General features: G+C 73.2%; 56 protein-coding genes (1 of these 56 running past the window's edge). 26 read left to right on the top strand and 30 right to left on the bottom strand.

Features of this window, described 5'->3' with window-relative positions; translation table 11 throughout:
• The 3 genes from ABZ860_RS33310 to ABZ860_RS33320 form a co-directional block, all read right to left on the bottom strand.
• A protein-coding gene (locus ABZ860_RS33310; protein ID WP_357227880.1) for a family 43 glycosylhydrolase crosses the window boundary here: on the bottom strand, nucleotides 1–717 show its 5' end (the start). It extends 2,166 nt beyond the left edge of the window; only the first 717 of its 2,883 coding nucleotides appear in the window; the start codon lies at nucleotides 715–717; the stop codon falls past the left edge of the window.
• 159 nt (nucleotides 718–876) lie between these two features.
• Nucleotides 877–1,506 carry an MBL fold metallo-hydrolase gene (locus ABZ860_RS33315; RefSeq protein WP_357227883.1) on the bottom strand — a complete coding sequence of 210 codons (630 nt, stop codon included), beginning with the start codon at nucleotides 1,504–1,506 and terminating at the stop codon, nucleotides 877–879.
• Nucleotides 1,507–1,575: 69 nt separating this feature from the next.
• Nucleotides 1,576–2,082, bottom strand: a complete 507-nt coding sequence (locus ABZ860_RS33320; RefSeq protein WP_357227884.1) for a CBS domain-containing protein — start codon at nucleotides 2,080–2,082, stop codon at nucleotides 1,576–1,578.
• 175 nt (nucleotides 2,083–2,257) lie between these two features.
• Here ABZ860_RS33320 and ABZ860_RS33325 point away from each other — a divergent pair, with 175 nt between their 5' ends.
• Nucleotides 2,258–2,818: a CBS domain-containing protein gene (locus ABZ860_RS33325; protein ID WP_357227887.1), complete on the top strand. Its 561-nt coding sequence runs from the start codon at nucleotides 2,258–2,260 to the stop codon at nucleotides 2,816–2,818.
• 21 nt (nucleotides 2,819–2,839) lie between these two features.
• On the opposite strand, the gene ABZ860_RS33330 is transcribed toward ABZ860_RS33325, so the two are convergent.
• Together ABZ860_RS33330 and ABZ860_RS33335 are read right to left on the bottom strand one after the other, a co-directional pair.
• The gene (locus ABZ860_RS33330; protein ID WP_357227890.1) at nucleotides 2,840–3,739 is read right to left on the bottom strand and encodes a universal stress protein; all 900 of its coding nucleotides are present in this window, start codon (nucleotides 3,737–3,739) and stop codon (nucleotides 2,840–2,842) included.
• A 21-nt stretch (nucleotides 3,740–3,760) separates the two neighbouring features.
• On the bottom strand, nucleotides 3,761–5,440 hold the full coding sequence (locus ABZ860_RS33335; RefSeq protein WP_357227892.1) for a GAF domain-containing protein: 1,680 nt from the start codon (nucleotides 5,438–5,440) through the stop codon (nucleotides 3,761–3,763).
• 151 nt (nucleotides 5,441–5,591) lie between these two features.
• On the opposite strand from ABZ860_RS33335, the gene ABZ860_RS33340 reads away from it, so the two are divergent.
• Nucleotides 5,592–6,083, top strand: coding sequence for an OsmC family protein (locus ABZ860_RS33340; RefSeq protein ID WP_357227894.1), 492 nt, complete (start codon nucleotides 5,592–5,594; stop codon nucleotides 6,081–6,083).
• Here ABZ860_RS33340 and ABZ860_RS33345 read toward each other — a convergent pair.
• The 6 genes from ABZ860_RS33345 to ABZ860_RS33370 all read right to left on the bottom strand — a co-directional run bounded on the left by ABZ860_RS33345 (nucleotide 5,974) and on the right by ABZ860_RS33370 (nucleotide 11,335).
• Nucleotides 5,974–6,441, bottom strand: coding sequence for a hydrogenase maturation protease (locus tag ABZ860_RS33345; protein WP_357227897.1), 468 nt, complete (start codon nucleotides 6,439–6,441; stop codon nucleotides 5,974–5,976). The genes ABZ860_RS33340 and ABZ860_RS33345 overlap by 110 nt on opposite strands.
• The gene (locus ABZ860_RS33350; RefSeq protein ID WP_357227900.1) at nucleotides 6,434–7,735 is read right to left on the bottom strand and encodes a nickel-dependent hydrogenase large subunit; all 1,302 of its coding nucleotides are present in this window, start codon (nucleotides 7,733–7,735) and stop codon (nucleotides 6,434–6,436) included. Before ABZ860_RS33350 ends, ABZ860_RS33345 begins: the two co-directional genes overlap by 8 nt.
• The gene (locus ABZ860_RS33355; protein ID WP_357227902.1) at nucleotides 7,732–8,526 is read right to left on the bottom strand and encodes an oxidoreductase; all 795 of its coding nucleotides are present in this window, start codon (nucleotides 8,524–8,526) and stop codon (nucleotides 7,732–7,734) included. Before ABZ860_RS33355 ends, ABZ860_RS33350 begins: the two co-directional genes overlap by 4 nt.
• Nucleotides 8,527–8,536: 10 nt before the next feature.
• Nucleotides 8,537–9,364, bottom strand: a complete 828-nt coding sequence (locus ABZ860_RS33360; RefSeq protein WP_357227905.1) for an FAD/NAD(P)-binding protein — start codon at nucleotides 9,362–9,364, stop codon at nucleotides 8,537–8,539.
• Complete coding sequence (locus tag ABZ860_RS33365) at nucleotides 9,361–10,431, bottom strand: 4Fe-4S dicluster domain-containing protein (protein ID WP_357227907.1); 1,071 nt, start codon at nucleotides 10,429–10,431, stop codon at nucleotides 9,361–9,363. Before ABZ860_RS33365 ends, ABZ860_RS33360 begins: the two co-directional genes overlap by 4 nt.
• 100 nt (nucleotides 10,432–10,531) lie before the next feature.
• A complete protein-coding gene (locus ABZ860_RS33370; protein WP_357227909.1) occupies nucleotides 10,532–11,335 on the bottom strand; it encodes an SAM-dependent methyltransferase in 804 nt (267 codons plus the stop codon).
• 44 nt (nucleotides 11,336–11,379) lie between these two features.
• On the opposite strand from ABZ860_RS33370, the gene ABZ860_RS33375 reads away from it, so the two are divergent.
• On the top strand, nucleotides 11,380–11,679 hold the full coding sequence (locus tag ABZ860_RS33375) for a cellulose binding domain-containing protein (RefSeq protein ID WP_357227912.1): 300 nt from the start codon (nucleotides 11,380–11,382) through the stop codon (nucleotides 11,677–11,679).
• Nucleotides 11,680–11,685: 6 nt separating this feature from the next.
• Here ABZ860_RS33375 and ABZ860_RS33380 read toward each other — a convergent pair whose 3' ends face one another.
• A complete protein-coding gene (locus ABZ860_RS33380; protein WP_357227914.1) occupies nucleotides 11,686–12,450 on the bottom strand; it encodes an IclR family transcriptional regulator in 765 nt (254 codons plus the stop codon).
• A 69-nt stretch (nucleotides 12,451–12,519) separates the two neighbouring features.
• Between ABZ860_RS33380 and pobA the strand changes: the two genes are divergently transcribed.
• The 7 genes from pobA to ABZ860_RS33415 are packed head-to-tail and all read left to right on the top strand — an operon-like array spanning nucleotide 12,520 to nucleotide 18,074.
• A complete protein-coding gene (gene pobA / locus ABZ860_RS33385; protein ID WP_357227916.1) occupies nucleotides 12,520–13,710 on the top strand; it encodes a 4-hydroxybenzoate 3-monooxygenase in 1,191 nt (396 codons plus the stop codon).
• A complete protein-coding gene (gene pcaH / locus ABZ860_RS33390) occupies nucleotides 13,707–14,375 on the top strand; it encodes a protocatechuate 3,4-dioxygenase subunit beta (RefSeq protein WP_357227918.1) in 669 nt (222 codons plus the stop codon). Before pobA ends, pcaH begins: the two co-directional genes overlap by 4 nt.
• Entirely contained in the window at nucleotides 14,372–14,863 is a 492-nt protein-coding gene (locus ABZ860_RS33395) for a protocatechuate 3,4-dioxygenase subunit alpha (protein ID WP_357227920.1), read from the top strand. The genes pcaH and ABZ860_RS33395 overlap by 4 nt, the downstream gene beginning before the upstream one ends.
• The gene (gene pcaB, locus ABZ860_RS33400) at nucleotides 14,853–16,034 is read left to right on the top strand and encodes a 3-carboxy-cis,cis-muconate cycloisomerase (RefSeq protein WP_357227922.1); all 1,182 of its coding nucleotides are present in this window, start codon (nucleotides 14,853–14,855) and stop codon (nucleotides 16,032–16,034) included. The genes ABZ860_RS33395 and pcaB overlap by 11 nt, the downstream gene beginning before the upstream one ends.
• A complete protein-coding gene (pcaD, locus tag ABZ860_RS33405; RefSeq protein WP_357227924.1) occupies nucleotides 16,031–16,798 on the top strand; it encodes a 3-oxoadipate enol-lactonase in 768 nt (255 codons plus the stop codon). The genes pcaB and pcaD overlap by 4 nt, the downstream gene beginning before the upstream one ends.
• Entirely contained in the window at nucleotides 16,795–17,175 is a 381-nt protein-coding gene (pcaC, locus tag ABZ860_RS33410; protein ID WP_357227927.1) for a 4-carboxymuconolactone decarboxylase, read from the top strand. Before pcaD ends, pcaC begins: the two co-directional genes overlap by 4 nt.
• Complete coding sequence (locus ABZ860_RS33415) at nucleotides 17,172–18,074, top strand: carbohydrate kinase (protein WP_357227931.1); 903 nt, start codon at nucleotides 17,172–17,174, stop codon at nucleotides 18,072–18,074. Before pcaC ends, ABZ860_RS33415 begins: the two co-directional genes overlap by 4 nt.
• Here ABZ860_RS33415 and ABZ860_RS33420 read toward each other — a convergent pair.
• A complete protein-coding gene (locus ABZ860_RS33420; protein ID WP_357227934.1) occupies nucleotides 18,052–18,903 on the bottom strand; it encodes an alpha/beta hydrolase in 852 nt (283 codons plus the stop codon). The two genes, ABZ860_RS33415 and ABZ860_RS33420, sit on opposite strands and share 23 nt — an antisense overlap.
• 95 nt (nucleotides 18,904–18,998) lie before the next feature.
• Here ABZ860_RS33420 and ABZ860_RS33425 point away from each other — a divergent pair, with 95 nt between their 5' ends.
• Complete coding sequence (locus tag ABZ860_RS33425; protein WP_357227936.1) at nucleotides 18,999–19,523, top strand: MarR family winged helix-turn-helix transcriptional regulator; 525 nt, start codon at nucleotides 18,999–19,001, stop codon at nucleotides 19,521–19,523.
• The gene (locus tag ABZ860_RS33430; protein ID WP_357227939.1) at nucleotides 19,520–20,878 is read left to right on the top strand and encodes an MBL fold metallo-hydrolase; all 1,359 of its coding nucleotides are present in this window, start codon (nucleotides 19,520–19,522) and stop codon (nucleotides 20,876–20,878) included. Before ABZ860_RS33425 ends, ABZ860_RS33430 begins: the two co-directional genes overlap by 4 nt.
• Nucleotide 20,879: 1 nt before the next feature.
• Here ABZ860_RS33430 and ABZ860_RS33435 read toward each other — a convergent pair whose 3' ends face one another.
• Both ABZ860_RS33435 and polX read right to left on the bottom strand, forming a co-directional pair.
• The gene (locus ABZ860_RS33435) at nucleotides 20,880–21,974 is read right to left on the bottom strand and encodes a class I tRNA ligase family protein (RefSeq protein WP_357227942.1); all 1,095 of its coding nucleotides are present in this window, start codon (nucleotides 21,972–21,974) and stop codon (nucleotides 20,880–20,882) included.
• A 10-nt stretch (nucleotides 21,975–21,984) separates the two neighbouring features.
• The gene (gene polX, locus ABZ860_RS33440) at nucleotides 21,985–23,703 is read right to left on the bottom strand and encodes a DNA polymerase/3'-5' exonuclease PolX (RefSeq protein WP_357227945.1); all 1,719 of its coding nucleotides are present in this window, start codon (nucleotides 23,701–23,703) and stop codon (nucleotides 21,985–21,987) included.
• A gap of 200 nt (nucleotides 23,704–23,903) precedes the next feature.
• Between polX and ABZ860_RS33445 the strand changes: the two genes are divergently transcribed.
• The 3 genes from ABZ860_RS33445 (at nucleotide 23,904) to ABZ860_RS33455 (ending at nucleotide 26,117) form a co-directional block, all read left to right on the top strand.
• Nucleotides 23,904–24,215 carry a hypothetical protein gene (locus ABZ860_RS33445; RefSeq protein WP_357227947.1) on the top strand — a complete coding sequence of 104 codons (312 nt, stop codon included), beginning with the start codon at nucleotides 23,904–23,906 and terminating at the stop codon, nucleotides 24,213–24,215.
• Nucleotides 24,216–24,315: 100 nt separating this feature from the next.
• The gene (locus ABZ860_RS33450; protein WP_357227950.1) at nucleotides 24,316–25,515 is read left to right on the top strand and encodes a sensor histidine kinase; all 1,200 of its coding nucleotides are present in this window, start codon (nucleotides 24,316–24,318) and stop codon (nucleotides 25,513–25,515) included.
• Nucleotides 25,512–26,117 (top strand): response regulator transcription factor, encoded by a 606-nt coding sequence (locus ABZ860_RS33455; RefSeq protein WP_357227953.1) that lies wholly within the window; start codon nucleotides 25,512–25,514, stop codon nucleotides 26,115–26,117. Before ABZ860_RS33450 ends, ABZ860_RS33455 begins: the two co-directional genes overlap by 4 nt.
• Before the next feature lie 4 nt (nucleotides 26,118–26,121).
• Here ABZ860_RS33455 and ABZ860_RS33460 read toward each other — a convergent pair whose 3' ends face one another.
• The 3 genes from ABZ860_RS33460 to ABZ860_RS33470 form a co-directional block, all read right to left on the bottom strand.
• Entirely contained in the window at nucleotides 26,122–27,120 is a 999-nt protein-coding gene (locus tag ABZ860_RS33460; RefSeq protein ID WP_357227956.1) for an acetamidase/formamidase family protein, read from the bottom strand.
• A gap of 5 nt (nucleotides 27,121–27,125) precedes the next feature.
• A complete protein-coding gene (locus ABZ860_RS33465; RefSeq protein ID WP_357227959.1) occupies nucleotides 27,126–28,520 on the bottom strand; it encodes an APC family permease in 1,395 nt (464 codons plus the stop codon).
• Nucleotides 28,521–28,600: 80 nt separating this feature from the next.
• Nucleotides 28,601–29,707, bottom strand: a complete 1,107-nt coding sequence (locus ABZ860_RS33470; RefSeq protein ID WP_357227961.1) for a substrate-binding domain-containing protein — start codon at nucleotides 29,705–29,707, stop codon at nucleotides 28,601–28,603.
• Between ABZ860_RS33470 and ABZ860_RS33475 the strand changes: the two genes are divergently transcribed.
• Genes ABZ860_RS33475 through ABZ860_RS33485 form a run of 3 tightly spaced genes read left to right on the top strand, consistent with a single transcriptional unit; the run spans nucleotide 29,708 to nucleotide 32,306 of the window.
• Nucleotides 29,708–30,160 carry a MarR family transcriptional regulator gene (locus tag ABZ860_RS33475; RefSeq protein WP_357227963.1) on the top strand — a complete coding sequence of 151 codons (453 nt, stop codon included), beginning with the start codon at nucleotides 29,708–29,710 and terminating at the stop codon, nucleotides 30,158–30,160.
• Between the two features lie 40 nt (nucleotides 30,161–30,200).
• Nucleotides 30,201–31,004: a TetR/AcrR family transcriptional regulator gene (locus ABZ860_RS33480; RefSeq protein WP_357227965.1), complete on the top strand. Its 804-nt coding sequence runs from the start codon at nucleotides 30,201–30,203 to the stop codon at nucleotides 31,002–31,004.
• Between the two features lie 15 nt (nucleotides 31,005–31,019).
• A complete protein-coding gene (locus ABZ860_RS33485; protein ID WP_357227968.1) occupies nucleotides 31,020–32,306 on the top strand; it encodes a cytochrome P450 in 1,287 nt (428 codons plus the stop codon).
• Here the strand turns inward: ABZ860_RS33485 and ABZ860_RS33490 are convergent.
• Nucleotides 32,290–33,231 carry an ankyrin repeat domain-containing protein gene (locus tag ABZ860_RS33490; RefSeq protein WP_357228023.1) on the bottom strand — a complete coding sequence of 314 codons (942 nt, stop codon included), beginning with the start codon at nucleotides 33,229–33,231 and terminating at the stop codon, nucleotides 32,290–32,292. The genes ABZ860_RS33485 and ABZ860_RS33490 overlap by 17 nt on opposite strands.
• Before the next feature lie 57 nt (nucleotides 33,232–33,288).
• Between ABZ860_RS33490 and ABZ860_RS33495 the strand changes: the two genes are divergently transcribed.
• Nucleotides 33,289–33,453, top strand: a complete 165-nt coding sequence (locus tag ABZ860_RS33495; protein ID WP_357227971.1) for a nucleotidyltransferase domain-containing protein — start codon at nucleotides 33,289–33,291, stop codon at nucleotides 33,451–33,453.
• A 166-nt stretch (nucleotides 33,454–33,619) separates the two neighbouring features.
• Here ABZ860_RS33495 and ABZ860_RS33500 read toward each other — a convergent pair whose 3' ends face one another.
• Nucleotides 33,620–35,218: a peptide chain release factor 3 gene (locus ABZ860_RS33500; RefSeq protein ID WP_357227974.1), complete on the bottom strand. Its 1,599-nt coding sequence runs from the start codon at nucleotides 35,216–35,218 to the stop codon at nucleotides 33,620–33,622.
• Between the two features lie 251 nt (nucleotides 35,219–35,469).
• On the opposite strand from ABZ860_RS33500, the gene ABZ860_RS33505 reads away from it, so the two are divergent.
• Together ABZ860_RS33505 and ABZ860_RS33510 are read left to right on the top strand one after the other, a co-directional pair.
• Nucleotides 35,470–36,945 carry an MFS transporter gene (locus tag ABZ860_RS33505; protein WP_357227976.1) on the top strand — a complete coding sequence of 492 codons (1,476 nt, stop codon included), beginning with the start codon at nucleotides 35,470–35,472 and terminating at the stop codon, nucleotides 36,943–36,945.
• Between the two features lie 31 nt (nucleotides 36,946–36,976).
• Nucleotides 36,977–37,795 carry a helix-turn-helix transcriptional regulator gene (locus tag ABZ860_RS33510; protein WP_357227979.1) on the top strand — a complete coding sequence of 273 codons (819 nt, stop codon included), beginning with the start codon at nucleotides 36,977–36,979 and terminating at the stop codon, nucleotides 37,793–37,795.
• On the opposite strand, the gene ABZ860_RS33515 is transcribed toward ABZ860_RS33510, so the two are convergent.
• From ABZ860_RS33515 to ABZ860_RS33525, 3 genes are read right to left on the bottom strand one after another with little or no spacing between them, the layout of a single operon-like run.
• On the bottom strand, nucleotides 37,792–38,949 hold the full coding sequence (locus ABZ860_RS33515) for an acetyl-CoA C-acetyltransferase (RefSeq protein WP_357227982.1): 1,158 nt from the start codon (nucleotides 38,947–38,949) through the stop codon (nucleotides 37,792–37,794). The two genes, ABZ860_RS33510 and ABZ860_RS33515, sit on opposite strands and share 4 nt — an antisense overlap.
• Before the next feature lie 10 nt (nucleotides 38,950–38,959).
• Nucleotides 38,960–39,580: a TetR/AcrR family transcriptional regulator gene (locus ABZ860_RS33520; protein WP_357227985.1), complete on the bottom strand. Its 621-nt coding sequence runs from the start codon at nucleotides 39,578–39,580 to the stop codon at nucleotides 38,960–38,962.
• Between the two features lie 16 nt (nucleotides 39,581–39,596).
• On the bottom strand, nucleotides 39,597–40,370 hold the full coding sequence (locus ABZ860_RS33525; protein WP_357227987.1) for an SDR family oxidoreductase: 774 nt from the start codon (nucleotides 40,368–40,370) through the stop codon (nucleotides 39,597–39,599).
• 75 nt (nucleotides 40,371–40,445) lie between these two features.
• Between ABZ860_RS33525 and ABZ860_RS33530 the strand changes: the two genes are divergently transcribed.
• The 3 genes from ABZ860_RS33530 to ABZ860_RS33540 are packed head-to-tail and all read left to right on the top strand — an operon-like array spanning nucleotide 40,446 to nucleotide 43,397.
• The gene (locus tag ABZ860_RS33530) at nucleotides 40,446–41,282 is read left to right on the top strand and encodes an enoyl-CoA hydratase (RefSeq protein ID WP_357227990.1); all 837 of its coding nucleotides are present in this window, start codon (nucleotides 40,446–40,448) and stop codon (nucleotides 41,280–41,282) included.
• Entirely contained in the window at nucleotides 41,272–42,402 is a 1,131-nt protein-coding gene (locus ABZ860_RS33535; protein WP_357227992.1) for an acyl-CoA dehydrogenase family protein, read from the top strand. Before ABZ860_RS33530 ends, ABZ860_RS33535 begins: the two co-directional genes overlap by 11 nt.
• Nucleotides 42,399–43,397 carry an acyl-CoA dehydrogenase family protein gene (locus tag ABZ860_RS33540; RefSeq protein WP_357227995.1) on the top strand — a complete coding sequence of 333 codons (999 nt, stop codon included), beginning with the start codon at nucleotides 42,399–42,401 and terminating at the stop codon, nucleotides 43,395–43,397. Before ABZ860_RS33535 ends, ABZ860_RS33540 begins: the two co-directional genes overlap by 4 nt.
• On the opposite strand, the gene ABZ860_RS33545 is transcribed toward ABZ860_RS33540, so the two are convergent.
• The 7 genes from ABZ860_RS33545 to ABZ860_RS33575 form a co-directional block, all read right to left on the bottom strand.
• Nucleotides 43,383–44,198, bottom strand: a complete 816-nt coding sequence (locus ABZ860_RS33545; RefSeq protein WP_357227998.1) for an MBL fold metallo-hydrolase — start codon at nucleotides 44,196–44,198, stop codon at nucleotides 43,383–43,385. The genes ABZ860_RS33540 and ABZ860_RS33545 overlap by 15 nt on opposite strands.
• Nucleotides 44,195–44,782, bottom strand: coding sequence for a TetR/AcrR family transcriptional regulator (locus tag ABZ860_RS33550; protein ID WP_357228000.1), 588 nt, complete (start codon nucleotides 44,780–44,782; stop codon nucleotides 44,195–44,197). The genes ABZ860_RS33545 and ABZ860_RS33550 overlap by 4 nt, the downstream gene beginning before the upstream one ends.
• A 46-nt stretch (nucleotides 44,783–44,828) precedes the next feature.
• Nucleotides 44,829–45,896 carry a nitronate monooxygenase gene (locus ABZ860_RS33555; RefSeq protein WP_357228026.1) on the bottom strand — a complete coding sequence of 356 codons (1,068 nt, stop codon included), beginning with the start codon at nucleotides 45,894–45,896 and terminating at the stop codon, nucleotides 44,829–44,831.
• Nucleotides 45,896–46,648, bottom strand: coding sequence for a CoA-transferase (locus tag ABZ860_RS33560; protein WP_357228002.1), 753 nt, complete (start codon nucleotides 46,646–46,648; stop codon nucleotides 45,896–45,898). The genes ABZ860_RS33555 and ABZ860_RS33560 overlap by 1 nt, the downstream gene beginning before the upstream one ends.
• Complete coding sequence (locus tag ABZ860_RS33565; protein WP_357228004.1) at nucleotides 46,645–47,493, bottom strand: CoA-transferase; 849 nt, start codon at nucleotides 47,491–47,493, stop codon at nucleotides 46,645–46,647. Before ABZ860_RS33565 ends, ABZ860_RS33560 begins: the two co-directional genes overlap by 4 nt.
• Nucleotides 47,493–48,242, bottom strand: coding sequence for an enoyl-CoA hydratase family protein (locus tag ABZ860_RS33570; RefSeq protein WP_357228007.1), 750 nt, complete (start codon nucleotides 48,240–48,242; stop codon nucleotides 47,493–47,495). The genes ABZ860_RS33565 and ABZ860_RS33570 overlap by 1 nt, the downstream gene beginning before the upstream one ends.
• 73 nt (nucleotides 48,243–48,315) lie before the next feature.
• Entirely contained in the window at nucleotides 48,316–49,293 is a 978-nt protein-coding gene (locus tag ABZ860_RS33575) for a winged helix-turn-helix domain-containing protein (protein WP_357228010.1), read from the bottom strand.
• A 63-nt stretch (nucleotides 49,294–49,356) separates the two neighbouring features.
• Between ABZ860_RS33575 and ABZ860_RS33580 the strand changes: the two genes are divergently transcribed.
• Both ABZ860_RS33580 and ABZ860_RS33585 read left to right on the top strand, forming a co-directional pair.
• Nucleotides 49,357–50,337: an aldo/keto reductase gene (locus tag ABZ860_RS33580; protein WP_357228013.1), complete on the top strand. Its 981-nt coding sequence runs from the start codon at nucleotides 49,357–49,359 to the stop codon at nucleotides 50,335–50,337.
• Between the two features lie 159 nt (nucleotides 50,338–50,496).
• Nucleotides 50,497–51,316: DUF222 domain-containing protein (locus tag ABZ860_RS33585; RefSeq protein WP_357228016.1), on the top strand; the 820-nt coding region annotated here is incomplete at its 3' end.

Here is a 51,316-nt window from a genome sequence, read left to right on the forward strand (position 1 = left end):
GCCCGCGAAGTAGGGATCGGCCGCGTAGAGCGACTTCCCGATGTATCCCGAGTAGTCCTTCGCCGCGTCGTACAGGTCGGCGGGCTTGACCCGCACGTCGGTCGCGCGCGCCACCTCGACGCCGTCGAGGTACATGACGGCCGTCCTGCTGTCGCCGTCGACGGTCACCGCGACGTGCTTCCAGGCGCCGCCCGGCAGGGCCGACCGCCCGGACAGCTTCGACTCGGCCTGCCAGCCGCCCGCCGTGATCGCCGAGTAGAGGATCTTGCCGCCGTTGTACGGCGAGGTGAACAGGTATTCGGTGCTGTCCGGGCCGAGGCCGTACAGCCACTGGTTCACGGTCGTGGAGGCGTTCCACTTCACGTAGGTGGCGACGGTGACGCTTCCGAGGCCCTTCAGCACGCCGTTCGGGATCTTCACGTAGGGCGCGGTCGTGGACGAGGACGCCCCTCCGGCCATCTTGAAGGAGCCGCCCTCGACGCCCTGGCCGAAGGCGGGCGTCCGCTCGTAGCCGCCGTCGTTGCCGTGACCCGAGGCGTCGTGGACGACGGTGCCGCCCGTCTGGTCGAAGGTGTACCGCAGCAGCAGGCCGGGCGGATCCGCGGCGCCGGCCGCGTGCGCCGGGGACACGAGCGGGCCCGCCACCAGGGACAGCGCGGCGACGGCGGCGAGGACGAGGCGAGGGAGGCGTGGTCGGGGGGTGGTGCGGCTGTGCATCGTCTCTCCCGGCCGGCGGCTCGGGACCACCGGAGCCTTGTTAACGTTAACATCACGAAGCCCACGCCGCCCCCGTTGGCGCCGGGGGCGGATGAATCGGTCTCGTGAGTGTCAACCGCGGGGTGGCTGATCGTCAAGACCCCGCGCGAGGCCCGGGTGTCAGTGACCCCTGCGGATCCACTCGTCGAGGTGCGGGCGCTCCGCGCCGATCGTCGTGCTGTCGCCGTGGCCGGTGTGGACGACGGTCTCGGGCGGCAGGACCAGGAGACGGTCGCGGATCGAGTCGATGATCACGCCGAAGTCGGAGAACGAGCGCCCGGTCGCACCGGGACCACCCTGGAACAGGGTGTCGCCGGTGAAGACGACGCCCAGCTCGGGCGCGTGGAAGCAGCAGGCGCCGGGAGCGTGCCCGGGCGTGTGGAGCACTTCGAGGCGGGTTCCTGCGACCTCGATGACCTGCCCGTCGGACAGCGTGCCGCCGGGCTCGCGGTCGGGGTGGGTGAGCCGCCAGACCGGCAGGTCGGCCGGGTGCAGCAGGACGGGCGCCCCGGTGGCCTCCGCCAGGTCCGGCGCGACCCGCACGTGGTCGTCGTGGGCGTGGGTGGCGAGGACGGCCAGGACGCGCCGGCCCGCGATCACGTCGGTGATCGCCTTGACGTCGTGGGGCGCGTCGAACACCACGCACTCGGTGTCGTCGCCGAGCACCCACACGTTGTTGTCGACGTCGAAGGTCTGGCCGTCCAGGCTGAAGGTGCCCGACGTGACGGCATGGTCGATACGGGCACTCACTTGAAGATCACCACCGTGCGGAACATGCCCTTATTCTGCACACGATCTCCCGAAAGCGACGACCGGGGGTCACGGCCCCTGCCGCTGGTCCTCGGCGGTCCGGGAGGGCTTGGGCGGCAGCACAGGCTCCAGGCGGAACATCCCGGCCGACACCTCCTCGTGCGGGGGCGCGGCCCCCCGCCTGCCCGCGACCGCCACGAGCACGTCGGTCACGGTGACGAGGCCCTGCAGGGTGCCCGAGGCCCCGATGACCGGGACGACGTCCACCCCCGACTCCAGCATGACGGCCGCCACGGCGGGGAGCGGCGCGTCGGGTTGCACGTGCGGGCACCTGCGCCCGCTCAGCAACTGGCGCACCTGGCTGCTCGACTGCTCCGCCGGGCCGCCGGACCAGTGGGCCGCGATGTCCTCGCGGGTGAGCACGCCGATGATGCGGGAACCGGAGTCCACCACGGGCAGGTGGTGCATCGACCCGCGGCGCATGAGTTCCCAGGCCATGAGCGGGGACTCGTCCGGCTTCACGGTCACGAGCACTCTGCTCATCACGTCGGCGGCGGTCATGGCTTCCACAGTCATCGTTCCTCCCCGCACCCCGCACCGAGCCCTGGATTGGGCCTTCTCCATCGGACCATCCGGGGCGCGGGCGCCGCACGGGCCCAAAGACCTGACCGCCGGGGACCTCCGGCACCTGCCCGTACGGCCCGGACGGCGGTGCAATGACCACGACGGCGACGGACGCGGGAGGTGGGCCATGCTGGCCGGTGAGGTCATGAGCAGCCCGGCGATCACGTTGCGCCGCGACGACTCCGTGCGGCGGGCGATCCGGGTGCTGTACGACCACGAGATCACGGCCGCCCCCGTGCTGGGTGAGCACGGCGAACTGGTCGGGATGGTCAGCGAGATCGACCTGCTGTGCGGCGCGTTCGCGCCGGGCACCTCGGCGCCCCGCACCGTGGGAGACGTCATGTCGCGCCAGGTGAGCACGGTCGAGGAGACCACGGACGCGCGGGTGCTGACGGACCTCATGATCGCGAAGAGGGTCAAGAGCGTGCCCGTGCTGCGCGACGAGCGGGTCGTCGGGATGGTCAGCCGCCGCGACCTCATGGCGCTGCTGGCCCGGTCGGACGACGAGCTGCGCGAGGCCGTCCTTGCCGCCCTCCGCGAGCGCTACCTCTCCGAGGCGTCCTGGGAGGTGCTCGTGCGCGACGGCGAGATCGACCTGCAGGGTCCCGAGGGCCAGGGCCCCGGGCACGTGGCCGACCTGCTGGAGCGGACCGTCCCGGGAGTGCGGCCGGCCCGCCTTCTCCACTGACGCGTAGTGGATCGGAGTGGGTCAGCGCGCCTTCACCACGGCGACCGGGCAGTGCGCGTGGGCGAGCACGGCGCGGCTCACCGAGCCGAGCACGGCAGCGGTGAAGGCGTTGCGGCCGTGGGAGCCGACGACGAGCAGGACGGCCCGGGACGACGCCTCGATGAGCGCGGAGACCGGGTGGGCGCGAACCATGTCCAGCTCGGTCTTCACGTCGGCGTACCCGCCCTGCCACGGCCGCAGCTCGCCGCGCGCGTAGTCCTCCGCGGCCCGCCGCATCTCGTCCAGGTCCATGGCGATCACGGGCCCGTACGGCACCGGCGGCTCCCAGGCGCAGACGATCCGCACCCGGTGGCCGCGCAGCCGCGCTTCCTCGAACGCGTACCCCAGGGCGGGCCCGGACGCCTCCGAGCAGTCGAACCCCACCACGATCTCGGCCATCGCCTCCGGGGGCGCCGGCCGCACGACGACGACCGGCACGCCCACGTGCCCGGCGACCTGGTTGCCCACCGAGCCGAGCAGCATGCCGGGGAAGCCGCCGGCGCCGTGGCTGCCGAGCACCACTTCGGCTGCCCGGGCGGCCTGGTCGCGCAGGACGCGACCGGCACGCCCCTCGGCCAGTTCCGTCGTCACGTCGAGGCCGGGCCTCCGGTCCCGGGCGACCCGCTCGGCGTGGTCGAGGATCTGCCGCCCGGAGGGCGCCAGCCTGCCATAGCTGTCGGGAATGGGATAACGCGGGCCGTCGTACGGCAGGCGTTCGACGGCGTGGACCACCCGCAGGGGAAGGCCCCGCAGGCCGGCGTGGTCGGCCGCCCACTCCACCGCCCGGGTCGCCCCGGCGGATCCGTCGGTGCCGACGACGACCGGATCGACGACCGGATCGACGACTGGATCGACGACTGGATCACTGATCGGCTCGGTCATGGGCGCGATGCCTCCTCACGGTTACGACGGCAGCGGGACGCTCCAGCACAGGCGCGTTCCCCCGGCGGCGCCGGCCTCGGCGGCGCACGACCCGCCCAGACGTTCGGCGCGGTCGCTCAGGTTGTGCAAACCGCTGCGGCGTCCCCGCGCCGGGAGGCCGACCCCGTCGTCCTCCACGAGCAGGGTCAGCCGATCCTTGTCCAGGCGCACGGTGACGGCGGCCCGGGTGGCGTGGGCGTGCCGCACCACGTTGGAGATCGCCTCCCGCGCCACGGCCAGCAGGTGCTCCCCGATCGGCGCGGGCACGCAGGTGTCGAGCTGCCCGTCCATGCGCAGGGCCGGCATGAAGCCGAGGGGCCCGCGCGCGCCCTCGACCAGCTCGACGAGCCGGGCGCGCAGGCCGGGGGCGCCGGCCGGGGGCCGGAGGGCGAAGATCGTGGTGCGGATCTGCCGGATCGTGTCGTCGAGTTCGTCGATCGCGGTCCGCAGCCGTGCGGCCGCCTCCGGGTGCTCCACCAGCCGCGCGGCGCCCGTCAGCGTCATCGCGACCGCGAACAGCCGCTGGATGACCACGTCGTGGAGGTCCTTGGCGATGCGGTCGCGGTCCTCCAGCAGGCCGAGCCGCTCGGCGTCTCTGCGCGCCTCGTCCAGTTCGAGCGCGACGGCCGCGTGCCCGGCGAAGGAGTGGACCATGCGCACCTCCGCCCGGCTGAACGGGACGCGACCGGGCCGCCTGCCCAGCGACAGCACCCCGCGCACCGCTCCCGGAGCCCCCAGCGGCACGGCGCACACCGCTCCGGTCTCCCCGGCCGCCGTGAGGAGATCGGTGTCGCCCAGGTCGGTGACCACGCGAGGCTCCGCGCAGGCGAACGCCTGCCCGGCCAGCGAGCCCTCGACGGGCAGCCGACGCCCCAGCGCCGCCTCCTGCGCTCCCTCCGGGCCGGGCACGCCGTCGGCGATCGCGACCCGCAGCGTCCGGCCGCCGTCCTCCGGCAGCAGGATCGCCACCACGTCGGCGTCGGCCATGCGCCGGGCACGGCGGGCGATGAGCGTGAGCACCCGCGGCGTCTCGGCGCCGGACAGCAGGCTCCTCGTGATCTCCGCCGACGCCTGCAGCCAGGTCTCCCTGCGGCGGGTGTCCTCGTACAGGCGCGCGTTCTCGATCGCCACCCCCGCGGCGCTGGCGAGGGCCACGATGATCGTCTCGTCGTCCTCGTCGAACTCCCCTCCCCCGCGCTTGTCCGTCAGGTAGAGGTTGCCGAACAGCTCGCCCCGCACCCGTACGGGCACGCCGAGGAAGCGCGTCATCGGGGGATGGCCGGGCGGGAAGCCGTACGACTCGGGGTGGTCGCGGATGCGGGCCAGCCGCAGGGGCCGGGGTTCCTTGATCAGCAGCCCGAGCAGGCCCAGGCCGTGCGGCCAGTGCTCGACCCCGGCGATCTCCTCCTCGCTCAGCCCCACAGGGACGAAGCGGGCGAGGGTGTCGTCCTCCCCGATCACGCCGAGCGCGCCGTATCTCGCGTCGACCAGCGCGGCGGCGGTCTCGACGATCCGGCGCAGCACGGTCTCGAGATCGAGGTCCCCGCCCACGGAGACGACCGCCTCCAGCAACGCGTGGACCCGGTCACGCGTCGAAAGGACCGTCTGCAACCTCGTGTGCAGTTCGGCCAGCAGACCGTCCAGGTGCGTCTGCGGGATCATGGTCCGCTCCCCCGTCGGCGCCACGCATGTCCCTCACAGTTGGAGTGTCGCAAACCGGGCACTTCGGGCTCCTGCTCTTTGCCAGGTCGCGACCGGCTTCTTACGCTCCGTATGCGCCCACCCACCACCCGCCACGGACATACTCGGATACATGAGTGAGCCGCGCGACGGCGTCATCCGGGTGGCCTGGCACGGAGCCGACCGGTTCGACGTCCGGATCCGGCGCCACGTGGTCCGCGCCGACCAGCCGGCGGACGTCGGCGGGAGCGACACCGGCCCCACTCCGGCCGAGCTGTTCGTGGGCAGCGTGGCCGCCGGCGTCGCCTGCTGCGCCGAACGCTACCTGCGCCAGCGCCAGCTGCCCGCCGGGGTGGGCGTGACCGCGCGGTACGGCCTGGGCGTCTGCCCGGGGCGGATCGACCGCATCGAGCTGTCGGTGGACGCCCCCGGCCTGCCCGCGGGGCTGCGCGCCTCGCTCCTGTCGGTGCTGGAGCACTGCGCCGTCTGCACCACGCTGCGGGTGCCGCCGCGGGTCACGTTCGAGGTCCGCCAGACCGTTCCCGAGACAGCCGTTCCCGCAGCCCATCGGCCGTACGGCGGACCGCGGCCAGGACCTGCGGGGTCATCGGGGCCCCAGGGGTGAAGTCGCCGCCCTCGATGCCGGCGACGACCAGCTCGCCCGGCAGGCGGCCGAGTGCGCGGCCCAGCGCGACGGCGTCGGCCAGCCCGAGGGCATGAGAGCCGGCGCGCGGAAGCGACCGCGCGGGCAGGTGCAGGGGCATGTGTACGGTGCCGGGCGGAGCGCCGGAGGAGACGGCGTCGACCACGATCGCGAGCGCCGCGCCCGACCACGCCTCGACCAGCGCCGCCGGGTCTCCGGAGTTCTCCACGACGGCCACGGACGGCGGCAGCGTGCCCCGCAGCAGCCGGGCGACCTCCAGGCCCGCCGCGTCGTCGCCGCGCAGATCGCTCCCGAGGCCGATGACCACGCTGTCACCCACGGTGCACCCGGAAGTCGAGGAAGTGGGCCGAGCAGGAGATGCAGGGGTCGTGATTGCGTATCGCCTTCTCGCACAGACCGGCCAGCTCGTCCTCGGGCAGGGTGAGGCGCGGGGCCAGCAGGTCGCGCAGGTCCGCCTCGATGCGCGCCTGGTTCTGCGCGGTGGGCGGCACGATGTCGGCCTCGGCGACCAGCCCGCCGTCGTCGAGCCGGTAGCGGTGGTAGAGCGTGCCGCGCGGAGCCTCCGAGGCGCCGTGGCCGACGCCCGGCCGGGGAACGACCGGCACGCACGGCCGCTCCGGCTCGGCGTACCCGTCGAGGAGGCGCAGCGCCTCGTCGCACGCGTGCACGATCTCCACCGCCCGCACGACGATGCCGCGGTAGGGGTTGCGGCAGACAGGGCCGAGACCTGCGGCGGTGGCCGCCTCCCGGGCGAGCGGGGACAGCCGCGCCGAGTTGAGCCCGTAGCGGGCGAGGGGGCCGGTGAGGTAGCCGGTCGCGCCGTCGAGCCGCGCGTGCAGCGCCGTGGAGTGCGGCACCTGCTCTTCGACCACGTGGTCCGGCCACCGCGCCACCTCGAAGCCGGAGACCGGGCCGTATCCGTCGCCGGTGACGACCGTGCCGGACAGAATGGCGTACTCACCGGGGTGGCGCAGCGCGAGGAACCGGTAGTCGTGCTCGACGTCGGGGAAGTCGAACCCCGCGACCCAGGCGACGGTGGCGAGGGCGTGGTCGCGGGCGCGGCGCAGCCGCTCGGCGACGGCGGTGAGCTCGCGCCGGGCCGGCGCGCGGTAGAAACCGCCCACTTTGACGTTGACGGGGTGGATGGGCCGCCCGCCGATGGCGGTGATCAGCTCGTTGCCCGCCTTCTTCAGCTCGAGCCCGCGCTCCACGAGGTCGCGCCGGTCGGCGGCCATCGCGACGCCGCTGTCGTAGCCGAGGAAGTCGGGCGCGTGCAGCAGGTAGACGTGCAGCGCGTGCGACTCGATCCACTCGCCGTAGTAGAGCAGCAGCCGCAGGTCGCGCAGCGGCCCGGTGACCTCGGCGCCGCAGGCCGCCTCGATCGCCTGACAGGCGCTCATCTGGTAGGCGACGGGACAGACGCCGCAGATGCGAGCGGTGATGTCGGGGGGCTCGTTGTGCGCCCGGCCCCGGAGCATCGCCTCGAAGAACCGGGGCGGCTCGTAGATCCGCAGCTCCAGGCCGATGATCCGGCCGTCGCGGGCGTGCACCACCAGCGCGCCCTCGCCCTCGACCCGGGTCAGGGCGCCGATCCGCACCGTCTTGTGCGTCACTCCTCCCCCTCACCGGACTCCTCCGCCTCCTCCGCCGCCCTCCGGAACGGCTCGGCGGTGGCGTGGTAGGTCCGGTAGATCCGCACCAGCTCGGGGGTGCTCATCCCGAGATCGCGCATCCAGTGGTTCAGCGAGGCGTGGTTGGGGCTCTCCATCGGGCCGAAACAGCCGTAGCAGCCCCGGTTGAACGCCGGGCACAGCGCCCCGCATCCCGCCTGGGTGACCGGGCCCAGGCACGGCGTGCCGTGCGCGACCATCACGCAGGCGTTGCCCCTTGCCTTGCACTCCACGCACACGCTGTGCGCGGGCACGACCGGCCGCCGCCCCGCGAGGAAGGCCGAGATCACTTCGAGCAGCTGGCGCCTGTCCGGCGGGCAGCCGCGCAGCTCGAAGTCGACCGGCACGTGGGCGGCGATCGGGGTCGAGCGGTCCAGGGTGGCGATGTAGTCGGGCCGGGCGTAGACGACCGCGGCGAACTCCCTGACGTCGGCGAAGTCGCGCAGCGCCTGGATGCCCCCGGCGGTGGCGCACGCGCCGATCGTGACCAGCCGCTTCGACACGCGCCGCACGTGCCTGATCCGCTCCAGGTCCTCGGGCGTGGTGATCGACCCCTCCACGAGCGACAGGTCGTACGGTCCTGGCCCGGGGGCGCTGGACGCCTCCAGGAAGTAGGCGATCTCCACCCGGGCCGCCACGGAGAGCAGCTCGTCCTCGCAGTCGAGGAACGTGAGCTGGCACCCGTCGCAGGAGGCGAACTTCCACACGGCCAGCCGGGGCGCCCTGTCCACCACCGGCACCCCCTCACAACTCCGGGACGGCGAGCATCGGCGCCGCGCGGTCGTACCGCAGCACCGGCCCGTCCTCGCACACGAACAGCGGGCCGAACTGGCAGTGGCCGCAGCGGGCCACCGCGCACTTCATGTTCCGCTCCAGCGACAGCTCCACCCGGGCGGGGGCGACGCCGCGCCGCACCAGCTCAGCCGCCGTCTCCCGCATCATCGCCTCAGGCCCGCACACGAAGGCGTACGTGCGGCGCGGCTCGAAGACGATCCGGTCGATCAGCCGGGTGACCAGCCCGACCTGCCCGCACCAGGTGTGGTCGGGGTGGTCCACGATCACCCCGACGTCGGCGCCCTGCCGGGCCCAGCAGGCGAGGTCCCCCGGATACACGAGCATGGCCGGCGCCCGGCTGCCGACGATCACGCTGATGCGGCCATACCCGAGCCGGTCGCGCAGCAGCGCCCGCACGACCGGCCGCAGCGGGGCGAGGCCGAGGCCCCCGGCCGCCACCACCACGTCGAGGCCCGCCGCCTCGCGCAGGCCCCACCCCTGGCCGTACGGCCCGCGCACGCCGACGACGTCGCCCGGCCGCTTGCCGCACAGGGCGGCGCTGACCGCGCCCACGGCCCTGATCGTCTGCGTGTAGCCGCCTGAGGGGGCCCGCCCGCTGATCGAGACGGCGATCTCCCCCACCCCGGGGGCGTACAGCATGGTGAACTGGCCGGGGTGGAACGGCGGGCAGTCCCCGCGCAGCGGCTCCAGCGTCAGGGTCGCGGTGTCGACCCGGTCAGGACGGCGGGACCGCACGCGGTAGGGCGCCGGCGTCATCGGGTGCGGGCCGCCGATCATGGCAGGTTCGCCAGCTCCTCGGTGACGTCGATGCCGACGGGACACCAGGTGATGCAGCGCCCGCAGCCGACGCAGCCGGACATGCCGAACTGGTCGATCCAGGTCGAGAACTTGTGGGTGAGCCACTGACGGTAGCGGCCGGCGTTCGAGCCGCGCACGGGCGCCCCGTTGACCTCGGAGAAGTCCAGCGTGAAGCAGGAGTCCCAGCGCTCGATCCGCTCGGCCGTGCCGTCGGTGAACGACGTGGCGTCCTCGACCGTGGTGCAGAAGCAGGTGGGGCAGACCATCGTGCAGTTGGTGCAGGTGAGGCAGCGCGCGCCGACCTGCGCCCAGCGCGGCGAGTCGTGCGCCGACAGCCGTTCCTGGATGCCCTCGGTCTCCACGTGGCGGCCCATGTGCTCGGCGGCGTCACGGGACACCTCGGCGGAGGCCGCCAGGTCTTCGGCCGAGGCGGGCCGGTGCGGCAGTTCCGCGACGATCCGCTCGCCCCGCTCGCTGCCGGTCTCCACCACGAACCGGTGCGGCGCGGCCAGCTCGGTGAGCGCGAGGTCGAACCCGGTGGTCGCCCGGGGGCCCGTGTGCATGGAGACGCAGAAGCAGGTGCCGCCCGGCACGGCGCAGTTGACCGCGACCAGCAGCAGGGATTGACGCCGCCGCAGGTAGGCCGGATCGGGGTGCCTGCCGCCGAGGAAGACCCGGTCCTGCACGGCGATCGCGGCCAGGTCGCAGGCCCGCACCCCGAGCAGGGCGACCCGCGGGGCCTCCTCCTCCGCCTCCTCGATTTGTTCGCCGCGCATGCGGAACAGCGTCTGGCGGGGCGGCTGGGTGTACCGCTTGGCGGAGTCGGGGCTCGCCGCGAAGGAGAAGACCATCTCGCCGGCGCCTTCGGCGAGGCGGTAGCGCCCGGGCTCCTGGACGTCGGTCCAGCCCCTGGCGAGCCGGTCGGCCGACGCGATCTCCTCGAAGCGGATGACGCGCTCGCGCACCACCGGGCCCACGACGGCGTAACCCCGGGACCGCAGCTCGGCGACCAGGGGGTCGAGAGATTCGATCACGATGGCGTCCACGGCGTCCCCCTCGCCCGTTCGCCCCTTCCCGCTTACAGTACGGCCGTCCGCGGGCCGCTCAGCAGGGACGAAAGTCCCAGGGGAAGACTCAGGGGAGGACTCAGCGGAGCCGGCCGACGCCGCCGAGGACGTAGCCGCCCTTGCTGTGCTCGACGAACTCGCTGTCGTTGCGCCAGTCGGCCACGTCGACCAGCCCCGGCTCGACCAGCTCGAACCCGGTGAAGAACCGGGCGATGTGCTCGGGGGTGCGGTCGCGCAGCGCGGCCGTGGACCTCTCGTACACCGCCCGGGTCTCGGTGATCGTGTCCTCGCTGAGGCGGCCCTGGGTGCCGTGGGAGATGACGAGGTAGCTGCCGGGGGCCATGCGCTCGCGGAAGTAGGACACCACGCGCTCGGCGTCGTCGTCGTCCACGAAGTGCAGCACGGCGACGAACAGCACGGCCACCGGCTTGCTGAAGTCGATCAGGTCCTTCGTGACCGGGCTTTCGACGACCGTGTCCGGGTCGCGCATGTCGGCCTGCACCACGCCCGTACGGCCGCTGCCGGTGAGCAGCGCCCGGCCGTGCGCGGCGACGATGGGGTCGTTGTCGACGTAGACGACGGTCGCCTCGGGATCGACCTCGTGGGCGACCTCGTGGACGTTGCCCTGCGTGGGGATGCCGGTGCCGAGGTCGAGGAACTGCCGGATGCCCGACTCGCTGAGGAAGCGGACGGCGCGGCCGAGGAACTCCCGGTTCTGCCTGATCACCAGGCGGCCGTCGGCGCCGACCAGTTCGAGCAGTTTCTCGGCGGCGGCCCTGTCGACCGCGAAGTTGTCCTTGCCGCCCAGCCACCAGTCGTAGATCCGCGCCACACTCGGCGTGGAGAAGTCGATGGCCTTCAGCGCTTCCTCGTCCCGGCTCACCGCGATCCCCTCGTCCGCCTCTATCCCGGAACGATCTTAGGGGAGTGAAACTTTCACGCGCGCGCCGGGACGACGGCGGCATCCGGCCCGTGCTCATGACATCCGCCCCAACACGGGCACGACCCCCCCTGACCGGCTGGCGGATCTCCTGGACGTTCACCGGCGACGAGAAGCTCTTCTCGCTGCTGACCACCAAGTGGACGCAGAGCGCGCAGAGCGTCAGCGCCACGAACGTGTCGTGGAACGGCGCCGTCACCCCGGGAGGCGCCGTCACGATCACCGCGGTCGGCAGCTCGGCGAACGGCGTGTTCGGAGTGACCGGCCTGACCTGCACCCCGGCGTAGGACACCTCAGGCCCGGGTGACGGCGGCCCGGTAGTCGCAGGCGATGCGGGCCGCGACGGCCAGCAGCGGATCGACCAGGCGGGGCAGCTCGCGCACCCGTCTGGAGGAGACCACGATGCCGACGGCCGCGACGGGCCGGTCCCCGACCAGCACCGGCGCGGCCGCCGAGCAGGAGCCGAGCGTCATCTCCTCGTGGGTCGTGGCGTACCCCTGGACGCGCACCTGGGCCAGCTCGCGGGCCAGCCGTCCCGGCTCCGTGATGGTGTGCGGGGTCGGCCGCTCGAGCGGCCTCGACAGGTAGGAGCCGACGAACCAGTCCGGCTCGAAGGCGAGCAGCGCCTTGCCGACGCCGGTCGGGTGCATGGGCAGGCGCGAGCCGGTCCGCGACACGATCGGCACGGCCCGCTTGCCGTACACCTTGTCCACGTAGAGCACCTCGATCCCGTCGCGCACCGCCAGGTGGACGTTCTCCCCCGTTCCGCCGAACAGCTCCTGCAGCCAGGGATGCGCCACCTCCTGCAGCGGATCGGGGGCGAGCTGGCCCAGCTCCCACAGGCGGCGGCCGATCTGGTAGCGCCCGTCGGCGCCGCGGCGCAGGGCGCGCCACTCCTCCAGTTCTCCGACGAGCCGGTGGCAGGTGCTCAGCGCCATGCCGGTCCGTCCGGCGATCTCCGACAGCGTGAGCCGCGGGTGGTTGGCGTCGAAGGCGCCGAGGATGGCCAGAGCCCGGGACGTCACGGAACGCCCCAGGTCGCGTGCGCCGCCGGCCATGTGACCCCTTCTTCCACTCAGTAGAAGCAAAGCCTACGCGGGACGGCGGATGCTCCCGATGCTTGACCCATGCGAACTCAGGTCGGGATCATCGGGGCCGGACCTGCCGGTCTGCTGCTCTCCCATCTGCTCCATCTGCGCGGGATCGAGTCCGTCGTGCTCGAGCGCCGCAGCAGGGAGTACGTCGAGCGGCGGGTGCGGGCAGGGGTGCTCGAACAGGGCACGGTGGACACGCTCGTCGAGGCGGGGGTGGGCGAGCGGATGCAGCGGGAGGGCCTGCCCCACCACGGCATCGAGCTGCGGTACGGCGGAGCGGGCCACCGGATCGCCTTCGAGCGGCTGGTGCCCGGCCGCTCCATCACGGTGTACGGCCAGCAGGAGGTCGTCAAGGACCTGATCGCCGCCCGGCTGGCGGCCGGGGGCGACGTCCGCTTCGAGGTGGACGACGTGGCGGTGCACGACGCGGCGACCGACCGGCCCTACCTGACCTTCACCGAGGCGGACGGCACGCAGGGGCGGCTGGACTGCGACGTGATCGCGGGGTGCGACGGCTTCCACGGCGTGTCCCGGGCGTCCATTCCCGAGGGGGTGCTGACCGAGTTTCGCCGCGACTACCCCTTCGCCTGGCTCGGCATCCTCGCCAAGGTCAAGCCGTCCTCAGAAGAGCTGATCTACGCGCGGACCGAGCGCGGCTTCGCGCTGCACAGCATGCGCTCCCCGGAGATCAGCCGCTTCTACCTCCAGGTGGCGCCCGACGAGGACCTCGCCGCGTGGCCCGACGAGCGGATCTGGGCCGAGCTGCGGGCCCGGCTGGAGACCGTGCCCGGCTTCACCCTCGCGACCGGCGACATCGTCGAAAGAGGGATCACGCCGATGCGCGGCTTCGTGGCCGAGCCCATGCAGTACGGCAGGCTGTTCCTGGCCGGGGACGCGGCTCACATCGTGCCGCCGACCGGCGCGAAGGGGCTCAACCTGGCGGTGGCCGACGTGCGGGTGCTGACCGAGGCGCTGGCGCGCTTCTTCGCCGACGGCTCGACGGAAGCGCTGGACGACTACTCGCGGGCCTGCCTGCCCCGGGTGTGGCGGGCCCAGCACTTCTCGTGGTGGATGACGACGCTGCTGCACACGTTCGAGTCCGACGACGCCTACGCCCGGCGGCTGCAGACCTCCTACCTCGACTACGTGACGTCGTCCGAGGCCGCCGGGACGACGCTGGCGGAGAACTACGTGGGCCTGCCCTACCAAGAGGAGACATCGTGACGCACCCGCCCTACCTCTACCCGGACTACGCCAGCACGGTCCTGCGGGCGCCGTCCCGGCCGCCGCTGGAGATGAAGGAGGACCCAGAGGCGGCCGAGCTGACCGGACCAGTCTTCGGCCGCGGCGAGGTGGACCCGCTCGACGCCGACCTGACGGCGGGCCACGCGGGCGAGCCGCTCGGCGAGCGCATCATCGTCACCGGGCGCGTCCTCGACGCGTCGGGCCGGCCGGTGCCGGACACGCTGGTGGAGATCTGGCAGGCGAACTCCGCCGGCCGGTACGCCCACCAGCGCGACCAGCACCCGGCGCCGCTCGACCCCAACTTCACGGGCGCGGGCCGGTGCCTGACCGACGACGAGGGCCGCTACCGGTTCGTCACGATCAAGCCGGGGGCCTATCCCTGGCGCAACCACCCGAACGCCTGGCGGCCCGCGCACATCCACTTCTCGGTGTTCGGCACGGCCTTCACCCAGCGCCTGGTGACGCAGATGTACTTCCCCGGCGATCCGCTGTTCGCCTTCGACCCGATCTTCCAGTCCATTCCCGACCCGGCCGCCCGCGAGCGGCTCGTCTGCGCCTTCGACCTGGAGATCACCGAGCCGGAGTGGGCGCTCGGCTACCGATGGGACGTGGTGCTGGGCCGTACCCCGATGGAGGACGCGTGACCACCCCTTCGCAGACCGTCGGCCCGTTCTTCGGGTTCGCCCTGCCGTACGCGGCCGACTGGGAGCTCGTCCCCGAGGGCCGTCCGGGGGCCGTGACGATCACCGGCCGGGTGCTCGACGGGGCCGGCGAGCCGGTGCCCGACGCCCTGCTGGAGCTCTGGACCGGCGATTCGGGGACCCGGGGGGCGCTGCGCCGCACGGAAGCGGGCGACAGCGGCTTCGGGCGGTGCGGCACCGCGCCCGACGGCTCCTACCGGTTCCGCCTCGCGCCGCCGTCCCGGCCGTACGCCGCGCTGCTGGTCTTCGCGCGAGGCCTGCTCAAGCCGGTGCGGACCCGCGTCTACCTCGCCGACGTGCCCGACCCGCTGCTCGACTCCCTCGACCCGGCCCGCCGCGCGACGTTGCTCGCCCGCCCCGAAGGGCAGGACGTCTACCGGTTCGACGTACGGCTGCAGGGCGAGCAGGAGACGGTCTTCCTTGAGTTCTGACGCGGGGCTGCTCTCCCCGGTGTGGGCGGGCACGGAGGTGGCGGCGGTCACGGCCGACGACGCCTGGCTGCGGGCGATGCTGGAGGCGGAGGCCGGCCTCGCGCGGGCGCAGGCCCGCCTCGGCGTCGTCCCTGAGCGGGCCGTCGCCGCGATCATCGAGGCGGCCAGGGCCTTGAGCGGGGAGGACCGCTACGACGCGGCCGATCTCGCCCGCCGCGCCAGGGACGCCGGCAACCCCGTCGTGCCGCTGGTCAAGGACCTGCGGGCCGCCGCGGGCGAGGCCGGGTCCTGGGTGCATCACGGCGCCACCAGCCAGGACATCCTCGACACGGCGGCGATGCTGGTGGCCGCGCGGGCCCGCGAGGTGATCCTGCGCGACCTCGGCCGGGTGCTCGCCGCGCTGGCGCGGCTCGCCGGCGAGCACCGGGACACCCCGATGGCGGGCCGCACGCTCGGGCAGCAGGCGGTGCCCACCACGTTCGGGCTGAAGGCCGCCGGGTGGCTGGTCGGCTGCCGGGACGCGCGCGACCGCCTGGCGGCGGTGCGGCTGCCGGTCCAGCTGGGCGGCGCGGCGGGCACCATGGCCGGGTACGGCGAGCGGGCTCTGGAGCTGCTGCCGCTGTTCGCGGCCGAGACCGGGCTGGCCGAGCCGGTGCTGCCCTGGCACACGCTGCGCACGCCCGTGACCGACCTGGCCTGCGCGCTCGCCGCCGTGACGGGCGCGCTCGGCAAGCTCGCCACCGACGTGATCCTGCTGGCGCAGAGCGAGGTGGGCGAGGTCGCCGAGCCCGCCGCACCGGGCCGGGGCGGCTCGTCGGCGATGGCGCACAAGCGCAACCCGGTGCTCGCCACGATGATCAGGTCGGCGGCGCTGCAGGCGCCCGCGCTCGCGCAGATTCCGCTCGCCTCGCGGGTCGCCGAGCACGAGCGGCCCGCGGGGAGCTGGCACGCCGAGTGGCAGCCGCTGCGCGAGTGCCTGCGCCTGGCCGGCGGCGCGGCCGAGACGGCCGCCGAGCTGGCCGAGGGGCTGGAGGTGTTCCCCGAGCGCATGCGGCACAATCTCGATCACCTGCTCGCCGTGCTGGCCGATCACGGCGAAGATCCCGGCATCGGGCAGGCGCCCGCGCTCGTGGACCGGGCGCTGGAATTCCACACGAGGAAAGGCCCATGATCCTGCACCACCGATTCGACGGACCGCCGGACGCGCCGGTCGTCGTGCTCGGGCCCTCGCTGGGCACGACGCTCGACCTCTGGGAGCCGCAGCTTCCCGCGCTCACGCGCACCTGGCGGGTGCTCCGCTACGACCTGCCCGGCCACGGCGGGTCGCCGTCCGCATCAGGGCTCACGCGTGATCCGACCGTGGACGACCTCGCCGCCGGGGTGCTGGCCCTGCTGGACCGGCACGGCCTGGACGCGGTCGCGTACGCCGGGGTGTCGCTGGGCGGGGCCGTCGGAACCACGCTGGCGCTGCGCGCGCCGGACCGCGTCGCGAGTCTGGTCCTGTGCTGCACCTCCGCGCGGTTCGGCACGGCGGAAAGCTGGCACGAGCGCGCCGCGCTGGTCCGCGCGGAGGGCACGAAGCCCCTGATCGAGGCGACGAGGAGGCGGTGGTTCACGGAGGGCTTCCCCGACGCCGAGCGCTATCTGGACATGCTGCGCGGCGCGGACCCCGAGGGGTACGCCGCGTGCTGCGAGGCCTTGGCGGTCTTCGACGTCCGCGACCGGCTCGGCGAGGTCCGCGCGCCCGCGCTGGTGGTCGCGGGAGCCGAGGACCCGGCCACCCCGCCCGTGCACGCCGAGGTCCTGGCCGGGGGCATCCCGGACGCCGAGCTGCTGGTCGTGCCGGGAGCCGCCCACCTGGCCACCGCCGAACGCCCGGACGTCGCGAACGAGGCGATCACGCGGCACCTGTCCACCCGCTGGAGGACGGCATGAGCGACGAGGACGGCATGCGGGTGCGCCGCGAGGTGCTGGGCGACGCGCACGTCGACCGGGCGCAGGCGCGGACCACCGAGTTCACCGCGGACTTCCAGGACCTGATCACCCGGTACGCCTGGGGCGAGATCTGGACCCGGCCGGGGCTGGACCGACGGACCCGCAGCTGCATCACGCTCACCGCCCTGGTGGCGCGCGGGCACCTGGAGGAGCTGGCCATGCACGTGCGGGCCGCGCGGCGCAACGGGCTCACGACCGACGAGATCAAGGAGGTGCTGCTGCAGACCGCGATCTACTGCGGGGTGCCCGCCGCCAACGCCGCGTTCGCCGTCGCCCAGCGGGTGCTGGCGGAGGATACTTCGGGGGACGCTGCATGACGTTCCTCGTGGTCGGCGAGAGCCTGGTCGACCTGATCGGCACGCCGGGATCGTGGACCTTCACCGCCGTGCCCGGCGGCAGCCCGCTCAACGTCGCGGTGGCGCTGGCCGCGCTCGGCCGGCCGGTGCGGTTCGCCGGGGAGGCCGGCAATGACTTCTTCGGCGGCCTGCTGCGCGACCACCTGACCCGCTATGGGATCGGGACCGGCGACCTCGCCCCGGCGGCGGCGACCGGCCTGGCCTTCGCCCGGATCGGCGCGGACGGCTCGGCCTCCTACGACTTCCGCTTCGACTGGCGCTTTTCCGCGCCGGTCGCGCTCGACGGGGTGACCTGCCTGCACACCGGCTCCCTGGCCGTGCTCGCCGGCCCGGGCGCCGCCCACGTGCGGGAGGTGATGCGGGCCGCCGCCGAGGCGGGGATCACGGTGTCCTACGACCCGAACATCCGGCCGTCCCTCATCGGCGACCGGGCGCGCGCCCTGGCCCACGTCGAGGAGTGCGTACGGCTCGCGCGCCTGGTCAAGGTGAGCGCGGAGGACCTCGAATGGCTCCACCCGGGCGAGCCCTTCCTCGACGTGGCGCGGCGATGGGCCGGCCTGGGCCCTGATCTCGTGGTGGTCACCCGGGGCGGCGACGGCGCGACGGCCCTCCTGGACGGCGAGGTGATCGCCTGCCCGGCCCCGGCGGTCGAGGTGGTGGACACGGTCGGCGCGGGCGACACCTTCACCGCCGCCTACCTCGACGCGCTCGACGGCGCTGCGCCGAGCAGGGAGCGTGTGGCCGAGGCGCTGCGGCGTGGCTGCGCCGCCGCCGCGCTCGTCTGCACCCGCGCCGGCGCGGTCCCGCCGACCCGGGAGGAGGCCTCGGCCGGGGCGTTCAGCCGCCGAGGAAGCGGCTGATCGCGTGCCAGGTGCCGTCCGGGTTCTCCTCCGGGAGGTAGTGGACGGCGTCGGGGACGAGCCCGACAGTGAGATCTTCGTTCCCGGCGGCCGACAGTCCCTCGCGATAGGCGTCCAGAGAGGTGGTGGTCATGCGCATGCCGTGTTCGCCGCGCAGGTAGAGCAACGGCGTCGCGCAGGCGTCGAGTGACCGGTTGTGGTCGCTGTCCGCGGCGAACGCGCGGTACATGTCGAAGCCCGCGGTGAGGGCGGCGGGGGTGGCGTAGGCCTTGGCGTACACGCGTTGCCGTTCCTCGGGGATGGGGTGATCGGGGTGGGTGAGGGGGTCGAAGAAGTGCCGGAAGTAGGCGCCCTCCCGGCCGCTGACGAGGGTCTCAGGCAGATCAGGCGTGGCGTGGAACGCGAAGTGCCACAGGCGTGGGTTGGCCAGGATCCGCTCCCACGGGTCGACGCCGGGGATGACCGCGTCCAGGATGACCGCGTGAGAGGCGTCGTCGTAGTGATGGACGTAGTCGTAGGCGATCATGCCTCCGATGTCGTGCCCCACGAGCACCGCGTCCACCGCGCCGAGGCCGGTGAGTGCCTCGTGGAGAACGGCCGCGATCTGATGCTTGGTCCCGTCGGTGGGAACGCCGGCGGATGCGCCGATGCCGGGCAGGTCGAAGGCGATCACCCGGTAGGTGTCCGCGGCGAGAGGAATGAGCCGGTCCCAGCATCGCCGCGTCTGGGGCCAGCCGTGCAGCAGGACGAGCACCGGGGCGCCGGCGTCCCCGGCCTCGGTGTATGCCAGCTCCCCGCCAGGCACCGCCACCGTTCGTGTCGACGTCATCGCCCGCTCCCTCTCCTCATCCTCTGCGCATGCACGGCGACGATATTAGGGCCATCCAATGATAGGGGTGTCCAAGTATTTGCTACCGTGGGGTCGTGCCGGCACACCCCGAGTCCCTTCGCCGACAGCCCACGTTCCTCCTCGCGCGGGCGGCCACGATGGCCCGCCGAGCGTGCGGCGAGGCATTGGCGGAGGTCGGCCTTTCGCAGGCCGAGCACGGGATTCTCGCCTGCCTCCATGAGTGCGGCCCCCTCATGCAGCGCGATGTCGCGGAACGGCTCGCGCTCGACCCCGGCGACCTGGTCACCTACCTCGACAAGCTGGAAGCGCTTCAGGCGATAAGCCGAACGCCCGACAAGAAGGACAGGAGACGCCGCGTCATCGCGCCGACGGCACTCGGCGACGAGCTGCTCGCCCGCGCCGACGACGCCCTCGCCACCGCCACCACCCGCCTGCTGGGTCCACTCGGCCCCGCGGAGATCACCCAGCTCACGGCGACCCTGACGCGGCTGCTCGGCGCACACGACCCGGCCCACTGGTCGTCGGCGGCCGACCCGGAGGAGGTGAAGTCCTTCTCCCTGGGTACGGGTGCTTCACGAGCGGAGGAGGGACCTGAATGATCGAAATCATCCCAGTCGAGACCCCCTCGCTGGGCGACCGCAGCTACCTCGTCGCCGACGGGGAGGTCGCCTTCGTGGTGGACCCGCAGCGGGACATCGACCGGGTGCTCCGCCTGGCCGAGCGGCGCGGCGTCGAGATCCGCCACGTCTTCGAAACCCACGTGCACAACGACTACCTGACCGGCGGGCCCGCCCTGGCCTCGGCCACCGGGGCGGACTACCACGTCAACGCGGCCGACCCCGTGGCGTTCGACCGGAGCCCGGTCGAGGACGGGGACGTGGTCGAGGTCGGCCCGCGGACGCGCCTGCGCGCCGTCGCCACCCCGGGCCACACCTTCACCCACCTGTCGTACGTGCTGGAGTCCCCGGACCGGCCGCCCGCCGTCTTCACCGGAGGGTCGCTGCTGCACGGCACGACCGGGCGGCCCGACCTGCTCGGCCCCGAGCACACCGGAACGCTGGCGCGCGCCCAGTACGCCTCGGCGCACCGGCTGGCCCGTGAACTGCCGGCCGAGACCGGCGTCTTCCCCACCCACGGGTTCGGCAGCTTCTGCTCGGCCACCCCGTCGGAGGTCACCGAGTCGACGATCGGCAGGGAGCGGCGGGTCAACCCGGTCCTGACCCGCGGCGAGGACGAGTACGTGGAGTCGCTGCTGGCCGGGCTGGACGTCTACCCGGCGTACTACGCGCACATGGCGCCGCTCAACCAGGCCGGGCCGGACGCGCCCGACCTGTCCGCGCCGCGCCGCGCGGACGCCGCCGAGCTGCGCCGCCGCCTGCGGGCCGGCGAATGGGTGGTGGACCTGCGATCCCGTACGGCGTTCGCGGCGGGCCACCTGGCGGGGACGCTCAACTTCGGGCTGGACGGGAACCTCGCCGTCTACCTGGGCTGGCTCATCCCCTGGAGCTCGTCGGGAACGCCGCGGATCCCGGTGACCCTGCTCGGCGAGACGCCGGGGGACATCGCGCGGGCCCAGCGCGAACTGGCGCGGATCGGCATCGACCGCCCGGCCGCGGCCGCCACCGGAGGGCCCGCCGACTGGGCCGGCGACGACAAGCCCGCGTCCATGCCGACGGCGACCTTCGCCGACCTGGCCGCCGTGCGCCGCCACCGCCCGATCGTGGTCCTGGACGTGCGCCGCGAGGTGGAGTGGCGGGAGTCGCACGTCCCCGGCGCGATCCACATCCCGCTGCACGAGCTGCCCGCGCGGCTGGACGAGGTGCCCGGCGGCGAGGTGTGGACGCACTGCGCGAGCGGCTACCGGGCGTCCATCGCCGCGTCGATCCTGGCCGCCGCAGGGCGGGACGTGGTCGCCGTGCACGACGAGTACGACGCGCGGGCCACGGCCGCATAGATCACCCGAGCGCGAGCACCGCGATCACGGTGCGGGCGGCCTGCCCGCCCTCCTCCTCGGCGATCGCCAGAGCGGTCGCGACGTCCAGGTCGTCCAGCAGCGCGCGCATCGCCGCCCGCTCACCCTCGGCCGAGGCGGCGGGCCGGCCCGCAGCCGCATGCAGCCGCTCCAGCCGGGCCGCGGCCTCCTCCAGGCCCTCGGGGCGGTAGTCCCAGTCGGCCGCCCACGGCTGGTCGAGCAGCAGCAGGCGCACGGCGCCGACCGGGTGGTGCCGCAGCAGGTCGGCGGTGAAGACGAGGTTGCCCGCCGACTTGGCCATCTTGGCGCCGTCCACGCGGACCACCCCCACGTGCAGCCAAGCACGGGCGAACGGCCGGACCCCGGTCACCGCCTCGGCCATCGCGGCCTCGTACGCGTGGTGCGGGAAGCGCAGGTCGGCGCCGCCGGCGTGCAGGTCGAGGGCCGGGCCGTACGTCGTCAGCGCCATGGCGGCGCACTCGGCGTGCCAGCCCGGCCGCCCGTCGCCCCACTCGCTCGGCCAGCCCGGCTCCCCCTTCGCCGACGGCCGCCAGAGCGCGACGTCCGCCGGGTCGTCCCTGCGCGCGTCATCCGGATGGTCGCCGAACTCGGCCAGCAGGCCGGCCGCCTCCTCGGCGCCGAGCCCGGCCCGCTCGCGCACGCCCGCGCCCCGGAAGTACACCGCGCCGTCCCGCTCGTACGCGTGGCCCAACTGCAGCAGTGCACGGGCGAGCGCGACGACCTGCGGCACGTAGGTGTGCGCCCGCGGCTCGTAGGTCACCGGGTGCACGTGCAACGCCGCCATGTCCCTGTCGAAGTAGAACTGCTGCACGGCGGCGAAGCTGTCGTAGGGGCTGCCGGCCCGGCGCGCCGCCGAGGTCAGCACGTCGTCCACGTCGGTGACGTTGCGGCACACCTCGACGGGCACGCCGGCGTGCCGCAGCACCCGTGCCGCCACGTCGGCCCACACGAACGTCCTCGCGTGACCGAGATGGGTCGTGTCGTAGGGCGTGATCCCGCACACGTACATCCGGGCGCGGCCCACCACGGGCAGCGGCCGCCGGCCGATCGTCAGCATGTAACCCCCTTCATCCCGGGCGGAGGAACTCCCGCAGCCGATCGAGTGGCCACGTGTTGATTACCCGGTCGGGGGTGAGCCAGCCGCGCTGCGCGGTGCCGACGCCGTACCGCATGACGTCGAGGTGCGGCACGGCGTGCGCGTCGCTGTCGATCGAGAACAGCACGCCCCGCTCGGCGGCCCGCCGGACGAGGCCCGAGGGCAGGTCGAGCCGGTCGGGAAAGGAGTCGATCTCCAGTGCCGTCCCGGTGCGGACGCAGGCGTCGAACACCCTCGGCCAGTCGGCGTCCACCGGCTCCCGCCTGCCGATGATCCGCGCCGTCGGATGGCCGATGATCTTCACGTACGGGTTCTCGCAGGCCCGGACCAGCCGCCGTGTCATCTCCTCGGGCGACTGGGTGAAGTGCGAGTGCACCGAGGCGACGCACAGGTCGAACCCGGCCAGGAACTCCGGCGGCCAGTCGACCTCGCCCTCCGGGTCGATGTTGAGCTCGCACCCGTGCAGCAGCGCCATGCCGGGGCGGGCGGCGCCGAGGCGGCGGAGCCGCTCGCGCTGGTCCAGCGCCTTCTCGTCGGTCATCCGCTGCATGGAGAGGTTGGGCGCGTGGTCGGTCACCGCGTAGTAGCCGTAGCCGCGCGCCGCGGCCGCCTCGACCATCTCCTCCAGCGGCGCGAGCCCGTCGGTCAGGTCGGTGTGCGTGTGCAGATCGCCGTGGATGTCGGCCAGGGTCACCACCCCGGGCAGCCCCGCGCCCAGCGCGGCCTCGATCTCCCCGGTGTCCTCACGCAGCGTCGGCTCGATCCACGGCAGGCCGAGCATGCCGTACACCTCCGCCTCGTCCGCCGAGGTGATCTTCTCGCCGGTCGCCACGTCGAACACGCCGTACTCCGACAGCTTCAGCTTCCGGTGCACGGCGATCTCCCGGGTGCGGATGTTGTGCGCCTTCGACCCGGTGAAGTACTGCAGCGCGGCCCCCCAGGAGTCCCTCGGCACCACCCGCAGGTCCACCTGGAGCCCCGCGGCCGTGCGGACCGAGCTCTTCGTCTCTCCGTGCGCGATCACCTCGGTGACGTACGGCAGCGTGGTGAAGGCCGCCATCAGGGCGGCCGAGTCGTCGGCCGTGGCGAGGACGTCGACGTCGCCGATCGTGTCCTTCATCCGCCGCAGCGAGCCGGCGTACGCGCACCGCTCGCAGCCCGGCACGGCCGACAGCGCGGGCACGATCTCCTCGGCGACCGCCATCGCGATCCCGATGTGCACCCGGCTGCCGGTCTTGCGCATCACCTCGATGCCGTGGAGCAGGTTCTCCTCGGTCTTCGTCCCGAAACCGTGCAGCCCCTGCAGGACCCCGGCGTGGATGGCGTCCTCCAGCTTCTCGATCGAGTCGACGCCCCGCTCGTGATAGAGGACCATGGCCTTCTTCGGCCCGAGCGTGGGAATCGTGGTCAGCAGACGCACCCCGGCAGGGATCTTCGTCCGTAGCTCCTCCAGCTGGTGGATCGACCCGGTCCGCAGGTATTCGTCGATCTTCGCGGCGATGGACGCGCCGACGTTCGGGATGGCCCGCAGGGCCGCCGCGTCCATGCCGTCGATCTCCCGGCCGTACCCGCCGACCGACCGGGCCGCCTTCTCGTAGACCCGCACCTTGAACGCGTCGCCCCCGGTGATCGCGATCAGGTCGGCGTACTCCTGCAGCAGCCCGGCGACCTCCTCGTTGCAGCGTCTCATCGCAGGCACCCCCCAGGTCAGACTGCGGCGCGCCCCCGGGCACCCTCCAGGTGCGGAGGTCCCGGCCGCGTGGGACCGAGGACCCTGCCGATAGGACAACCTTGCCATCACGCCGGACGGCACCCGCCTGTATGCGACATTGAGAAACCCTGGTGGTGGGGATGCCGGGGGCCAGCACAACCGACCTGTCGGTGTACGACGTGAGCACAACGCCCGCCACCCTGCGCGGCACCATCGACGGCGCCGTCTCCCACATCTCGCAGATGAGGGACCTCACCGTCACAGCGGACGGCTCCATGGTCATCGTGCCGGTCGATGACAGGTACGACGGATGGGACACCACCAGCCTGACCAAGGTCCGCACATACGCCTCGGAATCGGCGGGCAAGTACCCCAACGCCGTAGCCCTCAGCCCGGACGGTGAACACCTCGCCGGTGGGTTCAGCAGCGGCGTCACGTTGTACGACACGGCGAGCGCGGAAAGCACGCACGCCTACACCGCATCTGAGTAGCCGTACCCGGGGCGGCCCGTTCGTCTGGGCCATTCGTACTGCGGGGAGGGCGACATCCCGCCCTGCCCGCCTCCGCCGGAAGCCGACCATAATGGCGGCCATGGCAGAGGCGGCGGCGAAGGCGCGAGCGGACGGGTGCGAGCCGGGTGCCGCCCGGCCGGGCCGTTTCCGGCCGCGGCTGCCCGCACGGCTGCCGGTCCGGTTGCTCGCCCCCGCGCTCGGGCTGACCGTCCTCCTACTGATCGCGCCGGCCGCCGTCGCGGCGTCGGCGGATCCCGCCTGGCCCGCCTGCGCCCTGGTAGCCGCCGCGGGGGTGTCGTTCGTGGGAGCCGTGCTGACCGCCCACCTGGCCCGCCCGGCCGTGCGGCCGGTGCCCGTGGCCTTCGTCGCGCTGCTCGCTGCGGCCACCGTCACGGCGGCCCTGGCCTACAGAACGGACGGATGGCAGACGCTGTTCTCCCTGCTCGCCGTGGCCGTGGCGCTCGTGCTCCCGGTCCGCACGGCGCCCCCGTTCGTCGCCGCCACGGCCGTGCTGGCCGCGATCGTCCCGGTCCACGTCGGCTCGTTCGGCGAGGCGCTGTGGGGCACCGCGTTGACCACTTTGCTCGCCGGGATCACGACGTACGGCTTCCGCCGGATGGCCGAGGTGATCGAGGAACTCGGCCGGACCAGGGAGAAGCTGGCCGTCGCCGCCGTCTCGGCCGAGCGCCTGCGCTTCTCGCGCGACCTGCACGACCTGCTCGGCCACACGCTCTCGATGGTGGTCGTCAAGGCCGAGGCCGTACGACGGCTCGCCCCGCGCGACACGGACGCGGCCGTACGGCACGCCGCGGACATCGAGGCGATCGGGCGGCAGGCGCTGACCGAGGTGCGCGAGGCGGTCACGGGCTACCGGGACGCGAGCCTCGCCTTCGAGCTCGACAGCGCCAGGGCGGCCCTGGCCACGGCCGGCGTCGACTGTGTGGTGAAGGAGTCGGGGCCCGCGCTGTCGCGGGAGACCGACATGCTGCTGAGCTGGGTCGTCCGGGAGGGGGTCACGAACGTCGTGCGGCACTCCGGCGCCCGGCGCTGCGTCATCACGCTGCGCCGCGACCGCGACCCGGTGCTGGTCGAGATCAGCGACGACGGGGCCGGCGGCGCCGCCGGCGAGGAGGACGGCAGCGGCCTGCGCGGGCTGCGCGAGCGCCTGGCCGTCGCGGGCGGGCGGCTGACCGCCGCCCGCCTGCCTCGGGGGTTCGTTCTCACCGCCGAGATCCCGCACGCGGGCGTGGACGACGACGACCGGGAGGACGCCCTGTGACCCGCGTGCTGATCGCCGAGGATCAGACGATGATGCGCGACGCGCTCACCGTGCTGCTCGACCTGGAGGACGACTTCGAGGTCGTCGCGCAGGTCGCGACGGCGGGCGAGATCGTTCCCGCCGCGCTGCGGGTCAAGCCCGACGTGGCCCTGCTCGACATCGAGATGCCCGGCGGCAGCGGGCTCGACGCGACCGCGGACCTGCGGGCCGCCCTCCCGGAGTGCGTGGTGGTCATCGTCACGACCTTCGGACGTCCCGGTTATCTGCGCCGGGCGCTGGACGCGGGCGCCCGCGGCTTCGTGGTCAAGGACCGGCCCGTCGGCGAACTGGCCCAGGCGATCAGGCGCGTGCTCGCGGGCGAGGTCGTGGTCGATCCCGCCCTGGCCACGGCCGCCCTGAGCGCCGGGCCGAACCCGCTGACGCCGCGCGAGCGCGAGGTGCTCGCGGCCGCCGCCGACGGCTCCACCGCCGCCGACATCTCACAGCGCCTCTACCTGTCGGAGAGCACCGTACGCAACCACCTGTCGGCGTGCATCACCAAGACCGGCACCCGCAACCGCATGGAGGCCGTCCGGGTCGCCCGCCACAACGGCTGGCTCTGAGCGCTCAACGGCTGAGGTACTCCTCGCCGAGGGCGCGCAGGCGGGCGTGCGCGGAGCCGTACACGTCCGGGTCGCCCAGGTACGCCTTGGGCAGCTTGGCCACCATCGTGTAGTTGGTGTCGCAGACGTTGCCGACCGGGGCCTGCCCGCCCTGGCTGACGAGCTGGTAGGCGTCCAGCTCGTCGAGCCCCGTGAGGGAGGCGGTCCAGGTGACCAGGTCGTGCTGGCTGATGCGGTAGGCGTCCTCCAGCGGCCGGGCCGAGCCGGTCGACATGATGTGGCGGTCGTCCTCCAGGCGCGGCCACGGCGTGACGACGCCCTTGATCAGCTCGACGGCCACGACGGTGTTCATCGCCGCCTCGACGGCGGTGCCGCAGACCTCGCCGTGGCCCTGGCGGCAGTGGCCGTCGCCGATCGCGAACAGCGCGCCCGGCACGTTGACGCCCAGGTAGACGGTGACCCCGGCGCGCAGCTCGGGGGTGTCCATGTTGCCGCCGTGGGCGTCCGGGGTGATGGTCATCCGCGCCTCGGCGGCGGCCGGAGCGACGCCCACGGTCCCGTGCATCGGGTCGAGCGGCATCTCCACCGCGAAGTCGCCGCGCCGGGCCCGGTAGCGCACGGTCCGCCGCTCGGCGTCCACCTCGTACATCCACACGGCCTCCTCCAGCGGAGGCTGCAGCGTCGCGGTGGTGTGCGTGCTCGTCAGCGCGCCGAAGTGCGGGAACGTCGTGGAGACCGCCCAGTCGCGGGCGGGCTCGATGGAGACGAAGTGGAGGGCCAGGGTGTCGCCGGGCTCGGCCCCCTCCACGTGGAACGGGCCGGTGACCGGATTGAGATAGGGGAACTCGCAGACCTGCGACGGGAGGTCGCCTGCGCCGCGAACCCGGCCGCCGAAGCAGTCCTCGGTGTACAGCTCAAGCACCGCGCCGGGAGCCACGGACTCGACGGCCGGGCGGCCGCCGAAGGTGTACGACAGGTCGGCGGGGCGGGGACGGTAGGACACGACGTTCACTCGTTGGCCTCCGGGGTGACGGCGGACAGGGTGGGGCGCCGGCCCATCAGGGAGGAGCCGGCGAGGATCACGACGCCGATGGCCAGCCAGACGAAACCGAGCACCTGCGCGGCGATGCTGGCGTTGATCACGACGTAGAGCAGGATCAGGAAGCCGATCGCGGGGGCCACGAGGTGCCGCCACCAGTCACGGCTGCGGTTGCGGACGACGTAGTGGACGACGACCGACACGTGCAGGGCGAGGAACGCGGTCATCGCGCCGAAGTTGACCAGCGTGCCGAGCAGCGTGATGCCGTCGTCGCGGGCGCTCATGTACAGGCCGAGGATCAGCGACACCCCGGCCACCAGGAACGTGGCGTTGACCGGCACCTTGTGCTTCGGGTGCACCTTGCCGAGGAACTTCGGGAGCTGGCGGTCGCGGGCCATCGCGAACAGCAGGCGGGAGGTGGCCGCCTGGGCGACCAGCGAGTTCGCGAAACCCCAGGCCACGGCGGTGGCGACGGCCGTCAGCACGCTCAGCCAGTGGCCTCCGGCGTACTCTGCGATGTCGTAGAACGCGTTGTCGCCGCCGTGGGCGAGGAGGTCGGCGCGGTTGGGGGCGAGCAGCGCCGCCACCCAGGTCTGCACGACGAACAGCGCGCCGGCCAGGGCGAGGGCGAAGACCATCGAGCGGCCGAGGCGGCGGGTGCTCTCGCGGCTCTCCTCGGCGAGCATCGAGATGCCGTCGAACCCGAGGAACGACAGCACCGCCACGGACACGGCCCCGAACGCCAGGGGCCAGGAGAACGTCGAGGAGTCGAACAGCGGGCTCAGGGCGTTGCCGTGGCCCTTGCCCTGCGCCAGTGCGACGATCCCCACGACCAGGAAGAGCGCCAGCACGATCAGCTCGGCGACCAGCATGATCTTGTTCATCCGGGCGGTCATCTCGATGCCGAGGTAGTTGACCGCCGTGTTGAGCACGATGAAGGCGATCAGCCACACCCAGATCGGCACGCCGGGCACGAACGACGTCATGGCCGAGCTCGCCACGAGGTACAGCAGCGCCGGCACCAGCACGTAGTCGAGCAGGATCACCCAGCCCGCGAGGAAGCCGACCGGGGCGGCGATGCCCCGGCCCGCGTACGTGTAGACCGAGCCCGCCATCGGGAAGGCGCGGGCCATCTGGGCGTACGACAGGGCGGTGAACGCCATCGCGACCATGCCGATCACGTAGGCGAGCGCCACCATCCCGCCGGAGGACTTGAAGACACTGCCGAAGATGCCGAACGGCGCGATCGGCACCATGAAGATCAAACCATAGATGAGCAGGTCGGCGAAGCCGAGCGAGCGCCGCAGCTCCTGCTGGTAACCGAAGCGCTCGACGCCGGGCGCCTCTGACTGTGGGGAGGACATGGATCCGCTCCTAAACGCACGGGGGCAGAGCCGTACGATAGGGGCAATCCTTGAAAACGAAAAGGTTTCTAGTGGAAGTTTTACATCGAGTACATCGGCGGCGAGACGACCTCGAAGTCCAGCCCGTCGGCCCGGGCGAGGTACACCCGCTGGCGCACCCGGCCCCCGGCCAGCGTGAGCGGGCCGCGTCCGGAGACGACCGTCGTGCCGTCGGCGACCGCCTCGACGGCCGGCACCGCCAGCGTGCCCGCGCGCCGTGCCAGGGCGGCCAGCATGAGCACGCCCTCGTAGCAGCCGTGCCCGTGCCCGTTCAGCAGCGGCGCCTCCGGGCCGAACATCGCCGTGTAGCGCTCGGCCAGGCCGAGGTTGGCGTCGGTGGCGATGCCGCCGAAATATCCCATGGCGGCGTAGAGCCCACCGGTCGTGTCGCCCCCGGCGGCGAGCAGGCCATGCTCCTCCAGCGCGCCGCACAGCCGCGCGCAGCCGAGACCGCTCGCGGCGAAGGCCCGGTTGAACGCGACCAGGTCGCTGCCGATGAGGGTGAGCAGCACGGCGTCGGGCCGCACGGCGGCCAGCTGCTCCAGCAGCCGGTCCATCGCGGTCGTCCCGGGCGGGACGAGCCGCTCCCCCACGACCGTCGCGGACCGGGCGCGCAGGTGCCCGCGGGCCGAGGCGTGCACCAGGCGCGGCCAGACGTAGTCGTTGCCGAGCAGGAACCAGCGCCGGGCCCGCCGGTGCTCGACCAGCCAGTCGATCCCCGGGGCGACCTGCAGCGACGCGGGCTCGCCGAGGTAGTAGACGCCCGGACGGCGGGCGCCGCCCTCGTACGGCGGGGTGTAGACGAAGGGGGCCGCGCCGCCCAGCGCCCGTTCGACCGCGACGCGCACGTCGCTGGCGTGGGTGCCGACGACCGCCTTGACGGCCCCGGAGCGCACCAGCCCGCGCACCTCCCCGGCCACCGCGGCCGGGCCGCGGCCCCCGTCCACAAGCACGAGTTCGACCGGCCTGCCCAGCACTCCCCCGGACGCGTTGACCTCCCTGGCGGCGAGCACGGCGCTGTTGATCGCCCCCGGCCCGAGCAGGCCGAGCACGCCGGAGACCGGCACCACCAGCGCGACGCGGAGCGTGTCCGCGGGCAGCAGATGAGCCTCGAGAGGGTCGATGACGACTGTGACAGGATCGGCCACGTGCACGAGTATCCCCTGACCGAACAGGTGACCGGCCTCGGGTCGTCGCTCGCCTACCTGCTGAGCCGGGCCGAGCGCAGCGTCAACCGAGGGCTGGCCGCCGCGCTCGCCGCCGAGGACGTGACCGTCGAGCAGTGGCGCATCCTGCAGGCGCTCGCGGACGGGCGCGGACACTCGATGGGCGACCTGGCCGAGGCCGCGCTGATGCCGCACCCCACGCTGACCAAGGCGGTGGACCGGCTGGTGGAACGCGCTGTGGTCTACCGGGGGCACGACCCGGCCGACCGCCGCAAGGTCGCGGTCTTCCTCGCCGACCGGGGCCGCGACCTGCTCGCCCGCCTGGAGGCGGGCATCGCCGAGCACCAGCGGGCCATCCTCGCGGCGTACGGCCCCGCCCGCACCGAGCGGCTGATGCGCGACCTGGAATCCCTGCTGGCCTCCCTGGAGGACTGAGCGCTTGCCCCGCCGCTTTCCGCGGCGTACGTTCGACTGTGTGACCGGAATCGTCATCTCGGTCACGGCTGCGGCGAAGGGGGGCGCGGTGACGGACCTCGACTCCCGGCCTGCGGGCCCGGCCTCCACGCGGCGGGAGCGCGAGCGGCGGGCCGAGCGCATCCTGGACGCCGCGGGCGAACTCCTGGTGGCCTGGGGTTACCCGCGCATCACGGTCGAGGACGTGGCCCGGCGGGCGGGCGTCGGCAAGGGCACGGTCTACCTGCATTTCAGCACCAAGGACCTGCTCTTCCTCGCAGTGCTGATCCGCGCCGAGGCGCGGATCATCGAGCGATTCGCCGCCGGCGTCCGCGCCGACCCGTCCGCGGTCCTGCTGAGCAGCGTGGCGAGGTCGACGTACCTGTGGGTGCACGAGGAGCCGATCTTCCGGGCGATCCTCCTCGGCGACGGCGACACCCTCGGCACGCTGAGCCGGAGCGCCGCCGAGAACCTGCCGGACCTGCTCGACGTGCGCGACCGCGCGCTCCGGGAGCACGTCGAGGTGCTGCGTGAGCACGGCCTGGTCCGCACCGAGCAGTCCCCGGCCCTCCAGGTCCACGCGTACGAGTCGATCCTGACCGGCTTCGTCACGATCGAGCCTCTGTCGCCGTCCACCGTGCCCGCCCTCGACGAGAACGCGGACATGATCGCCCACGTCGTCCGCTCGGCCTTCGAGCTTCCGGGACGATCCGAGAGCGTACAGGCGGCGGCGCCGCGAGTGAACGAGATCTACCAGCGCCTGCTGGACCGGCTGAACTCTGCTGTACCGACCGCAGGGGAGATCCAGCGGCACCGACGCACCTGACACGTGGAGGTAGGCATGAGCACTTCCAGCACGGCAGGACCCGTCAACCTGTTCGACGCGGACCTGGTGCGCGATCCTTTCGGGGGCTACGCGCGTCTGCGGGAGCAGGCCCCGATGGTGCGCGGCTCCTTCCCCGGCCTCGACTCCCCGGTCTGGCTCGTCACGCGCTACGACGACGTCAAGACCGTGCTCGGCGACCGCCGGTTCGTCAACAACCCGGCCAACGTGCCGGGAGCGGACGTGCGCAACATCCGCGAGCAGCTCATCGAGGCCCGCGGGATCCCCCGCGAGTACGCCGCGTACATCCTGGACAGCGTCCTCGACTCCGACGGCGACGACCACCTCCGGCTGCGCCGGCTGGTCTCGCGCGCCTTCACCGCCCGCCGTGTGGCGGAGCTGCGGCCCCGGGTCGAGGAGATCGCCGAGGACCTCCTCGACCGGCTGCCCGGCCACGCCGAGAACGGCGTCGCCGACCTGATCGAGCACTTCGCCTATCCCCTGCCGATCACCGTCATCTGCGAGCTGGTCGGCATTCCCGAGGAGGACCGGCCGCTGTGGCGGGAGTGGGGCAGGGGCCTGGTCTCGCTCCGACCGGGAGCGATGGCCGAGCCGCTGCGGCACATGGTGACCTACATCCGGGAGCTCATCGCCCGCCGCAGGTCGGAGCCGGGCGGCGACCTGCTGACCGGTCTGATCCGCGCCCACGACGAGGACGGCGACCGGCTGACCGACACCGAAATGGTCACCATGGTCCTCACGCTCGTCCTCGCCGGGCACGAGACCACCGCCCACCTGATCGGCAACGGCACCGCCGCCCTGCTGACCCACCCGGACCAGCTCGCCGCGCTGCGGGCCGACCCGGGACTGCTGCCGCGCGCCGTCCACGAGCTGATGCGCTGGTGCGGGCCCGTCCAGGGCACCCGGATCCGGTACGCGGCCGAGGACGTCGAGTTCGGCGACATGACCGTGCGCCGGGGCGAGCCGGTGATGGCGGTGCTGGTGTCGGCCAACTACGACCCCCGGCGCTTCGACGATCCCGACCGGCTCGACATCACCCGCGAGCCCGACGGCCACAAGGAGGTCCACGTCGGCTTCGGTCACGGCCTGCACTACTGCCTCGGCGCGGCCCTGGCCCGGCAGGAGGGCGAGGTGGCCTTCGGCGCCCTGCTGCGCCGCTACCCCGGGCTCGAACTCGGCGTCGCCCCCGAGGACCTCGACCGGCAGTTCCTCCCATTCTCCTGGCGCCTCGCCCGCCTCCCCGTACGCCTGGAGGAGGACGGTCAGCTCATTCAGGCAGGATGACGAGGCGTTTGGGGGCGCGGAACAGCCAGTCCTCGGTCACCTCGACGCCGGTCAGCAGGGTGGCGAGGGCCAGTCCGCGGGTGAGCCGGCCGGGTGAGCCGGCTGAGTGGTCGTAGAAGCGGCACAGCCACTCCTCGGGGAGCATGCCGGCCTCGGGCCGCTGCAACGACTGGAGGTGGCGGATCTCGGCGCCGTCCCGCCAGACCTCGATCGTGGTGTCCACGATCATGTTGGTGACGATGCTGACGGCCGGGCCCGGCGAGCTGAGCGGACCCCACAGCTCGCCGGCTCCGGGGTCGAAGCTGATGGCGCTGTAGACCACGACGCCGTCGCTTCCCGGCGGCCGGCCCAGCCAGAGCGCGGCAGCGCCGAGGGACGGGCCGACGTCCATGTACTCGTCCTCGTCCACGAGCGGGCAGCGGGCGGGGTCCAGGCCGAGCCGGCGGATGGCCCAATCCTCGTCGATGCCCGCGACGAACGCGAAGCCGTCGCCCTCGCCGCAGTAGGTCTCCCAGGAGTCGTACGCGGCGGTGAGGGCGTCCGCTTCCGCCTGCCGGCGCAGCAGGCCGGCGTCCGTGGCGGGAGCGCCGGGCAGTGCGGCGAACAGGTCGGCCAGCGGCCCGGTCAGCGCGATGTCCCCGGCGGAACGGCCGGCGACGACCGGCCGCCAGGGGTCCGCGCCGGCCCGCAGCAGCGCGGCGGTCGCGTCCCGGTGTCCCCAGCAGACCGCGGTCCACAACGGTGTCTCCCACACGCCGGACGACTCCACGTCGGCGCCGTGCGCGACGAGCACCTCGATCGCCTCCGCGACGCCCTCGTAGGCGGCCTCGTGCAGGTCGTCGTCCAGCGTGCGCGGATACCCCTGGTCGCCGCCACCCTCGAGCCGGCTCCGGATGCTCTCGGGGTCGAGCCCCCGCGCGGCCAGAAGCTCCGGTCTCGGTGCCGTGTGTCCTTCCTCGTCTCACGAGAAACGGCGTGTTCCATGACCGATCAGGCGTTCCTCGATCACGTCGCCGACCGCCTCGCCGCCCTGCCGGGCGTCCGGGCCGTCACCCTGGGTGGCTCCCGCGCGCAGGGCACCCACGCCCACGGCAGCGACTGGGACTTCGCTCCAGACGGCCCACGCGGTCCTCGCAGCCCGCGGTGAATGGGTCACCAACGAAAAGCGGCTGCTGGAGCGGGCCGGCCTGCGCGACGTCGACACGATCGTGGCGGCGCTGCGCCCGGACCCGCACGCCCTCACACGCGCCGTCACCGAGGCGGAGGCCTTGTTCGGGGCGGCGGTGTGATTCGGCCCCGGCGCGTGCGGCGGATCAGCCGGTTGCGCTGGGGAGTCCTCGGCCGGCGATCAGCGGTTCGAGGGTCAGCCCCTCGTGCTCGCGCTGGATGGAGCGCATGCGCCACTGGTCGGTGAACACGGCGAGCAGGGCCTCGTCGCGGCTGCGGATGAGCACCTCCGCGCCGCGCTGGCGCCGCAGCACCTCCGCGGACTCGGCGTCGGTGCGGAGCGCGAGGCTGTACTCCAGCCGGTCGAGGACGATCTCCGCACCGAACTCGGTGGCCAGGCGGTGCTGTACGACCTCGAACTGCATGGGGCCGACCGCCGCGAGCACGGGGGCCTGGTCGCCGCGCAGGTCGGAGCGGAGCACCTGGATCACGCCCTCGCCGTCGAGCTGGTCGATGCCGCGGCGGAACTGCTTGGCCTTGGCGGTGCTCCGCGACCGGGCCACGGCGAAGTGCTCGGGGGCGAAGCTCGGGATGGGCGGGAACTCCACCGGCTTGCCCTCGTAGAGGGTGTCCCCGGGGCGCAGCGCGGTGGCGTTCACCAGCCCGACCACGTCTCCCGGATACGCCTCGTCGATGGTGGCGCGCTCCTGGCCGAACACCGACTGGGCGTACTTCGTGGCGAAGGGACGGCCGGTGGCGGCGTGGGTGAGCACCATGCCGCGCTCGAACCGGCCGGAGCAGACCCGGACGAACGCGATGCGGTCGCGGTGGGCGGGGTCCATGTTGGCCTGCACCTTGAAGACCAGGCCGGAGAACGGCGCGTCCAGCGGCCGGGCCGCGCCCTCGACGTCCGGCCGGGGCGCCGGGGCGGGGGCGAGGTCGACGAGCACGTCGAGCAGCCGGGCCACGCCGAAGTTGGACAGCGCCGCGCCGAACAGCACCGGCGTGGACTCGTGCGCCTCGAACGCCTTCTGGTCGTGCTCGGCGCCGATCGCGGCGAGCAGGTCGCTCTCCTCCCCCGCGCGGGTCCAGTCGGCCCCGAGCTCGGCGGCGGCCTGCTCGGGGGTCAGCTCGGTCTCCAGCGCCTTGGTGGCGCCGCCGGGGGTGCGGGTGTAGCGGACCGCGCGGCCCTCCAGCCGGTCGACCACGCCGTGGAAGTTCCCGGCGGCGCCGATCGGCCAGGTGACGGGCGTGGGACGCAGGCCGGTGCGCTCCTCGATCTCGTCGAGCAGTTCCAGCGGCTCCCGGCCGGGCCGGTCCCACTTGTTGACGAACGTGATGACGGGGATGCGGCGGTGGCGGCAGACCTCGAACAGCTTCATGGTCTGCGGCTCCATGCCCTTGGCCGCGTCGAGCAGCATGACCGCGCAGTCGACCGCGGCCAGCACGCGGTAGGTGTCCTCGGAGAAGTCCGCGTGGCCGGGGGTGTCCACCAGGTTGAACACGTGGCCGCGGTAGTCGAAGCGCAGCGCGGCCGAGGTGATGGAGATGCCGCGGGCGCGCTCCATCTCCATCCAGTCGGACGTCACGCCCCGCCGGCCGGCCTTGCCGTGCACGGCTCCCGCCTGGGTGATCGCCGAGGCGTGCAGGGCGAGCGCCTCGGTCATCGTGGACTTTCCGGCGTCCGGGTGGCTGATCACCGCGAACGTGCGGCGGCGGGCCGCCTCATTCGTGGCGGTGCTCATCGCCGGATCCCCCCGTGGGCGCGGGTCGTCGTGGTGCGGTCGTGCGTGCAGGCCATCCGTGCTCCCAAACAGCGTCAGGACGGTTGAGGTTACCGCGCCGGGCGCCGCGCCCCGGAATCGGCGCCGCCCGGCCCTCGGCCCGGCGTTCCGGAGACTGGCACTCGCGATACCGGCATCGGCCGATTCTGGCCCTCCCCGCCGTGACCGGAGAGGCTCTGGCCGAGACCTCCACCACGACCAGGAGACGAAGCATGTCCTGTCTCGCAACGGAACCGGCCGGGACCGCCGTGCGGGGGCGTCGCCGCTGGCTCGCCCTCCCGGTGATCCTCGTCGGCACGTTCATGACGATCCTCGACTTCTTCATCGTGAACGTCGCCATCCCCTCGGCCCAGGCCGAGTTGCGCGCCACCGACGCGCAGATCCAGTTCGTGGTCGCCGGATACGGCATGGCGTACGCGTCGGGCCTGATCACGGGCGGCCGGCTCGGCGACCTGTACGGCAGGCGCAGGGTGTTCGCGATCGGCCTGGCCGCCTTCACCGTCGCGTCGGCCCTGTGCGGGCTGGCGACGGGCCCGGTGATGCTCCTGGCCGCCCGCGTCCTGCAGGGGATCGCGGCGGCGCTGATGTTCCCGCAGGTCCTGTCCGTCATCACCGTCACCTACACGGGCGAGGACCGGCCCAGGGCGTTCGCGGGGTACGGCGCCGCGCTCGGCCTGGCCACCGTCGGCGGGCAGGTCCTCGGCGGCCTGCTCATCGCGGCGGACGTGCTCGGCCTGGGCTGGCGCGCCTGCTTCCTCGTGAACCTGCCCGTCGGCCTGGTCACGCTGCTCCTGCTGCGCCTCGTGCCCGAGTCGCGCTCGGAGACCGCGCGCACGCTCGACCTGACGGGCGTGGTCCTCGTCGTGCCCGCCCTGCTGCTCCTGCTGGTGCCGCTCGTGGAGGGCAGGCAGGAGGGGTGGCCGGGCTGGACCTTCGCGTCGCTGGCGGCGAGCGCGGCGATGTTCGCCCTGTTCGCGGTCCAGCAGGTGCGCCTGTCGCGGGCCGGCGGCGCCCCGCTGGTGGAGCCGTCGTTGTTCCGGTCCCGGTCGTTCACGGCCGGTCTGGCCACCGTGCTCGCGGTCTACGGCGGCATGGCCTCGTTCATGCTCGTCATCGCGCTGTACGTGCAGGACGGGCTGGGCCGCTCCCCTCTCGGCGCCGGCCTGGTGTTCCTCCCGATGGGCGTGGCGTTCTTCGCCACCTCGGCGAACGCCGCGAGGTTCACCCGCCTGCTGGGCCGCCGTACGCTCACGGCCGGCGCGCTCCTCGTCGTCGCCGGGGAGGGCTGCCTCGCGCTGGCCACCCGGAACGCCGGCGCGGCGGTGAGCCTCCCGCTGTACGAGGCGCTGATGGCCGTGGCCGGAGCCGGGATCGGCATGGTCGGCGCCCCGCTGCTGTCGCAGGCGCTGTCCGGCGTGGCCCCCGGCGCCGCGGGTTCGGCCTCCGGTGTGCTGTCCACCGTCCAGCAGATGGCCGGGGCGCTCGGCGTGGCGGTGATCGGGATCGTCTTCTTCGGCGTCCTGGGCGGCGCCGCAGGAGAGGCCGCCTCCCCCCAGGCGTACGGCAGGGCGTTCGCGGCGAGCCTGGTCTGCCTCGGAGTGCTGGCCGCGGCCGCGGCGGTGCTCACCGTGCCGGACCGATGGTGGGGCGCGCCGGGCTCTTCTGCCGGGCGGGCCGCTTCGCGATGATGGAGGGACGCGGGCGACCGGCGGGGGTGGGATGGGCGGCGAGACCGGGCACGACAACAGGCGCGAGCTGGCGCGGTTCCTGCGCGACCGGCGGTCCCGGGTGGCGCCGGAGGACATGGGCCTGCCGGTGGGCCCCCACCGCCGGACGAAGGGCCTGCGGCGCGAGGAGGTCGCGGTGCTCGCCGGCCTCAGCCCGACCTGGTACACCTACCTGGAGCAGGGCCGTGACATCAATCCCTCGTCCCAGGTGCTCGACAGCCTGGCTCGCGTGCTCGGCCTCAGCGAGGACGAGCGCCGCTACGTCCACCGGCTCGCGCGCTCGCGGCCGGGCGCCGTGGACGGGCCCGTGGTGGGCGACGACCTCGTCGCGCGGCTGGTCGAGACCGCCGGTCAGGGGCCCTGGCCCCTCTACGCGGGCAACCGGTACGGCGACGTCGTGGCGTGGAACCGGGCGGCCGAGGAGTGGTACACGGACTTCGGGCGGCTGCCGGACGCACGCAGGAACATGCTGTGGTGGCTGCTGACGGACCCCGAGGCGAGGCGGCGGCTGCCCGGCTGGGCCGGGGACGCCCTCGACGTCGTCGCCCGGCTGCGCACCGCCTATCCCCTGCTGGCGGGCGACGCGAGGATGGGCGCGCTGGTGGCCGGACTGCGGGAGGCCAGCCCCGAGTTCCGCCGGTGGTGGGACGAGCGGCACGTCCACGGCCCGCGGCTGCGGCCCCGCACGATCACGGCTCCCGGCCTCGGGACGCGGACCTTCCGCCTCGCTCTCGTCGACGTGGTCGACAGCCCGGGGCACTCGCTGGTGTTCCACCTGCCGACGGCGGAGGAGCCCGAGAGCCGAGACTAGAGACGCTCGATGACGGTCACGTTGGCCTGGCCGCCGCCCTCGCACATCGTCTGCAGGCCATACCGGCCGCCGGTGCGCTCGAGCTCGTGCAGCAGGGTGGTCATGAGCCGGGCGCCGGTCGCGCCGAGCGGGTGGCCGAGCGCGATCGCGCCGCCGTTGGGATTGACCCGGGCGTGGTCCGCGCCGGTCTCCTTGAGCCAGGCCAGCACGACCGACGCGAACGCCTCGTTGATCTCGACGACGTCCATGTCGCCGATCGACATGCCGGTCTTCTTCAGCGCGTACGCCGTGGCGGGGATCGGCGCGGACAGCATGCGGACGGGGTCCTCGCCGCGGGCCGACAGGTGGTGGATCCGGGCCCGGGGCCGCAGGCCGTGCGCCTTCACCGCGGCCTGCGAGGCGATCAGCAGGGCGGCCGCGCCGTCGGAGATCTGCGAGGCGACGGCGGCGGTCAGCCGCCCGCCCTCCTCCAGGGTCTTCAGGCCCGCCATCTTCTCCGGCGAGGTGTCCCGGCGGGGCCCCTCGTCGGCGGTGACGCCCTCCAGAGGGACGATCTCCCTGTCGAACCGGCCCTCGTCGATCGCCCGGATCGCCCGCCGGTGCGACTCGAAGGCGAACGCCTCCATGTCCTCGCGGGAGATGTCCCAGTCCCTGGCGATCATCTCGGCGCCGCGGAACTGCGACACGTCCTGCGTGCCGTACCTGGCCTGCCAGCCGCGCGAGCCGGCGTACGGGCCCTCGGTGAAGCCGAGGGAGTCGGCGGCGCCGCGCGCGGCGAAGGCGATCGGGATCTGCGACATGTTCTGCACGCCGCCGGCCACGACGAGGTCGGCGGTGCCGGACATCACGGCCTGCGCGGCGAAGTGGACGGCTTGCTGGGAGGAGCCGCACTGCCGGTCGACGGTCACGCCCGGCACCTGCTCGGGCAGCCCGGCGGCCAGCCAGCAGGTGCGGGCGATGTCGCCGGCCTGCGGGCCCACCGTGTCGAGGCAGCCGAAGACCACGTCCTCCACCGCGGCCGGGTCCACCCCGGAGCGCTTCATGAGCTCGGTCAGCACGTGCGCGCCCAGGTCGGCGGGGTGGACGCCGGAAAGGCCGCCGCCACGCCTGCCCACGGGGGTGCGCACCGCCTCGACGATGTACGCCTCCGCCATCGCGAACTCCTCAGGTTGTCGTCAGGATCCCTTCCAGGACCATCGCTGTGTACTGCCTGGCGATCTCTTCCGGCGACAGGGGGCCGTCACCGCGATACCAGCTCGCGGCCAGCCACACCGTGTCGCGGATGAAGCGGTAGACGAGGCCGGTGTCGAGGTCGGCCCGGAAGACGCCGTCGGTGACCCCCCGGTCCAGCACCGACAGCCACATCTCGCGAAAGCGCCTCTGCGATTCGGTCAGGTAGGAGAAGCGGGGGTTCGCCGCGAGGTGCTTGGACTCGTTCTGGTAGATCACGACGGCGGGGCGGTGCCGGTGGATGGTGCGGAACGACTCCACGATCAGCGCCTCGAAGGTCTCCCGGGCGCCGAGCCCGGAGCCGGTCACCTTGTCGTACGCCTCCCACATCTCGGTGAGGAAGGCCGACAGGATCTCGTCGACCATCGACTCCTTGGAGTCGAAGTGGTAGTAGAGGCTGCCGCCGAGCATGTCGGCGGCCTCCGCCACCTCGCGGACCGTCGTGGCCGCGTAGCCCCGTGACGCGAACACCTCGGCCGCGGTGGCGAGCAGCTCGGCCCGCCGCTCGGCGCGGGCGGCCGCGGTGCTCTCTGCGTCTCTGCGTCGTGGGCTCATGGGAAACTTCGACCTCTCAGGGGTGCTGGCTGGAGACCGAGACGACCTCTCCGGTCATGTAGGAGGAGTAGTCGCTCGCGAGGAAGACGATAACGTTGGCGACTTCCCATGGTTCCGCGTGGCGGCCGAAGGCCTCCTTCCTGGTCAGCTCGGCCAGCAGTTCCTCGCTCGTGACCGTGGCCAGGTGGGGGTGCATGGCCAGCGAGGGGGCGACGGCGTTGACCCGCACGCCGTACGGCGCCGCCTCGATCGCCGCGCACCTGGTCAGCGCCATGACGCCGGCCTTGGCCGCCGCGTAGTGCGCCTGCCCCTCCTGGGCCCGCCACCCGATCACCGACGCGTTGTTCACGATCACGCCCCGGCCCCGCGGCTGCATGCGCCTCAGCGCGGCGCGGGTGCAGCGCATGGTGCCGTTCAGCGTGACGTCGAGCACCCGGCTCCACTGCTCGTCGGTCATCTCGACGAGCCTCGCCGTGCCGCCGAGGCCGGCGTTGTTGACGACCACGTCGACAGGTCCGAACCGCTCCTCCGCGGCCGCGAACAGGTTCTGGACCTGCTCCTCGGAGGTGACGTCGCAGGGCACGGCCGTCACCGTGTCCGCGCCGAACTCCTCCGCCAGAAGGGCCAGGCTCTCGCCGAGCCGGCGCTCGTGGGCGTCGCTGACGACGACCCGCGCGCCCTCCTCCAGCATGCGCCGGACGCAGGCGCCCCCGATGCCGGTGCCGGCCGCGGCCGTCACCACCGCCACCCGGTCGCGCAGCAGCCCGTGACCGGTCACGTAGGTCGGCATGCCCGCCCTCTCCTCACCGTGCGTCTCGTGATTTACCCTATCAAATACTTGTTAGAAAGAATGCGAGGATCGCGGATGGTGGTGCGTTACGAGCGCCGCGGGCCCGTGGCGGTGGTCACCATGAACCGCCCGGAGTACCGCAACGCGCAGAACTCGGCGATGACGTACGCCCTGGACGAGGCCTTCTCCCGGGCGGCGGCCGACGACGAGATCAAGGTGATCGTGCTGGCCGGCGAGGGACCGCACTTCTCCGCCGGGCACGACATCGGCACGCCCGGCAGGGACGCCCACCTCTCGTTCGAGCGCAAGGCGGGCCTGTGGTGGGACCACGTCGGCAAGGAGGGCGCCGAGAGCCGCTTCGCCCGGGAGTCCGAGGTCTACCTCGGCATGTGCCGGCGATGGCGGGAGATCCCCAAGCCGACGATCGCCATGGTGCAGGGCGCGTGCGTCGCGGGCGGGCTCATGCTCGCCTGGGTCTGCGACCTGATCGTCGCCTCCGACGACGCGTTCTTCGCCGATCCCGTCGTACGCATGGGCATTCCCGGCGTGGAGTATTTCGCCCACCCCTGGGTGATGCCGCCCAGGATCGCCAAGGAGTTCCTGTTCACCGGCGACCGGATGCCGGCCGGGCGCGCGTACGAGGTGGGGATGGTCAACCGGGTCGTGCCACGCGACGACCTGGAGACGGAGACCCTCGCACTCGCCGAGAAGATCGCGGCGATGCCGCGCATGGGCCTGGCGTTGACCAAGAAGGCGGTCAACCAGGCCGAGGACCTGCAGGGCATGCACGCCGGCATGGACTCGGTGTTCGGCCTGCACCACCTCGCCCACGCCCACAACGCCGAGACCTCGGCCGACTCCCTGGCCGGGATGGACCCCAAGAGCATGAAGGCCGCCGCCGATGGATCTTGACCTGTCGTCCGCCGAGCCGTTCCGCGCCGAGGTGCGCGAGTGGCTCCGCGCGCACGTCCCCGCCACTCCCCTGCCGTCCCTGGAGACGGAGGAGGGCTTCGCCGCGCACCGCGCCTGGGAGCGCGAGCTGCACGAAGCCCGCCTGTCGGTGGTGTCGTGGCCCGAGGAGTACGGCGGCAGGAACGCCACCCCCCTGGAGTGGCTGGTCTTCGAGGAGGAGTACTACGCGGCCGGGGCGCCCGGGCGGGTCAGCCAGAACGGCGTCACCCTGCTCGCGCCGACGCTGTTCCGGCACGGCACGCGCGAGCAGCTCGCCCGCGTGCTGCCGCCGACGGCCTCCGGCGAGGTGATCTGGGCCCAGGCGTGGTCGGAGCCGGGCGCGGGCAGCGACCTCGCGTCCCTGCGCGCGACCGCGACACGCACCGACGGCGGCTGGCTGCTGAACGGCCAGAAGACGTGGAGCTCGCGGGCGGCCTTCGCCGACCGGGGCTTCGGCCCGTTCCGCTCCGGCCCGGAGGCGGAGCGGCACCGGGGGCTGACGTACCTGATGTTCCCGCTCGACGCCGAGGGGGTCACCCGCAGGCCGATCGGCCGCATCGACGGCAAGCCGGCCTTCGCCGAGCTGTTCTTCGACGATGTGTTCGTCCCCGACCGCGACGTGATCGGCGAGCCCGGCGCCGGATGGAAGGTCGCGATGAGCACCACCGGCAACGAGCGCGGGCTCACGCTGCGCAGCCCCGGCCGCTTCCTGGCCGCCGCCGACCGGCTCGTGGAGCTGTGGCGCGAGCACGGCGACCCCGCCGACACCGCGATGCGCGACCGGGTGGCCGACGCGTGGATCAAGGCGCGCGCCTACCGGCTCAAGGGCTTCGAGACGATCTCCCGCGCGGCGGACGCAGGCGCCGAGTCCAGCGTCAACAAGGTCTTCTGGTCGGAGCTGGACGTGGCGCTGCACGAGACGGCCCTCGACCTGCTCGGCCCGGACGGCGAACTGGCCGGTGAGTGGCTGGAGGGATACGTCTTCTCCCTGGCCGGCCCGATCTACGCCGGGACCAACGAGATCCAGCGCAATGTGATCGCCGAGCGCGTGCTCGGCCTGCCGAAGGCGGGAAGCCGATGAGATTCGCGCTCGACGCCGAGCAGCGGCTGTTCGGCGAGACCCTCGGCAAGCTGCTCACCGAGGCGGCCGTGCCCGGTGTGGTCCGCCACTGGGCGGCCGGCCGGCCCGAGCCCGGCCTCGCGCTGTGGCGCGCGCTGGTCGAGGCCGGGGTGCTCGCGATCGCCGTGCCCCAGTCCGCAGGAGGGGCCGGGCCGCTGCCGGTCGAGCTGGTGACCGCGTTCCACGAGCTCGGCAGGCACGGCGTGCCCGGGCCGTACGCCGAGACCGTCGCCGCCGCCGTGCTGCTCGACCGGCTGGGCGAACAGACCCTGGCGAGCCGGTGGCTGCCGTCGATCGCCGGGGGCACGGCCGTGGTCACGCTCGCACTGCCCCCGGCCGTGCCGTACGCGCTGGACGCGGACGTCGCCGACCTGGCGTTGCTGGTGGACGGCGATCGGCTGTGCGTCGCCGTTCCCGGGGAGGTCCGCGTGTCCCTCGACCCCGCCCGGCGGCTGTTCCCGGTCACGCCGGGCGAGGTGCCGGCCGAGGGACCGCACGTGGCGGCGGCCGCGGCCGAGGCGTACGACATGGGCGTGCTCGCGTGCGCGGCGCAGCTCGTGGGGACCGGGCGCCGCCTGCTGGAGGTGTCGGTGGACTACGCGAAGGCCCGCCGGCAGTTCGGCCGGCCGATCGGCGAGTTCCAGGCGGTCAAGCATCACCTGGCCGACGCCTTGGTCGGGCTCGAATACGCCCGTCCGCTGGTGTACGGGGCCGCCCTGGCGTACGGCACGCCGGACTTCGCCCGCGACGTGTCGGCGGCCAAGGCCGCGGCGTCCGAGGCGGCGTACGCCGCCGCGAAGACCGCCCTGCAGGTGCACGGCGCGATCGCCTACACAGACGAGTACGACCCGAGCCTGCTGATCCGCAGGGCGCGCGCCCTGCACACGGCGTGGGGCTCGCCCTCGCACCACCGGGCCCGGGTGATCGGCGCTGTGATCGGCTCACTCGCCGGCTGACTCGTAACGGCGCAGTTCCCACGGGTCGTGGGCGGAGAAGACCTCCACCTCGCCCGCGTGGTCGCGCACGAGCGCGCGCAGCCGGTCGCGGTTGCGCAGCCGCAGCTCGGCGTCGACCTGCGAGCCGGTCTGCACCATGTCGAGCAGCGGGTGCGGCTGCGGCTCCCCCGCCCGCAGCTCGCCGTGGTAGAAGTACGCGTCGCCCGCGTGCAGCAGCCACCGGCCGCCGTCGCGCACGGCCACCGCCGCGTGCCCGGCGGTGTGCCCGCCGAGCGGCACCAGCAGGAACTCCGGTGGCAGCCCCTGCGCCTGCCGTACGCCGCCGAAGCCGAACCACTCCTCGCCCGCACCGGACGCGTACGTCGTCCAGCGCGGCCCGTGGGCCCAGTGCGCGGGACGGTAGCGCCGGCTGGGGGCCTCGGCCACGGCGGCGGCCAGTTCCTCCTCCAGGACGTGCACCCGGGCGTCCGGGAAGTCCGGCAGCCCGCCGGAGTGGTCGACGTCGAGGTGGGTCAGCAGGATGTGCCGCACGTCGGCGGGCGCGTGCCCGAGCCGCTCGACCTGGCGCACGGCGGTCTCGGCCGGGTCGAGCACCGGCTCGACCATCTCCGTCCAGTCCGCGGCGAGCGAGCCCGCCGGGTCGCGGACGTCGCCGAGCCCGAGCCCGGTCTCCACGAGCACCAGGCCGTGGCGGTCGGTCTCGACGAGCAGGCAGTGGGCCACCGCGTGCGCGGGCGCCAGGCCGTCGTAGGTGGGCTCGATCTTCCGCATCGAGCCGCAGTTGAGGTGGTGGACTTTCATTCGGAGCCCTTTCGCCGGGCGGCGCCGGCGACCAGGCCGCCGATCCGTCGCGTGACCGAGTGGATGACGCCGGTGTCGCGACGCACGCGGGCGAGCAGGAGCGCTCCCTGCAGCGAGGACAGCACCAGGTCGGCGTGTGCCTCGGCCTCGTCCACACCGTGCCCGCGCAGGTAGTCGGCCAGGCCGCGCAGCCAGGAGGCGTACGCCGCGTCGCAGGCCGACCGGATGGGCTCGCTGTCGCCCGCGGCCTCCAGCGCGACCGTGGCCACCGGGCAGCCCTCCTGGAACTCCGACTGCTCCAGGTCGTGGGCGAGCAGCTCGCCGATCCGCGCGACGGCCTCGGCGGGACCGGGGGCGGCGGCCACGGCGGCGGCGATCCGCTCGCCGAGCTCGCCGCCCGCGACCGCCACCGCCTCGGCGGCCAGCTGCTCCTTGCCTTCGGGGAAGTGGAAGTACAGCGAGCCCTTGGGCGCCCGGCTCTCCGCCAGCACCTGGTTGAGGCCGGTGGCGTTGTAGCCCTGCCGCTGGAAGAGGCCGGCGGCGGTGCGCAGGACCCGCTCGCGTGTGTCGTTCCTTCGGGTCATGCCGATCACACTAGACCGACCGGTCTAGAGAATCAACTAGACCGGTCTACCTAGTTTCCGTGAGGTTCGAACCGAGGCCGCGCAGGACAGCGGCGGCCCGGGTGACGATGGAGTCGATCAGCTCCTCACACGTGGGCAGGTCGTCGATGAGCGCGACGACCTGGCCGGACGCCATCACGCCGAGGTCCGGGCGGCCGTCCACCATGGCCGCCTTGAGCAGCATCGGAGTGTTGGCCGCCATGAGCACCTGCGACCAGCTCAGCTCCCTGCCGTGCTTCATGGCCAGGCCGTCGCGGATCATCGCGGGCCACGACATGCCGGAGATCTTCTTGAAGCGCGCGGCGTTGCGCACCGCCCGGACCAGGCCCGACACCTTCCCCGACCGCTCCAGCCCGTCCACCAGGTCGGTGCGCAGCACCCGGTGGGGCATGCCGTCGACCTGGCGGGTGACGACGGTCTCCGACATACCGAGATAGGTGCGCTTCACCGCCTCCGGGACCGAACTGTCCGAGGTCAGCAGGAACCGCGTGCCCATCGCCACGCCCGCCGCGCCGTACGCGAGGGCGGCGGCCAGGCCGCGCCCGTCGAAGAAGCCGCCCGCGGCGATCACCGGGATGTCGACGGCGTCCACGACCTGGGGCAGCAGCAGCGTCGTGGCGACCGCGCCGGTGTGGCCGCCGCCCTCGCCGCCCTGCACCAGCACGGCGTCGGCGCCCCAGGCGGCGACCTTCTCCGCGTGCCTCCTGGCGCCGACGGACGGGATCACCACGATGCCGGCGTCCTTGAGCCTGGCGATCAGCTCCCGGCGCGGGGCCAGCGCGAACGAGGCCACCTTCACCCGGTTCTCGATCAGCAGGTCGACCCGCTCACCCGCGTCGCCGGCGTCGGCGCGCAGGTTCACCCCGAACGGCGCGTCCGTGCGCGAGCGCACCTCCTCGATGGCGGCGGCGAGCCGGCCCACGGTCATCGTGGCCGAGGCGAGGATGCCGAGGCCGCCCGCGTTGGCCACCGCCGACACCAGCCGGGGGCCGGCCACCCAGCCCATGCCGGTCTGCACGACCGGGTGGCGCACGCCGGTCAGCCGCGTGAGCGGGGTGTCCAGCGTCGGCCCGATCACGCCTTCACCTCCTGGTCGCGCAGTCCCTTCGGGTCGAGCACCTCGCGGATGAGCCGCAGCTCCTCGCCGGTCGGCTGCCGCGTCGGCGGCACGTCGCCCTCGACGACCAGGTCGAACCCGCTGGCCGCCCGCACCTGCTCGGCTTCGACGCCGGGATGCGTCGAGACCAGCCGCATCGAGCCGTCGGGAGTGCCGAAGTCGAACACGGCGAGGTCGGTCACCACCCGCCGCAGGTCGTGGAAGCGGGCGGCCCGCGGGCCCAGCTCGGCCGCGCGGTCGTGGCCCACGCCGCTGACCACGTCGACCTTCGGCACGAACACGCGGGTGGACTGCCTGGGGATCCAGTAGCTGGTCGGGTTGCAGATCGTGTTGCCGGGGGCCCCGCGCACGCCGAGGAGCTGCGACTTCGGCCGCGCCAGGTCGCCGATGGCGGAGATGTTCGTGTTGCCGTGTCTGTCGATCTGCGAGGCGCCCATCATCACGTGCCTGCGCCCGTTCTGCACCAGCCACAGGTGCTCGCGGAACGGCAGCCAGCCCTCGACCGCCCCGGCGGGCGCGCCCAGCGGCACCGCCTCCGCGGTCAGCAGCGCGCCGCCGTCCGTGGTCAGCAGGCCGGGCTCGAACGTGAGCCGGGCCAGCCGGGCGCCCAGGATGGAGCAGGTGCCCATCGCCGCCGCCAGGATCTCGCCGTCGCCGCGCCACGCCTCCGCGCAGGCCACGACGCAGATCTCGGCCCGGGTCGCGCTCATCGCCCCTCCTCGTGCCACTGCCGTACAGCCTTCCGGTAGGCCGCCTCGTCGCCGGACAGGAACCGGTCCGCGAACGCCCCCCACGCCTCGGGGCCGGCCGCCGAGGCGGCGTAGTGCCGCTGGAACGCCTCGTCTCGGCCCTTGGTGAGTTCGGTGAAGTGGCCGCCACCGGGGGTCTCGACCACGCCGGCCACGTGCATGCGGCTGACCAGCAGCGTCTGCGGCGGCCCGTCCAGCTCGCCGGGCTCGACCATGCGCTCGCAGGACACGAAGCACCGCCCGGCCGCCTTGGCGAACAGGTCGTCCATGAAGGGGTCGGGGCCGAGGTAGCGGCCGTTGCCCCGGGTGTCGGCGACGTCCATGTGCACCAGCGCCACGTCCATGGTGAGCGCGGGCACGGCGACGAGTTCCTCCCCGTCGTCGTACGGCGAGCGGACCGTGCGCAGGCCGGGGTTCACCCGCATCACGTCCGAGCCGAGCCCGGCCCGCGTCGGCAGGAACGGCAGGCGGTGCGCCGCCGCCAGCAGGCCGAACATGAACATGCCCTCGTCATACTCGGTGAACTCGACGGCCCCGCGCTGCCGGGCCGTACGGAAGTGCGGTTCGAGGGCGATCGAGTCGAGCGTCACGAACGGGGCGACGACCCGGCGCACCTTGCCTGCCGCGCAGAGCAGGCCCACGTCCGGCCCGCCGAACGACACGATCGTCAGGTCCTCGATCGCGGACCGGTAGATGGCCCGTACCAGCGCCATCGGCTTGCGCCGGGAGCCCCAGCCGCCGATGCCGATCGTCATGCCACTCTCCAGCGAGCCGACGATCTCCTCGATCGACGTCCGCGTGCCCATCACCGGCCCCTCTCCGCGACGAAGGCGTCCCTGTGCCGGTCGCCGGCGCCCATGAGGGTGAGCTCGAACGTGAAGCCCTGCTCGAACCGGTAGCTGCGCTTGACGTCGACCGGGTCGATGCCGTTGAGCGACTCCTTGGCCCGCCGGATGACGTACGGGTCCTTGGCCGCGATCTGGGCCGCCACCTCGAGCGCCGCCTCATGCAGACGCGCCCGCGGCACGACCTCGAGCACCGAGCCGAACGCGTGCAACTCGGCGGCGGTGACGTTGCGGCACGTGTAGACCATCGCGCGCATCAGATGCTGGGGCACCAGCCTGGCGAGGTGAGTGGCCGCGCCGAGCGCGCCCCGGTCCACCTCTGGCAGGCCGAAGTAGGCGTCGTCGGAGGCCACCACGACGTCGGCGTTGCCGGCCAGCCCCACACCGCCGCCGAGGCAGAAGCCGTGCACGGCCGCGACCACGGGGACCTCGCACTCGTAGACCGCCGCGAACGCCTCGTAGCAGCCGCGGTTGGCGCCCACCAGCGCGTCAAACCCGCTGGCCGCCTGCATCTCCTTGATGTCCACGCCGGCGTTGAACCCGCGGCCCTCGGCCCGCAGCACCACGACGCGGGTCTCCGGGTCGCGCCCGGCCTTCCGTACGGCGTCGGCGAGCTCGAACCATCCGCGTACGGTCAGCGCGTTGACCGGCGGGGCGTTCACCACGACCTCGGCGACGCCCTCGCCGTGACGGCTGGTCGAGATTCCCATGCGTCACCTTTCCATCTAACATTTGTTAGAAATTACGCTAGCAGACGCCGTTGTCCCGCTGAAGCTGTCCCGTCTACGGCGCCTGATCCTCCCCTGCGAGTTGTTCACCGAGGCCGGTCCGCCGGTAGCGCAGCCGGCGGCCGTCCCGTTCGCCGGTCACCAGGCCGGCGTCCCTGAGCGTGGTCAGGTGGTGTGAGGCGGTCGCCGGGGCCAGCCGGAGGGCCGCGGCCACCTCCCCGTTGCTGGACGGTTCGGCCAGCAGAGCGAGCACGGCCGCGCGGGTCGGGCCGAGCAGGGCGGCCAGCGCCGCCGGCGGCTCGGCCGGCGCGGGCCGGTCCCACAACCGGCCGTGGCCGCGCGGCGCGTACCACAGCGCACGCCCCGACGGGCTGTCGGTCAGCGTGTAGACGTGCGTGCCGGTGAACCCGGTCGGCAGCAGAGTGAGCGGGTGTCCGTCCAGGCCGAACTCCCCGTCCTTGGCGTACGCCAGCCGCAGCGCCCCGCCGTCCCAGTCGAGAATTGGGTGCAGGTCCGTCAGCAGCGCCCGCGGCCCGCGCTCGGCGGCGAGCAGCCCGCGGCGGGTCAGCTCGCCCTCCGCGAGCGCGCGCAGCCGAGGCCAGCTCGGCGCGATCGCCGCCGCGAAGTAGCGCCGGATCTCCCGCACCGTGACGGCCAGCGCACCCGCCGGATCGATGGAGAAGCGCTCGATCTCCAGCGGCGCGCCGTGCCCGGCCCAGGCCCGCTCCACCTCGGACGCGACCTGGTCGAGCGGCGTGGCGGCCACCACCCGCAGCTCCTGTTCCAGGGTCGGGCGGGTGGTGGAAGGCGCCGGGGTGAGGAAGTCCGGCACATAACCGGTGGGGCCGGGGACCAGCGGGCGGAGCGTGGTCAGGCCCCGCAGCAGCGGCTCGGCCCGGGCCCGCCAGGACGCGGGGACCAGCCGCGCCGAGCGGGAGCGCAGCGCGAGGCAACTGGCCACGACCTCCGCCATCGGGCTGTGTGCGAACCTGAGCCGCAGCAGGTCGGCGGGGGCGAACTCGATCCGAATCACCCGTCCATTCGAGCACGCTCGAACGGTTAACGGAGAGCACCCCCCGGTCTCTACGGTCGCCGCATGGAATACACCCGTTTGGGGCGGACCGGTCTCCTCGTCAGCCGGATCTGCCTCGGCACGATGAACTTCGGCTGGCAGATCGGGGAGGCCGAGAGCCACGCGATCCTCGACCGGGCGCACGAGGAGGGCGTCAACTTCGTCGACACCGCCAACATGTACGGACGGGAGACCGGCGACGGCCTGAGCGAGCGGTTCATCGGCCGCTGGTTCGAGAAGTCCGGTCACCGGGACCGGATCGTGCTGGCCACGAAGGTGTACGCCCCGATGACCGACTGGCCGAACGACAGCGGGCTGTCGGCCCGCGCCATCATCGCCGCCTGTGAAGCGTCGCTGCGCCGCCTGAGAACCGACTGGATCGACCTCTACCAGATGCACCACGTGCAGCGGGACACGCCGTGGGAGGAGATCTGGCAGGCCATGGAGACGCTGGTCGCCCAGGGCAAGGTGCGGTATGTCGGGTCGTCCAACTTCGCCGGCTGGCACCTCGCGCGCGCCCAGGCGGCGGCCGACCGGAGGAACTTCCTCGGCCTGGTCTCCGAGCAGTGCAAGTACAACCTGCTCACCCGGCACGTCGAGCTGGAGGTGCTGCCCGCCGCGATCGAGCTGGGAATCGGGATCCTGCCCTACTCGCCGCTGCACTTCGGCGCGCTGTCCGGGGCCCTGCGCAAGCAGCGCGAGGGCGCGGCCGGCCGCAGCGTCCTGCACGCTCCCGATCGGGTCGAGCCGCACCGGGCGGCCATCGAGGGCTACGAGAAGCTGTGCGCCGAGATCGGCGAGGAGCCCACCACGGTCGCGCTCGCCTGGCTGCTGTCGCGGCCCGGAGTGACCGCCCCGGTCATCGGGCCCCGCTTCCCCGGGCAGCTCGACCTGCCGCTGACCGCGCTGCGCACCGAGTTGTCCGCCGAGACCCTGGCCCGGCTGGACGAGCTGTTTCCGCCCATCGGCACCGGCGGCCCCGGCCCCGAAGCCTGGGCCTGGTGAACCACCTCCGGCCGCCACGCGGGGGCGGCGGCCGGACCCCCGTCAACCGGGCTTCGCGATACACACCTGCAGCTCCAACTATTCCGCTTGGTCAGTTGCTCCCCGCGCAGGAGGGGTGAAAGAATTCAGACAAGTTTTCGAATCAACTGAGGGGGTGTGATGGATCTGATCGACCTGGATCCTGATCGCCCTCGTCGTTTGAACAATGCTGACGGCGACTGGTGGGATCGGCTGATCGCCGATTCGCCGTTGTGGTCGTCGGAGGGCTCGGCCGCCCGTGAGCATTTCCCGATCAACGACCCCGAGGTGCCGCAGGACGCGAGCCAGGACGGCAGCCCGGGTGTGGATTCCGCCGATGCGGGTGATCGCCGAGTGCGGTCGTCGTGGGTGTTGGTGGGTGGTCTGCGTGAGTCGGCGCAGGAGTTGGCGCTGGCGCCGCTTCCCGACGATGCGGATATCTGCCTGGCTGAGGCTGAGGAGTTGATGTTCGTCCGGGATCGGATCACGTGTGCTCTTGCTGGTCGGGTGGGGCGGGTGCATGGGGCGGGGCGGGCCAAGGAGCATGGGCATGCCTCGACCCGTAGTTGGTTGCGCACGGCCGGGGGGATGAGTGTGGGGGGTGCGGGTCGCCTGCTCACCTTGGCGGTGGAGTTGGCGCGTCTGCCGCGGGTGCGGGAGAGGTTTGCGGCCGGGGGGTTGGCGGCGGGGGTGGTGGAGGCGATCTGCGCGGCCACCGCGCAGTTGAACGATGAGCAGGCCGCCCTGGCTGAGCCGATCTTGCTGGAGCTGGCGGGTAAGGCGGGCGCGGCGGAGGTGGCCAAGGCCGGGCGTTATCTGCGGGCGGTGCTCGACCCCGACGGGGAGGACCGCGATGAGCAGGCCGGCTACGCGCGGCGGTTCTTGCGGGTCCGCCCGACCCGGGGCGGCGGGCTGGAGGGGGAGTTCTGTCTGCCGCGTGAGGCCGCCGCCCGGCTGCGGG

It is taken from the genome of Microbispora sp. NPDC046973 (assembly GCF_040644495.1).
Taxonomy (GTDB): Bacteria; Actinomycetota; Actinomycetes; order Streptosporangiales; family Streptosporangiaceae; genus Microbispora.

What these genes read in the sequence shown, in the direction of transcription:
- pcaD (WP_357227924.1), top strand. Translation starts at nt 16,031, where the DNA reads ATGATCCTGCACCACCGATTCGACGGACCGCCGGACGCGCCGGTCGTC.
- ABZ860_RS33530 (WP_357227990.1), top strand. Translation starts at nt 40,446, where the DNA reads ATGGTGGTGCGTTACGAGCGCCGCGGGCCCGTGGCGGTGGTCACCATG.
- ABZ860_RS33515 (WP_357227982.1), bottom strand. Translation starts at nt 38,949, where the DNA reads ATGGCGGAGGCGTACATCGTCGAGGCGGTGCGCACCCCCGTGGGCAGG.
- ABZ860_RS33550 (WP_357228000.1), bottom strand. Translation starts at nt 44,782, where the DNA reads ATGACCCGAAGGAACGACACACGCGAGCGGGTCCTGCGCACCGCCGCC.
- ABZ860_RS33500 (WP_357227974.1), bottom strand. Translation starts at nt 35,218, where the DNA reads ATGAGCACCGCCACGAATGAGGCGGCCCGCCGCCGCACGTTCGCGGTG.
- ABZ860_RS33450 (WP_357227950.1), top strand. Translation starts at nt 24,316, where the DNA reads ATGGCAGAGGCGGCGGCGAAGGCGCGAGCGGACGGGTGCGAGCCGGGT.
- ABZ860_RS33420 (WP_357227934.1), bottom strand. Translation starts at nt 18,903, where the DNA reads ATGACGTCGACACGAACGGTGGCGGTGCCTGGCGGGGAGCTGGCATAC.
- ABZ860_RS33580 (WP_357228013.1), top strand. Translation starts at nt 49,357, where the DNA reads ATGGAATACACCCGTTTGGGGCGGACCGGTCTCCTCGTCAGCCGGATC.
- ABZ860_RS33465 (WP_357227959.1), bottom strand. Translation starts at nt 28,520, where the DNA reads ATGTCCTCCCCACAGTCAGAGGCGCCCGGCGTCGAGCGCTTCGGTTAC.
- pobA (WP_357227916.1), top strand. Translation starts at nt 12,520, where the DNA reads ATGCGAACTCAGGTCGGGATCATCGGGGCCGGACCTGCCGGTCTGCTG.
- ABZ860_RS33485 (WP_357227968.1), top strand. Translation starts at nt 31,020, where the DNA reads ATGAGCACTTCCAGCACGGCAGGACCCGTCAACCTGTTCGACGCGGAC.
- ABZ860_RS33520 (WP_357227985.1), bottom strand. Translation starts at nt 39,580, where the DNA reads ATGAGCCCACGACGCAGAGACGCAGAGAGCACCGCGGCCGCCCGCGCC.
- ABZ860_RS33560 (WP_357228002.1), bottom strand. Translation starts at nt 46,648, where the DNA reads ATGAGCGCGACCCGGGCCGAGATCTGCGTCGTGGCCTGCGCGGAGGCG.
- pcaC (WP_357227927.1), top strand. Translation starts at nt 16,795, where the DNA reads ATGAGCGACGAGGACGGCATGCGGGTGCGCCGCGAGGTGCTGGGCGAC.
- ABZ860_RS33525 (WP_357227987.1), bottom strand. Translation starts at nt 40,370, where the DNA reads ATGCCGACCTACGTGACCGGTCACGGGCTGCTGCGCGACCGGGTGGCG.
- ABZ860_RS33340 (WP_357227894.1), top strand. Translation starts at nt 5,592, where the DNA reads ATGAGTGAGCCGCGCGACGGCGTCATCCGGGTGGCCTGGCACGGAGCC.
- ABZ860_RS33540 (WP_357227995.1), top strand. Translation starts at nt 42,399, where the DNA reads ATGAGATTCGCGCTCGACGCCGAGCAGCGGCTGTTCGGCGAGACCCTC.
- ABZ860_RS33430 (WP_357227939.1), top strand. Translation starts at nt 19,520, where the DNA reads ATGATCGAAATCATCCCAGTCGAGACCCCCTCGCTGGGCGACCGCAGC.
- ABZ860_RS33325 (WP_357227887.1), top strand. Translation starts at nt 2,258, where the DNA reads ATGCTGGCCGGTGAGGTCATGAGCAGCCCGGCGATCACGTTGCGCCGC.
- ABZ860_RS33570 (WP_357228007.1), bottom strand. Translation starts at nt 48,242, where the DNA reads ATGGGAATCTCGACCAGCCGTCACGGCGAGGGCGTCGCCGAGGTCGTG.
- ABZ860_RS33330 (WP_357227890.1), bottom strand. Translation starts at nt 3,739, where the DNA reads ATGACCGAGCCGATCAGTGATCCAGTCGTCGATCCAGTCGTCGATCCG.
- polX (WP_357227945.1), bottom strand. Translation starts at nt 23,703, where the DNA reads ATGAGACGCTGCAACGAGGAGGTCGCCGGGCTGCTGCAGGAGTACGCC.
- ABZ860_RS33435 (WP_357227942.1), bottom strand. Translation starts at nt 21,974, where the DNA reads ATGCTGACGATCGGCCGGCGGCCGCTGCCCGTGGTGGGCCGCGCCCGG.
- ABZ860_RS33495 (WP_357227971.1), top strand. Translation starts at nt 33,289, where the DNA reads ATGACCGATCAGGCGTTCCTCGATCACGTCGCCGACCGCCTCGCCGCC.
- ABZ860_RS33380 (WP_357227914.1), bottom strand. Translation starts at nt 12,450, where the DNA reads ATGGCCGGCGGCGCACGCGACCTGGGGCGTTCCGTGACGTCCCGGGCT.
- ABZ860_RS33335 (WP_357227892.1), bottom strand. Translation starts at nt 5,440, where the DNA reads ATGATCCCGCAGACGCACCTGGACGGTCTGCTGGCCGAACTGCACACG.
- ABZ860_RS33545 (WP_357227998.1), bottom strand. Translation starts at nt 44,198, where the DNA reads ATGAAAGTCCACCACCTCAACTGCGGCTCGATGCGGAAGATCGAGCCC.
- ABZ860_RS33360 (WP_357227905.1), bottom strand. Translation starts at nt 9,364, where the DNA reads ATGATCGGCGGCCCGCACCCGATGACGCCGGCGCCCTACCGCGTGCGG.
- ABZ860_RS33535 (WP_357227992.1), top strand. Translation starts at nt 41,272, where the DNA reads ATGGATCTTGACCTGTCGTCCGCCGAGCCGTTCCGCGCCGAGGTGCGC.
- ABZ860_RS33565 (WP_357228004.1), bottom strand. Translation starts at nt 47,493, where the DNA reads ATGGGCACGCGGACGTCGATCGAGGAGATCGTCGGCTCGCTGGAGAGT.
- ABZ860_RS33320 (WP_357227884.1), bottom strand. Translation starts at nt 2,082, where the DNA reads ATGACTGTGGAAGCCATGACCGCCGCCGACGTGATGAGCAGAGTGCTC.
- ABZ860_RS33510 (WP_357227979.1), top strand. Translation starts at nt 36,977, where the DNA reads ATGGGCGGCGAGACCGGGCACGACAACAGGCGCGAGCTGGCGCGGTTC.
- ABZ860_RS33415 (WP_357227931.1), top strand. Translation starts at nt 17,172, where the DNA reads ATGACGTTCCTCGTGGTCGGCGAGAGCCTGGTCGACCTGATCGGCACG.
- ABZ860_RS33505 (WP_357227976.1), top strand. Translation starts at nt 35,470, where the DNA reads ATGTCCTGTCTCGCAACGGAACCGGCCGGGACCGCCGTGCGGGGGCGT.